This window comes from Rhizobium sp. 22-785-1, assembly GCF_053521965.1.
The window spans coordinates 1-55,406 of sequence record NZ_JBNWDI010000013.1; the positions used below are offsets into that span (position 1 = coordinate 1).

58 protein-coding genes and 2 tRNA genes (1 of these 60 running past the window's edge) are annotated in these 55,406 nt (G+C 57.4%); 45 read left to right on the top strand and 15 right to left on the bottom strand.

What is annotated here, in order from left to right:
• Window positions 1-494: 494 nt before the first annotated feature.
• The 8 genes from ACQZ5M_RS19990 (at window position 495) to ACQZ5M_RS20025 (ending at window position 5,605) form a co-directional block, all read left to right on the top strand.
• Window positions 495-1,964 (top strand): glycosyltransferase family 2 protein, encoded by a 1,470-nt coding sequence (locus ACQZ5M_RS19990; protein ID WP_449080666.1) that lies wholly within the window; start codon window positions 495-497, stop codon window positions 1,962-1,964.
• A gap of 37 nt (window positions 1,965-2,001) precedes the next feature.
• The gene (locus tag ACQZ5M_RS19995) at window positions 2,002-2,703 is read left to right on the top strand and encodes a hypothetical protein (protein ID WP_449080667.1); all 702 of its coding nucleotides are present in this window, start codon (window positions 2,002-2,004) and stop codon (window positions 2,701-2,703) included.
• 481 nt (window positions 2,704-3,184) lie between these two features.
• Window positions 3,185-3,583 carry a hypothetical protein gene (locus tag ACQZ5M_RS20000; protein ID WP_449080668.1) on the top strand — a complete coding sequence of 133 codons (399 nt, stop codon included), beginning with the start codon at window positions 3,185-3,187 and terminating at the stop codon, window positions 3,581-3,583.
• The gene (locus ACQZ5M_RS20005) at window positions 3,580-4,575 is read left to right on the top strand and encodes a dihydrodipicolinate synthase family protein (RefSeq protein WP_449080669.1); all 996 of its coding nucleotides are present in this window, start codon (window positions 3,580-3,582) and stop codon (window positions 4,573-4,575) included. Before ACQZ5M_RS20000 ends, ACQZ5M_RS20005 begins: the two co-directional genes overlap by 4 nt.
• Before the next feature lie 7 nt (window positions 4,576-4,582).
• On the top strand, window positions 4,583-4,771 hold the full coding sequence (locus ACQZ5M_RS20010; protein WP_449080671.1) for a hypothetical protein: 189 nt from the start codon (window positions 4,583-4,585) through the stop codon (window positions 4,769-4,771).
• A 50-nt stretch (window positions 4,772-4,821) separates the two neighbouring features.
• The gene (locus ACQZ5M_RS20015) at window positions 4,822-5,088 is read left to right on the top strand and encodes a hypothetical protein (RefSeq protein ID WP_449080672.1); all 267 of its coding nucleotides are present in this window, start codon (window positions 4,822-4,824) and stop codon (window positions 5,086-5,088) included.
• Complete coding sequence (locus ACQZ5M_RS20020) at window positions 5,085-5,240, top strand: hypothetical protein (RefSeq protein WP_296077442.1); 156 nt, start codon at window positions 5,085-5,087, stop codon at window positions 5,238-5,240. The genes ACQZ5M_RS20015 and ACQZ5M_RS20020 overlap by 4 nt, the downstream gene beginning before the upstream one ends.
• Before the next feature lie 5 nt (window positions 5,241-5,245).
• Window positions 5,246-5,605: a hypothetical protein gene (locus ACQZ5M_RS20025; RefSeq protein WP_296077444.1), complete on the top strand. Its 360-nt coding sequence runs from the start codon at window positions 5,246-5,248 to the stop codon at window positions 5,603-5,605.
• A gap of 125 nt (window positions 5,606-5,730) precedes the next feature.
• On the opposite strand, the gene ACQZ5M_RS20030 is transcribed toward ACQZ5M_RS20025, so the two are convergent.
• Window positions 5,731-5,807: transfer RNA gene (locus ACQZ5M_RS20030), tRNA-Pro, on the bottom strand.
• Between the two features lie 240 nt (window positions 5,808-6,047).
• On the opposite strand from ACQZ5M_RS20030, the gene ACQZ5M_RS20035 reads away from it, so the two are divergent.
• The 3 genes from ACQZ5M_RS20035 (at window position 6,048) to ACQZ5M_RS20045 (ending at window position 10,618) form a co-directional block, all read left to right on the top strand.
• A complete protein-coding gene (locus tag ACQZ5M_RS20035; RefSeq protein ID WP_296037152.1) occupies window positions 6,048-6,452 on the top strand; it encodes a hypothetical protein in 405 nt (134 codons plus the stop codon).
• A gap of 386 nt (window positions 6,453-6,838) precedes the next feature.
• Window positions 6,839-8,545, top strand: a complete 1,707-nt coding sequence (mqo, locus tag ACQZ5M_RS20040) for a malate dehydrogenase (quinone) (RefSeq protein WP_449080673.1) — start codon at window positions 6,839-6,841, stop codon at window positions 8,543-8,545.
• Window positions 8,546-8,806: 261 nt separating this feature from the next.
• Complete coding sequence (locus ACQZ5M_RS20045; protein WP_449080674.1) at window positions 8,807-10,618, top strand: DUF6538 domain-containing protein; 1,812 nt, start codon at window positions 8,807-8,809, stop codon at window positions 10,616-10,618.
• Here ACQZ5M_RS20045 and ACQZ5M_RS20050 read toward each other — a convergent pair.
• Window positions 10,602-11,456, bottom strand: coding sequence for a hypothetical protein (locus tag ACQZ5M_RS20050; protein ID WP_449080675.1), 855 nt, complete (start codon window positions 11,454-11,456; stop codon window positions 10,602-10,604). The genes ACQZ5M_RS20045 and ACQZ5M_RS20050 overlap by 17 nt on opposite strands.
• A gap of 236 nt (window positions 11,457-11,692) precedes the next feature.
• Here ACQZ5M_RS20050 and ACQZ5M_RS20055 point away from each other — a divergent pair, with 236 nt between their 5' ends.
• The 19 genes from ACQZ5M_RS20055 (at window position 11,693) to ACQZ5M_RS20145 (ending at window position 25,400) form a co-directional block, all read left to right on the top strand.
• Window positions 11,693-12,853: a phage portal protein gene (locus tag ACQZ5M_RS20055; protein WP_443265178.1), complete on the top strand. Its 1,161-nt coding sequence runs from the start codon at window positions 11,693-11,695 to the stop codon at window positions 12,851-12,853.
• Window positions 12,853-13,191 carry a gene transfer agent family protein gene (locus ACQZ5M_RS20060; protein WP_443265177.1) on the top strand — a complete coding sequence of 113 codons (339 nt, stop codon included), beginning with the start codon at window positions 12,853-12,855 and terminating at the stop codon, window positions 13,189-13,191. Before ACQZ5M_RS20055 ends, ACQZ5M_RS20060 begins: the two co-directional genes overlap by 1 nt.
• A complete protein-coding gene (locus tag ACQZ5M_RS20065) occupies window positions 13,188-14,732 on the top strand; it encodes a phage major capsid protein (RefSeq protein WP_449080676.1) in 1,545 nt (514 codons plus the stop codon). The genes ACQZ5M_RS20060 and ACQZ5M_RS20065 overlap by 4 nt, the downstream gene beginning before the upstream one ends.
• A 3-nt stretch (window positions 14,733-14,735) precedes the next feature.
• Window positions 14,736-15,371, top strand: coding sequence for a hypothetical protein (locus ACQZ5M_RS20070; protein ID WP_449080677.1), 636 nt, complete (start codon window positions 14,736-14,738; stop codon window positions 15,369-15,371).
• Window positions 15,368-15,721, top strand: coding sequence for an HNH endonuclease (locus ACQZ5M_RS20075; protein ID WP_449080678.1), 354 nt, complete (start codon window positions 15,368-15,370; stop codon window positions 15,719-15,721). Before ACQZ5M_RS20070 ends, ACQZ5M_RS20075 begins: the two co-directional genes overlap by 4 nt.
• Window positions 15,718-16,422: a hypothetical protein gene (locus ACQZ5M_RS20080; protein ID WP_449080679.1), complete on the top strand. Its 705-nt coding sequence runs from the start codon at window positions 15,718-15,720 to the stop codon at window positions 16,420-16,422. The genes ACQZ5M_RS20075 and ACQZ5M_RS20080 overlap by 4 nt, the downstream gene beginning before the upstream one ends.
• The gene (locus ACQZ5M_RS20085; RefSeq protein WP_449080680.1) at window positions 16,419-16,721 is read left to right on the top strand and encodes a head-tail connector protein; all 303 of its coding nucleotides are present in this window, start codon (window positions 16,419-16,421) and stop codon (window positions 16,719-16,721) included. Before ACQZ5M_RS20080 ends, ACQZ5M_RS20085 begins: the two co-directional genes overlap by 4 nt.
• Window positions 16,711-17,139, top strand: a complete 429-nt coding sequence (locus ACQZ5M_RS20090; RefSeq protein ID WP_449080681.1) for an HK97-gp10 family putative phage morphogenesis protein — start codon at window positions 16,711-16,713, stop codon at window positions 17,137-17,139. The genes ACQZ5M_RS20085 and ACQZ5M_RS20090 overlap by 11 nt, the downstream gene beginning before the upstream one ends.
• On the top strand, window positions 17,132-17,548 hold the full coding sequence (locus ACQZ5M_RS20095) for a DUF3168 domain-containing protein (protein ID WP_449080682.1): 417 nt from the start codon (window positions 17,132-17,134) through the stop codon (window positions 17,546-17,548). The genes ACQZ5M_RS20090 and ACQZ5M_RS20095 overlap by 8 nt, the downstream gene beginning before the upstream one ends.
• On the top strand, window positions 17,548-17,865 hold the full coding sequence (locus ACQZ5M_RS20100; protein ID WP_449080683.1) for a phage head closure protein: 318 nt from the start codon (window positions 17,548-17,550) through the stop codon (window positions 17,863-17,865). The genes ACQZ5M_RS20095 and ACQZ5M_RS20100 overlap by 1 nt, the downstream gene beginning before the upstream one ends.
• The gene (locus ACQZ5M_RS20105; RefSeq protein ID WP_449080684.1) at window positions 17,862-18,251 is read left to right on the top strand and encodes a phage terminase small subunit P27 family; all 390 of its coding nucleotides are present in this window, start codon (window positions 17,862-17,864) and stop codon (window positions 18,249-18,251) included. Before ACQZ5M_RS20100 ends, ACQZ5M_RS20105 begins: the two co-directional genes overlap by 4 nt.
• Window positions 18,251-19,882 carry a terminase large subunit gene (locus ACQZ5M_RS20110; protein WP_449080685.1) on the top strand — a complete coding sequence of 544 codons (1,632 nt, stop codon included), beginning with the start codon at window positions 18,251-18,253 and terminating at the stop codon, window positions 19,880-19,882. Before ACQZ5M_RS20105 ends, ACQZ5M_RS20110 begins: the two co-directional genes overlap by 1 nt.
• A gap of 11 nt (window positions 19,883-19,893) precedes the next feature.
• Window positions 19,894-22,563, top strand: coding sequence for a hypothetical protein (locus ACQZ5M_RS20115; protein WP_449080686.1), 2,670 nt, complete (start codon window positions 19,894-19,896; stop codon window positions 22,561-22,563).
• The gene (locus tag ACQZ5M_RS20120) at window positions 22,563-22,916 is read left to right on the top strand and encodes a phage tail protein (protein ID WP_449080687.1); all 354 of its coding nucleotides are present in this window, start codon (window positions 22,563-22,565) and stop codon (window positions 22,914-22,916) included. The genes ACQZ5M_RS20115 and ACQZ5M_RS20120 overlap by 1 nt, the downstream gene beginning before the upstream one ends.
• Before the next feature lie 500 nt (window positions 22,917-23,416).
• Window positions 23,417-23,953, top strand: a complete 537-nt coding sequence (locus ACQZ5M_RS20125; protein ID WP_449080688.1) for a hypothetical protein — start codon at window positions 23,417-23,419, stop codon at window positions 23,951-23,953.
• A 331-nt stretch (window positions 23,954-24,284) separates the two neighbouring features.
• Entirely contained in the window at window positions 24,285-24,548 is a 264-nt protein-coding gene (locus tag ACQZ5M_RS20130; protein WP_449080689.1) for a hypothetical protein, read from the top strand.
• Between the two features lie 66 nt (window positions 24,549-24,614).
• The gene (locus ACQZ5M_RS20135; RefSeq protein WP_449080690.1) at window positions 24,615-24,812 is read left to right on the top strand and encodes a hypothetical protein; all 198 of its coding nucleotides are present in this window, start codon (window positions 24,615-24,617) and stop codon (window positions 24,810-24,812) included.
• Window positions 24,813-24,864: 52 nt separating this feature from the next.
• Window positions 24,865-25,071, top strand: coding sequence for a hypothetical protein (locus tag ACQZ5M_RS20140; RefSeq protein WP_449080691.1), 207 nt, complete (start codon window positions 24,865-24,867; stop codon window positions 25,069-25,071).
• Window positions 25,068-25,400: a DUF2293 domain-containing protein gene (locus ACQZ5M_RS20145; RefSeq protein WP_449080725.1), complete on the top strand. Its 333-nt coding sequence runs from the start codon at window positions 25,068-25,070 to the stop codon at window positions 25,398-25,400. Before ACQZ5M_RS20140 ends, ACQZ5M_RS20145 begins: the two co-directional genes overlap by 4 nt.
• Here the strand turns inward: ACQZ5M_RS20145 and ACQZ5M_RS20150 are convergent.
• On the bottom strand, window positions 25,397-26,179 hold the full coding sequence (locus tag ACQZ5M_RS20150) for a hypothetical protein (RefSeq protein ID WP_449080692.1): 783 nt from the start codon (window positions 26,177-26,179) through the stop codon (window positions 25,397-25,399). The genes ACQZ5M_RS20145 and ACQZ5M_RS20150 overlap by 4 nt on opposite strands.
• A 62-nt stretch (window positions 26,180-26,241) precedes the next feature.
• Here ACQZ5M_RS20150 and ACQZ5M_RS20155 point away from each other — a divergent pair, with 62 nt between their 5' ends.
• Window positions 26,242-26,454 (top strand): hypothetical protein, encoded by a 213-nt coding sequence (locus ACQZ5M_RS20155; RefSeq protein ID WP_449080693.1) that lies wholly within the window; start codon window positions 26,242-26,244, stop codon window positions 26,452-26,454.
• A 363-nt stretch (window positions 26,455-26,817) separates the two neighbouring features.
• Here ACQZ5M_RS20155 and ACQZ5M_RS20160 read toward each other — a convergent pair.
• Window positions 26,818-26,892, bottom strand: a tRNA-Gln gene (locus ACQZ5M_RS20160).
• Window positions 26,893-27,157: 265 nt separating this feature from the next.
• On the opposite strand from ACQZ5M_RS20160, the gene ACQZ5M_RS20165 reads away from it, so the two are divergent.
• On the top strand, window positions 27,158-28,066 hold the full coding sequence (locus ACQZ5M_RS20165) for an MBL fold metallo-hydrolase (protein WP_296103737.1): 909 nt from the start codon (window positions 27,158-27,160) through the stop codon (window positions 28,064-28,066).
• An 11-nt stretch (window positions 28,067-28,077) separates the two neighbouring features.
• Window positions 28,078-28,527 (top strand): thiol-disulfide oxidoreductase DCC family protein, encoded by a 450-nt coding sequence (locus ACQZ5M_RS20170; RefSeq protein ID WP_449080694.1) that lies wholly within the window; start codon window positions 28,078-28,080, stop codon window positions 28,525-28,527.
• 3 nt (window positions 28,528-28,530) lie between these two features.
• Here ACQZ5M_RS20170 and ACQZ5M_RS20175 read toward each other — a convergent pair whose 3' ends face one another.
• On the bottom strand, window positions 28,531-29,451 hold the full coding sequence (locus ACQZ5M_RS20175) for a DUF1499 domain-containing protein (protein WP_449080695.1): 921 nt from the start codon (window positions 29,449-29,451) through the stop codon (window positions 28,531-28,533).
• Between the two features lie 272 nt (window positions 29,452-29,723).
• Between ACQZ5M_RS20175 and ACQZ5M_RS20180 the strand changes: the two genes are divergently transcribed.
• A complete protein-coding gene (locus ACQZ5M_RS20180) occupies window positions 29,724-29,993 on the top strand; it encodes a hypothetical protein (protein ID WP_449080696.1) in 270 nt (89 codons plus the stop codon).
• Window positions 29,994-29,995: 2 nt separating this feature from the next.
• Here the strand turns inward: ACQZ5M_RS20180 and ppdK are convergent, their stop codons facing one another.
• The 4 genes from ppdK to ACQZ5M_RS20200 all read right to left on the bottom strand — a co-directional run bounded on the left by ppdK (window position 29,996) and on the right by ACQZ5M_RS20200 (window position 37,744).
• Complete coding sequence (ppdK, locus tag ACQZ5M_RS20185) at window positions 29,996-32,701, bottom strand: pyruvate, phosphate dikinase (RefSeq protein WP_449080697.1); 2,706 nt, start codon at window positions 32,699-32,701, stop codon at window positions 29,996-29,998.
• A 172-nt stretch (window positions 32,702-32,873) separates the two neighbouring features.
• Complete coding sequence (gene smc / locus ACQZ5M_RS20190; protein WP_449080698.1) at window positions 32,874-36,338, bottom strand: chromosome segregation protein SMC; 3,465 nt, start codon at window positions 36,336-36,338, stop codon at window positions 32,874-32,876.
• An 84-nt stretch (window positions 36,339-36,422) separates the two neighbouring features.
• Window positions 36,423-37,097 carry a DsbA family protein gene (locus ACQZ5M_RS20195; protein ID WP_296021208.1) on the bottom strand — a complete coding sequence of 225 codons (675 nt, stop codon included), beginning with the start codon at window positions 37,095-37,097 and terminating at the stop codon, window positions 36,423-36,425.
• A 137-nt stretch (window positions 37,098-37,234) separates the two neighbouring features.
• Entirely contained in the window at window positions 37,235-37,744 is a 510-nt protein-coding gene (locus tag ACQZ5M_RS20200; protein ID WP_296021210.1) for a DUF721 domain-containing protein, read from the bottom strand.
• Window positions 37,745-37,854: 110 nt separating this feature from the next.
• On the opposite strand from ACQZ5M_RS20200, the gene mutY reads away from it, so the two are divergent.
• Together mutY and ACQZ5M_RS20210 are read left to right on the top strand one after the other, a co-directional pair.
• A complete protein-coding gene (gene mutY, locus ACQZ5M_RS20205; protein ID WP_449080699.1) occupies window positions 37,855-38,961 on the top strand; it encodes an A/G-specific adenine glycosylase in 1,107 nt (368 codons plus the stop codon).
• Between the two features lie 17 nt (window positions 38,962-38,978).
• On the top strand, window positions 38,979-39,590 hold the full coding sequence (locus tag ACQZ5M_RS20210) for an HAD family hydrolase (RefSeq protein WP_449080700.1): 612 nt from the start codon (window positions 38,979-38,981) through the stop codon (window positions 39,588-39,590).
• Window positions 39,591-39,975: 385 nt separating this feature from the next.
• On the opposite strand, the gene ACQZ5M_RS20215 is transcribed toward ACQZ5M_RS20210, so the two are convergent.
• Window positions 39,976-41,121 carry a site-specific DNA-methyltransferase gene (locus ACQZ5M_RS20215; protein WP_296021217.1) on the bottom strand — a complete coding sequence of 382 codons (1,146 nt, stop codon included), beginning with the start codon at window positions 41,119-41,121 and terminating at the stop codon, window positions 39,976-39,978.
• Window positions 41,122-41,318: 197 nt separating this feature from the next.
• Here ACQZ5M_RS20215 and ACQZ5M_RS20220 point away from each other — a divergent pair, with 197 nt between their 5' ends.
• Window positions 41,319-42,401, top strand: coding sequence for a hypothetical protein (locus ACQZ5M_RS20220; protein WP_449080701.1), 1,083 nt, complete (start codon window positions 41,319-41,321; stop codon window positions 42,399-42,401).
• A gap of 21 nt (window positions 42,402-42,422) precedes the next feature.
• Here the strand turns inward: ACQZ5M_RS20220 and ACQZ5M_RS20225 are convergent, their stop codons facing one another.
• Window positions 42,423-43,103, bottom strand: coding sequence for a GntR family transcriptional regulator (locus ACQZ5M_RS20225; protein ID WP_296036222.1), 681 nt, complete (start codon window positions 43,101-43,103; stop codon window positions 42,423-42,425).
• Between the two features lie 146 nt (window positions 43,104-43,249).
• On the opposite strand from ACQZ5M_RS20225, the gene ACQZ5M_RS20230 reads away from it, so the two are divergent.
• Complete coding sequence (locus ACQZ5M_RS20230) at window positions 43,250-43,933, top strand: HAD-IA family hydrolase (protein ID WP_449080702.1); 684 nt, start codon at window positions 43,250-43,252, stop codon at window positions 43,931-43,933.
• Between the two features lie 68 nt (window positions 43,934-44,001).
• Here the strand turns inward: ACQZ5M_RS20230 and ACQZ5M_RS20235 are convergent, their stop codons facing one another.
• Complete coding sequence (locus ACQZ5M_RS20235) at window positions 44,002-44,583, bottom strand: PilZ domain-containing protein (protein ID WP_296036219.1); 582 nt, start codon at window positions 44,581-44,583, stop codon at window positions 44,002-44,004.
• Between the two features lie 208 nt (window positions 44,584-44,791).
• On the opposite strand from ACQZ5M_RS20235, the gene thrC reads away from it, so the two are divergent.
• The 4 genes from thrC to ACQZ5M_RS20255 are packed head-to-tail and all read left to right on the top strand — an operon-like array spanning window position 44,792 to window position 51,057.
• Complete coding sequence (gene thrC / locus ACQZ5M_RS20240) at window positions 44,792-46,189, top strand: threonine synthase (protein WP_449080703.1); 1,398 nt, start codon at window positions 44,792-44,794, stop codon at window positions 46,187-46,189.
• A 21-nt stretch (window positions 46,190-46,210) separates the two neighbouring features.
• The gene (locus ACQZ5M_RS20245; protein ID WP_296021229.1) at window positions 46,211-47,509 is read left to right on the top strand and encodes a M16 family metallopeptidase; all 1,299 of its coding nucleotides are present in this window, start codon (window positions 46,211-46,213) and stop codon (window positions 47,507-47,509) included.
• Window positions 47,510-47,548: 39 nt separating this feature from the next.
• Window positions 47,549-48,139, top strand: coding sequence for a GNAT family N-acetyltransferase (locus ACQZ5M_RS20250; RefSeq protein WP_449080704.1), 591 nt, complete (start codon window positions 47,549-47,551; stop codon window positions 48,137-48,139).
• A gap of 5 nt (window positions 48,140-48,144) precedes the next feature.
• Window positions 48,145-51,057 (top strand): EAL domain-containing protein, encoded by a 2,913-nt coding sequence (locus ACQZ5M_RS20255; protein ID WP_449080705.1) that lies wholly within the window; start codon window positions 48,145-48,147, stop codon window positions 51,055-51,057.
• Here ACQZ5M_RS20255 and ACQZ5M_RS20260 read toward each other — a convergent pair.
• From ACQZ5M_RS20260 to ACQZ5M_RS20270, 3 genes are all read right to left on the bottom strand, one after another.
• A complete protein-coding gene (locus ACQZ5M_RS20260) occupies window positions 51,022-52,188 on the bottom strand; it encodes a zinc-binding metallopeptidase family protein (protein WP_449080706.1) in 1,167 nt (388 codons plus the stop codon). The genes ACQZ5M_RS20255 and ACQZ5M_RS20260 overlap by 36 nt on opposite strands.
• 147 nt (window positions 52,189-52,335) lie before the next feature.
• On the bottom strand, window positions 52,336-52,527 hold the full coding sequence (locus ACQZ5M_RS20265; protein WP_296021234.1) for a CsbD family protein: 192 nt from the start codon (window positions 52,525-52,527) through the stop codon (window positions 52,336-52,338).
• Between the two features lie 104 nt (window positions 52,528-52,631).
• Window positions 52,632-53,237: a YqgE/AlgH family protein gene (locus tag ACQZ5M_RS20270; RefSeq protein ID WP_296074546.1), complete on the bottom strand. Its 606-nt coding sequence runs from the start codon at window positions 53,235-53,237 to the stop codon at window positions 52,632-52,634.
• 153 nt (window positions 53,238-53,390) lie between these two features.
• On the opposite strand from ACQZ5M_RS20270, the gene ACQZ5M_RS20275 reads away from it, so the two are divergent.
• The 3 genes from ACQZ5M_RS20275 to ACQZ5M_RS20285 all read left to right on the top strand — a co-directional run.
• Entirely contained in the window at window positions 53,391-54,236 is an 846-nt protein-coding gene (locus tag ACQZ5M_RS20275) for a protein-disulfide reductase DsbD domain-containing protein (protein ID WP_296103707.1), read from the top strand.
• 84 nt (window positions 54,237-54,320) lie between these two features.
• Complete coding sequence (locus ACQZ5M_RS20280) at window positions 54,321-54,806, top strand: peroxiredoxin (protein WP_296036205.1); 486 nt, start codon at window positions 54,321-54,323, stop codon at window positions 54,804-54,806.
• Window positions 54,807-55,084: 278 nt separating this feature from the next.
• On the top strand, window positions 55,085-55,406 hold the start of the coding sequence (locus tag ACQZ5M_RS20285; protein ID WP_449080707.1) for a metal ABC transporter ATP-binding protein. 422 nt of this gene lie beyond the right edge of the window; 322 of the gene's 744 nt are visible here — the first part of the coding sequence; it begins with the start codon at window positions 55,085-55,087; its stop codon lies off the right edge, out of view.

Here is a 55,406-nt window from a genome sequence, read left to right on the forward strand (position 1 = left end):
CTTGTCTCCCATTCCCCGTCGCACACGCAGATCAACAAACAGCATCATCCTAAAACAGAAAAACCCGCCGAAAAATCGACGGGTTTGTCAGCGGTCTGAAGGCGCCGGACTGTCCCGGCGCCTTTTTTCGATTTCTCACTCGTCTGCGTCCTCGAAACGCATTGATATGTCTTAGATGCGTTTCGTTGGCTTTTAGATTTTGCTTCCAGCGTCGAACAGGACGGGCGCGCGTCTATGTTCTGAATGTCTTAAAAGACAAACATCCACAGTAGAACGACGACGAAGAACGGGACGCCAAGCGCCCATAAGAGTAGTCCTCTCAGCATTTTAATCTCTCCTTATATACCGAGATGAACTTCTTTCAGACGCAGAAGGTTCCTTGCGCAGCGAATTACCGAGCCATCACAGCATCGGAAATGCCGATCACAAGGTTCGTAAAAGCTTTGCCCGCTAACGTGGGGAGGAATAGAAATTCATCCGAAAGCTCGCCATTCATGCAATCTTCCGCAGCATTGATTTTCATGACCGGGCGTAATTGCGCGCTCTATGCGCCGCGTGCGATCGAGAGTGTCGCGAAGCAGACATTGAAGGACGTGCATATCCTCTTCATCGACGATGCCTCGGATGACAATACCGGCGAGGCGGCCAGGGCATCTCTGGAGAGCCATTTTGCTGATCGGCACACCTTTGTCGTCAATGAAACGCGCTTTGGAAAGGCACGAAATGCTGCGGAGCATCTGCGCCCGCTCGTTGGTAATGCGACCTTCGTCGGTGTGGTGGATGCGGACGATCAACTGATAGAGCCGCGCGTTCTGGAAGGCATGAAGGCACTGTATGACGCCGGCAAGGACGTCGTCTGGACGAATTTCGCTCTGGATGATGGCCGTGTCGGCGGCAATGGTCCGCTGGACCCAAACCGCCCCCCGCGCTTACAGGGCTGGAAGACAAGTCACTTTTTCAGCTTCCGCGCCGAGCTCCTCGGCAATGTGCCGGATGACTACTTCAGGGATAGCGAGGGGGAATGGCTGCAGGCAGCCTGCGATATCGCGATTGCTCTGCCGATTCTCGACCAGACCCGCAGGTATCAGTTCCTCGCCTCGAATGCCTATCTCTACACGGCGACAAATCCGCTGTCGCACCACAATCTCGATCCGAACTCGCAGGGTCTGAATTCGACGATACAGCAAAAATCAGCGCATGCGGTGTTCAACAAGACACCGCTTCCGCTGACGCGTCCCGCGCCGGAGACTGAGTCGCCCAGAACGCCTTCCACCGTCGCCAAGCCGAAATCCCTGCACAACAAAAGTGAGCCAGCTTCCATGACTGCGAAATCCTCTCCTCAGACATGGAGCGATATAACGGGTAATCTCGTCGTGGCTGAAATGCCTGCGATCATCAATGCGATGGCCTATTGCGGGCCTCTGCGGTTGACGCCGGAACAGGTCTGGTCGCTTCGTGGCATTCTGTCGACACGCACCGACAATGCCGACATCCTCCACGTCGGCAGCACCCGTTCGGCTCTCACGCTGGCCTGCTTCGTCCGCGACACGGGGCGTCAGCTGACGTGCCTTTGCTCGTCTGAGGAAGAGGCTCAAGAACTCGACCTGCGCCTCAAGCTTTGCGGCTTCGGTGGCTATGTTTCGATTGCCGTTTCTCAGCCGCAGGCCGTCGAGTTCGGCGACAGGAAGGGCATGTTCCCGGACGCTCGCGTTCTCGAAGCAGAGCCGAAATTCGATATGGTCGTGGTGGACTTCTCCAAGTCTGTTCCGTCCGAAAGCGCCGCGGTATCGCTTGCCGCACTTGCTCCCTATCTTTCGCCGCGCGGCTTTGCTTTCTGCCTCATGGCGGGAGACGCGGCTGCCGAGGCGGCTATAGCAGCGCAGTGGAAAGCTGTCGGCAGCGGACTGAGCTTCTGCGTGAACGCCATTGGCGGCTCCGGCCTGCTTGTCGTTGCCGGTCAGTAAACGAACGCCGGACACTCTTTTTGATTGAGAGATTATTGTGACCAAGAACCTTGCCGGAGCGCTGCGCTTCGATAGTCAGAACGACGTTGACGAAGACTTGGATCTGTCTGCGCAGGAGAGTTTGCTCAATGGCGTTCTGCGCGAGCACTACAATCCCGACGCCCAGATGTCCCCCGTCCAGATCGAGGCTGTTTCTGCTGCGATCCGATCCCGTGGGCCCAATTGCAACATGCTGGTCTTCGGCCTTGGTAATGACAGTCCCTTATGGGCCAATCTGAACCATGACGGCTACACGCTTTTTCTCGAAAATATTCCCGACTGGATCGACAAGGTCAGAAGCAAGCATCCTGATCTGAACATCGACCACATGGATTATCCCACGACCGTAGACGCTTCCCTGAGGGACCCGGCTCTCACCGTGCGTCAAGCCGTTGTGCCGGACAATATCAAGTCTCGCCGTTGGGATGTTATCCTTGTGGACGCGCCCATGGGATGGCGACCGGACAATCCAGGCAGAGCACTGCCAATCATCTGGACTGCACTTGTTGCTCACGACGACACGCATGTTTTTGTCGACGACTACGAGCGCGCCCTCGAGAAGCGCTATGCGGATTTCCTTTTTGCCGAAAGAGCGAAAAACAGAAGCGTGGTCCTTCCTCGGCCCGCAACCGCACGATTGAATGCAAGCGAGATGCTTTGGCTCTTCGGCATTTCACAGAGCCTCAGCGACAAGCGCTGAAACGAAGATCAGCCGTCCCATGTCTCGAAGCTTGCCGTGCGTCAGACCAAAAGAAGCCTGAGATGGCAGCGCGCATCAAGTGCGTTCGATGGAAATCTGGAACAGGATTGAAATTCGCTCAGGTGAACTCTCGTCACCTGTATCGCAGGGATAAGCTGCTGCCTATGCATTTGGGCAGGAACACGGCTTTAACGCCTAAACTGCCGGGGAAATTCGCAAAGCCCGAAGACGGATCATCGAGACAGCCATAGCGCGGCCGGTTTTTGCGAAACTTATGGTCCGGTTTTTATGCATTTTCGCTGATCTACAATCGCGGCAGCCCCTTGCTGGTGCGGCGATATTTGAGGCTACGATCAAAAACGACCACGCTGCGTGGGAGCTGCCGCCCTTATCTTTTCCTTATTGGCTAATGCCCAATTCGCAATCGAAATCCTACATCGATCAGCCCTAAATCAAGGTCTGTTCAACAGTAGTGAATTTCATGGCACACGGCGAACTCTCACTGTTCGATCTGAATGATCGCATTCTTCTCGGCGGAAAAGTTCGGGAGGAGCATGTCTGGTCTTATGTCAAACTGAGCGAAAGTCCCCTCTCAAACCGGCATCACCCATCCAGCAAGCGCTTCAGCGCCCTACTGGAAGCCGGCGCAATCTTTGAGGCCCTCCTTCTTCTGGCGCAGGACCTGACCCCGCCCGCAGAGCTTTGCTCGTTTCAACGGGTCTGCGATGGCTGGGTTTGCGCCGCGGCGGCAAGGCCGCTGTCGAAGCCGGTCAAGGCACTGCATCAGACGCTAGAGGGGGCAATCTTTCTCACCCTGTTGAAGCTATCCAGCGCGACCACCCGCCCCCGCATTCCTTCCAAACAAGGCGCAATATCGTGAGCACACCACTTCTGAACGGCGTCATTACGCCTCTCGTCACTCCATTTCGGGCAGGCGAAATCGATTATCTCGCCTTCGACCACCTCGTCAAATGGCAGGTGGAACAAGGCATAGCGGGCCTTCTTCTGCATAGCCTGACAGGCGAAGGTCCGACGCTATCGGCTAGCGAACGGCGCGCTCTGATAAGCCGCGCAGTGCGTCTCAATAGAGGCCGCGCGGTCATCATCGTGCAGACCGGCACCTATTCGACGGAAACGACAATACGCCAGACCGAAAAAGCGCATGAGTTGGGTGCAGATTTCGCACTCGTGGTACAGCCCTATTACAACCGGCCAACGCAGAAAGGCATCATTCACCACTTCGAGCAGATCGCCCGCGCGACCCGTATCCCAATCATTCTTGACAACGACCCGCAGCATGCAGGCGTTGCGCTGAAGGATGAGACGATCGAAACGCTCCTGCAGATCCCGAACATCGTCGGCATTCTGGAGGATACGTCGGATGCGCGCACGGCGCAGTCTCCGTACCAAGCCATATTTGGACGGCCCCTCCATATGACCGGAGGAGAAACGAGTTCCCCCCTCACGCACCAACAGCGCGCCTGCTGCATTTCGCCAATGGCGAATGTGATACCCGATCTGACCGCGCGTATGCATCAGTTGCGTCAGGAAGGCGACGCCACTGGTTTCGGCGCCCAGATGAAACGGATCATCGAACTCGCCAATGCTTTGCAAAATGGTGGCGATGTAGCCTCGCTGAAATATGCCGTTTCCTGTCTTCGCGGGATCGATAACGCGGTGCGGTTGCCATTGACGCGGGTCAATCCCGAGGCTGCCAGATCGATCGAACGCGCGCTGCGCGGTCTTCGCGTCCTGCGGCGTCGGCGCTATGCCAGCTCACTGGTTCAGGAAGCGCGCGTTGCAAGAGCCGGCTTGCAGCCTGCCATCTCGGCCGAAGCCCTGATCTCGAAATTACACTCATCGATCCTGTGAGGACAACATGACCCTACCGCTTGGAATGTATTACCGGCTTCGCGAAGAACGGCAGAAGAAGGAAAGCGAAGCTTCGCAAAAACACAGTCGCCCTCGCGCAAGACGCGCATCCGAAGGCACGATGTTTCTTCGGCTCATCGCCGTGACAGGAGGACTGCTGCTTGCGGTCTCGCTCATCATGCAATCGGTTCAATGACCACCCCAAACAGCAAGCCCACCTGGAGCATCAGAAAGAAGATGTCGCAAATGCTGCGCAACGCAACACTCGTGCAGAGAGCTCGACCCTTGCCGTGTCGTTTCCTTGTCGGCCAAAGTCGCAACGGTCGCTGGATCGTCGCTGACCGTATGGGCCTTATCGGCGGTCTCTTTACCAATCGCGAAGCCGCCTTGCACTTCGTTAAAGTCGAAAGCGCCGACGTTGTGCCAATCGAAAGCTCCGTCGCGGAGGTGTCGCGACTGGAACTGGCCGACGTCTTCTCCCCTGCCAAAGCACTGAGAGGAACACGTCCGTGATCATGATTTCCGGCGGGAAGATACAGCCCGATCACAAGAGCATTCTCGCATTGACCCTCAACGCCTTACCGGAAATCTTCGCGATGGCGGTGATCGCTTCGCTCGCCATCGGCCTCGTCGTAGCGCCGACGATTTATCTAGCGATGCGGTAATCCCCATGAAACAAGACTTGATTGGTTATTGCCTTGAGAGCGGTTTTGTGGACTGGACGCTGCTGACAAGCTGCAGCGCGTACCGCAAGATGCTCTCCGAAAACTTCTGCCGCGCTGAAGAGCGTCAAGAACGTGCTCACCGCCTGACAGCTATCCACGATTTCGAAAGCCTCTACTGGGATGCGATCGATATGGCCCGAAGCATGGGCTCCGACGGACACTTCCTCAAAGAACCTCATATCGGCGTCCTGCCATCATCGGGCCAACAGAGATACTATCTCATCTGGTCGGATGACGATCACGGCAGCATCTTCGTCATTTCACCGGTGGAGATGCAATGGCTAGGCAAGCCGCAAAAGCGCTAGGCCCCAGACGACTGGATGTTGACGTGCAACGACGATAAATGCGTCCAAGACACGATAAGTTTTAGAGGCATTCTGATAAGAGTCTGCGTTGATTTGGGGAGTGTTCAGATCGGACACTGTCAAGCTGGTCGGAGTGAGAGGATTCGAACCTCCGACCCCGTCGTCCCGAACGACGTGCGCTACCAGACTGCGCTACACTCCGTGACCAGCGGCGTTTCTATAGACCAGCATCCAGTTCTCGACAAGCGGCGGTTACGAATTTTTTGTGACAGGACGAGTTGCATCGTAACGAGGATATACGCGCGCTGAAATCGTTACAAAAAAGCAATTGTGGCAGGAAATTTTAAACAAAGCCTCAGTTGCCGCTGCCCCTTCTGGCGAAATCTGTTACGGGAACGCATTCCCGGCTATGACGCCGGCCCGGCAAAAAAGGACGTTTATCATGCGTTTTCGCATCGCACTGCTCGCGGGTATCTCCCTTACCCTGTCTGCTTGCACCACCACACCTTCAATCGCCACGAAGAGCCCGGTCGAAACCCGTTGGGCCGGTCAGTCTGCTGGCATTTTCTTCGCCAAGTTCGGTCCGCCTTTGAGCGACGTCAGCAACGGCAGCACCACTACCTATACATGGCGTGGCGGCTACAAAAAGGCAAAGATTCCTGCGAAGTATGACGAGAAAGACGGCAAGCGTGGCCGTCAGATTTCTCCGGCCCGCAGTGCTTCCCTGTCCTGCACCGTTCAGTTGACCGTCGATTCGGCTTACAAGATCAGCTCGATCCGCACCGTTTCCGATCGTCCTGGCGTGAATGGCCCGAGCTACTGCGCTGAGTTCCTTGCTGGCGAATAAGGTCTGCAACTCGCAGTCTTACTACAAGGCCTGTCCGATCTATCGGGCAGGCTTTTTTACGGTGTTGTCATGGCATAAGCATCTTTTCTGAACACCGCATGTCAGCCATGCAAAAACACATTCCTTGATCTAAAACGTTTGAATTTTGACATAGCTGAGACACGGATTCACGCCAGAAATTGATTTGCGCGTTAATTATCACTTTGAATACACTTATAGAATTTTTCGATGCCGCGGGCGGTGCGTCACTTCCAACGCTGCTTTGAAATTACGCCGAATTGCGCGTTCCCGCATGAAACGAGGTTGGCGCGTGTGTTGTCGCCCGTTTCCCGATGATCTATTGCGGCGCACAAAATCTGATAATTCTCAAAAAATCGGTTAGCGACATGATCAAAAACAATAAGGGCAACACCCTGCCAAGCGACATTTCTCAAGGCACTCTCACCATGAACCGCCGTCAAGTCCTCGGCAGCGCCCTGGCTGGTCTTGCTGCTGCTGCTCTGCCTGGGGTTCCGGCGCTGGCTCAATCTGCCGACAAAAAAGTCGATGTGCTGCTGATCGGCGGCGGCATCATGAGTGCCACGCTCGGCATCTGGCTGCGCGAACTGGAGCCGAACTGGTCCATCCAGATGCTCGAGCGCCTGGACGCCGTTGCTCTGGAAAGTTCCAACGGCTGGAACAACGCCGGTACCGGCCACTCCGCTCTTGCCGAATTGAACTATACGCCCGAAACTGCCAATGGCGGCATCGACATTTCCAAGGCGGTCGAGATCAACGAATCCTTTCAGATTTCCCGTCAGTTCTGGGCATGGCAGGTGCGTAACGGCGTTTTGAAGAACCCGCGCTCCTTCATCAACCACACGCCGCATATGAGCTTCGTTTGGGGCGATGAGAACGTTGCCTATCTGGAGAAGCGCTACGAGGCACTGAAGGCAAGCCCGCTCTTTGCCGGCATGCAATATTCGACCGATCCAGAGCAGATCAAAAAGTGGGTGCCGTTGATGATGGAAGGGCGCGATCCTTCCCAAAAGATCGGGGCAACCTGGTCACCGCTCGGGACCGATATGGAGTTCGGCGAGATTACACGCCAGTTCGTGTCTCACCTGAAAAGCACGTCGAACTTCGATCTCCAGGTCTCAAGCGAAGTCGATGCGATCGAGCGCAATGCCGATGGATCCTGGCGCGTCAGCTACACCAATTCTACCAGCGGTTCCGAACACACGATCGATGCGAAGTTCGTCTTCATCGGTGCAGGTGGCGGCGCGCTTCACCTTCTGCAAATGTCTGGCATTCCGGAAGCGGAAGATTATGGCGGCTTCCCCGTGGGCGGCTCGTTCCTGGTGAACGAAAACCCGGATGTCAGCATGCTGCATCTGGCCAAGGCCTATGGCAAAGCGTCGGTCGGCTCTCCACCCATGTCCGTTCCGCATCTCGATACCCGGGTCATCGGCGGAAAACGCATCGTTCTCTTCGGACCGTTTGCAACCTTCTCCACCAAGTTCCTCAAGGAAGGCTCCTATTTCGACCTTCTGACCTCCACCACCATGAGCAACATCTGGCCGATGATGCAGGTCGGCGTCGAGGAATATCCTCTGGTCGAATATCTGGCAGGCCAGTTGATGCTATCCGACGAAGATCGCATCGCGGCCCTGCGCGAATACTTCCCCAAGGCCAAGGCGGATGAGTGGCGCCTGTGGCAGGCGGGCCAGCGTGTTCAGATCATCAAGCGCGATCCGGAAAAGGGCGGCGTTCTCAAGCTCGGCACAGAAGTGGTTGCCGCCAAGGATGGCAGCATTGCAGGCCTGCTCGGCGCTTCGCCTGGGGCCTCCACCGCCGCGCCGATCATGCTCGGCGTGCTGGAAAAAGTGTTCAAGGACAAGGTTGCCACGCCGGAATGGCAGGCGAAGCTGCGCGAGATCGTTCCAAGCTATGGCACCAAGCTCAATAGTGACCCGGAGAAAGTTCAGCAGGAGTGGGATTACACCGCCGAACACCTGCAACTGCCGACACCACCGCGCATCGATGTGAGCGCGCTGAGTTCATCTGCTCCGGCGGATGCGCAGATTAAGAAGACGCCGGACATGGCGCTTTAATCACAGCGAGCACATCACTTCTCGATGGCCGTGCATCTCCGGATGCGCGGCTTTTTCTTTGGAAGCCGAAAAACGCAAACGGTAATCGCCTGGCGCAGTACGGTTATTCGGATGGATAGTTATAAGATGGCTGGGGCGCCAGGAACAAAATCCAACTTTTAATAGCGCCTTGTTTTCATTCAACCTATTGCAATTAATGACCTTTTCCCGCTAGAACTGTTCCGGTAAGGTGTTCCGGTTTACTGTTCCGAAAGCGACAAAATGGCACGACGTTCCAACCTCATCCGACGTGAAGGCGGCACTTACTACGCCCGCATCTACTTCCCGGTAGACCTGAAGGAACACTTCGGCAGCGAAGACAAGAAGGTCTCACTCCGCACTAAGGATGAGACCGTCGCGAAGCAGCGGCTCTATCCGGAGCTTCAGAAATGGGAAAAGGTTTTTGAAGACATTCGGTCCCGTCGTGAGATAACCGCCGACGATAAGGCCGTGGCCGTCTGGCAGCACTACGAAAACACGCTCGAAGGCTACGATCGCAAGCAGCGCGCTATGCCGACCCCGGCACAGCAGGACGCCGAATTGCAGAACCTCTATCGTCGCATCGACATGGGTGAAATCAATTCCGCCAGTTTCGCCGGAATGGTCAACGCATACACCGATTATGAGCTTATGCTTCGCGCCCGCACCGACGACGCCAACCTTCGCACTCGCAAGCTTCAAGCGCTGAAGACCGCCCTGGCCTCGTCCGATATTCGGCTGATCGAACCAGCGGTCGCCGACTTCATCGCCCGTAACAAGCTCATCGTGGAAGTAGGATCAGACGAACACCGTGAACTCTGCTTTCTCATGGTCCGAGCAGAGATAGAGGGACTGAAGCGCACCCTTGAGCGCGATGCGGGCGACTTCACCGGCACCCCCGCCGATCCTATCGTGACACCCGCGAAGCGCCCTGCCCCTGTCATCGCAGCGCCCGGCGAAACGATCATGGAGCTATTTGAGAGTTACGCCAGCGAAAACCCCAAGAGCATCAAGACCGACACTCTCAATCAGGCGCGGCGTGATATCAGCACGTTCGTCCAGTATGTCGGCGTCACGTTCCCTGCCTCAAGCATCGATAAGAAGGCCGTCCGCGAGTGGAAGGCGCTTCTGGTAAAATACCCAGTGAAAGCGACCGAGACTACAGCCTTCAAGGGCATGGATATCGTTCAGACCATCAAGCACAATGAGACAGTCGGCAAACCGGTCTTGTCTCCCCGCACCGTCAACCGCTACCTTTCCGGCCTCGGCTCGTTCTGCAATTGGCTCGAAGCTCACGGTTACATCGACAGCAATCCGGTCGATGGCATGAGCTTGCCGAAGGACAAGCGAAAGAAGGTCTTTCCATTCACCTCTGAACAGATGACAGCGCTATTCCACTCGCCGCTGTTCGTAGGATGCCAGAGCGACGAAGCCCCTCGCTTTTGGAGCAAGCCCGGCAACGTCAAAATCCGCGACCATCGATATTGGGTTCCTCTTATCATGCTCTATTCCGGCGCGCGCCCGGCAGAAATTGCACAGCTTTTACTATCCGACGTGCGGCAGCAGGGCGAACATTGGATAATGGACATTACCGAGACAGAAGGCGACGACGAGGACATCGAAGACTTCAAGAGCGTGAAGACCGCAGGTTCTAAACGAATGATCCCGGTTCACCCGGAACTGGTCAAGCTCGGCTTCCTCGACCATCACGCGAGTATTCAGAAAGCAGGACACACCCGCCTTTTCCCGACAGCGGAACGGAATTCACGCGGACAGATGATCGCCGACTACAGCCGTGAGTTTGGCCGCTACCTCACCCGCATCGGCTTGAAGGCTGGAAAGGGCATATCACTTTATTCGTTCAGGCATGGTGCGTTCGACGCCCTTCGCAGGGCGGGCTATATGGACGACGAATTCAATTTCGTATTCGGCCACGTCAGCGGCAATTCAGTCACCCGTGGTTATGGCGTCCTTAAGCACGGCGTTCTCGAAAAGCGCGTGGAACTTGTAAATTCTATTAGCTACGAGGAGTTGAACCTCAGTCACCTTTATTAGCGAAAGTTAAATCTGAATTGTCTAACATCGCATTAAGTCGGCGCTCACGCGCAACCACATGGCTCTTCAAATGAACAAATTGAGAAGAATTATTTATGATCTTCCCGCACACATCAAGATATGATTTTATTTTGCTTCTCTTCCAAGAAACTCTACTGTGATATGGGAGCTTTTCGACAAGCTCTTCAGCACTGTAAATAAATGTGAAGGAATTCTCGAATATTTCTGGCTTCAGAACTTCTAAATTTGAACCTGTTGCATCGATAGAGGATTCAATCCAATCGCATTGTTCATAAATGTATTTCTCATCACTACCCCGCTCAATTCCCTCACGCAAAAACTTTCCCGTGAAGCTTCCTGACCGATAAAAGGATTCTTCTGCATACTCCCGCGTGTATTCAACAAATCTGCCCACCAAGATCGTAAACGATGTTAACGTTTCCTGCCTCTTTCGAGCGTGTGCTTCTTCAGCGAGAAATTGCGTCTGTGTGGAAATGTATTCCGCTTGTTTTCTAGCTTCTTCAGCCTGTTCGATCATGACCTTGCGATTCAGCTCAAACTCGTTCCTTGTGAGTGCTAACTCCTTGCGCTGTTCACGTAATTCATCTGATTGAATCCACACGGTCGCCACGAGCCAGAGAAACGCAATAGGCGCGAACACCCCAGCAAGGAAATCTCCCCACTCGTTAGCAGTGAGGCACTTGAATGTTCCGACGCAATTATTTTCGGGATTATGCGCGAAATAGCCAAGATAGATAGCTATGGCTAGCCAGAGAAAAGTAGCCACTCCGAACATCATGAGCTTTCGCCCGGCGCTTTTTGGTGTGTCATCTGTCATGGAATCGGCGCAGCCCTTCATTTGATAGGCGCACTCTGATTACTTTGCGACCAGACGCATATTAAGAAAATATCACTTATTCGCACTCATTATTCAAAATATTTGATTTAAGGGATTCACTTTCTGTTCTTGTTGTGAGACTCTGTCCTCAAGTTTATTGAGGACGGATTCGATTGCTGGAAAGTATAAAAAAGGTAGCGCTCAAGCCGATAAGCGGAATTATCGAGCAAAAGGCTATGTCCTTAGTTGATGAGCGCATCAACGAGATTTTCGGCGCAACTCCTACTTCATCCGGCGTTGTAGTTACTGGCAACTCCGCGATGCACGTTCCGGCAGTTCTTCAAGCTATCCGGTTGATCTCGGAAAATATCGGATCAGTGCCTTGCAAGCTCTATCGCGAAGCCGGTGACAGCAAGGAAGCGCCCAAGGATCATCCGGCGCACAAGATCGCCCACAGCCGGGCGAATGACTGGACCAGTGCCGGGCAGCTTCGCATTGACCTCACCGTAGACGCGCTTCGTCATGGCGCGGGCTATGCGCAGGTAGTTCGCGCGTCCGACGAGCGCCCTCTTGAGCTACACCGCCTCGACCCTTCAAAAGTGCAGCGCCGTTGTGAGGACGATGGCGAACCCTTTTATCTCGTGTCGCAGAATCGCGGACAGGTCCGCCTCTCTTATCGCGACGTTCTCTTTATCCCGGCCTTCGCTGGCCTCTCACCGGTCAAGCTTGGCCGCGAGGCCATCGGCATCGGCCTCACTCTGGAAAAGCACACGTCCAATCTTTTCAGCGACGGCGCACGCCCCAGCGGCATGTTTTGGACGGAGAACAGTGTTCCCGATAACAACGCTGGCACGAAGACTATCGCCAACATCTTGAATGACTACCGGGCGGCATTCAGCGGCGGCAAGAGCCAGCGCCCGCTCGTCGTCCCGGCTGGCTATCGCTTTCAGCAGATGGCCCTTGCCAGCACCGATGCGCAGTTTATCGAAAACCGTCTTGAGCAGATCAACGAAATTGCCCGCATCTTCGGCGTTCCGCCTCACATGCTCTATCAGCTTGAGCGCGCGACGTGGAGCAATGCCGAACAGATGGCCGCGAGCTTCCTTCAGCTTTGCCTTCGCCCGTGGCTCGACAAGTGGCAGGACGCTTATGCGACCGTTCTTCTCACGGACGAGGAACGCGACACCCTCTATTTCGAATTCGTAATTGACGATCTTCAGCGCGCCGACGCGGCGGGCCGGGCTGAAATCTTCGGCAAGCTTGTCGCCATGCGGGCCATGACGCCGAACGAAGTCCGCGCGGCCATGAATCTGCCCGCGCTGCCGGGCGGTGATGAACTCGCAAACCCCTACACCTCGACCGGCCCGGCAGAACGCCCGCAGCCAAAGGAAGCCTAATGCAGCACACCGCCTTTTTCGGTGACGGCGAAAAGACCTTCGCCCTCACGAACGAAATGATTCTTGAGCTTGAACGTAAGTCCGGCATCGGTATCGCCGCGCTCTATGCCCGGTTCATGCGGCAGGAATTCCGCTTCTCCGACATGCTCGAAATCGTGCGCACCGGTCTCATTGGTGGCGGCACTCCCCCGGAAGATGCGCAGACGCTTGTCGATACCTACGCCAAGCCGCGCCCTATTATGGAAGTGTTCCCCCTCGCGTTCGACATTCTGGACGCCCGCTGGAGCGGCAGCGAAGCAGCAGCCATTCACGATGCACTTGTGCAGGTGGCAGAATGACCGACACGGCGACCCTCGAAATTAAGGCCGACGTGTCGATTGACGACACCGGCACCGTGACCGGCATCGCGTGGCCGTTCGGCAAGCCCGACAGCTACGGCGACCTCATCGAACCGAACGCATTCAAGTTTGCCCCCGAAGTCCCGATGATCGTTGAACACGAACAGCGGCAGGTTGTCGGCATCTGGAACTCTCACACCGTCACCGACAAGGGCCTCGAAGTGAAGGGCCGTTTGTTTGTGGAAGGTATCGGTCCCGCCCGTGAAGCCCGCCGTCGCCTTGTCGCCGGTAGCATGTCTGGTCTGTCTATCGGCTATCAGCTTCACGAACACAAGGCCCGCCCGGAAGGTGGGCGTGTCCTGACCGATCTCACCATCACCGAAATCTCTCTTTGCCGTCGCCCGGTCCACCCGGACGCGCGCACCCTTGAAGTGAAATCCATTCTCGAAGGAAACAGCATGGAAAACGAAGAACTCGAAGTGAAGCTCGATCCGGTAGCATCCCCGGAAGAAGTGAAGGCCCTGAAGGCCCGTATCGACAAGCTCGAAGCGAAGGCAAACCGCCCGCTCGCAGCAAACAACAACCATCTGTTGGGCGACAATGACAACAGCGAGAAAAAGGCATTCGTCTCTTATCTTCGCCGTGGCATCGAACGTATTAGCCCGGATGAAGTGAAGGCGCTCACCGTCTCGACCGACGCAAACGGCGGATACCTGGCACCGGAAGAATTCGGCAGCGAGCTTATCAAGCTTTTGAACGAATACTCGCCGATCCGCAGCTATGCGCGCGTAGTCAATATCTCTGCACCGGAAATCAAGTATCCGCGCCGTGTCTCTGGGACGGCAGCAACGTGGGTTTCTGAAACGGAAGACCGCAGCGAAAGCGGCATGACTTTTGAACAGATCACGCTGACCCCGTTCGAGCTGGCGACCTTCACCGATGTTTCAAACCAGCTTCTCGAAGACAATGCATACGGCCTTGAGGGCGAACTTCTCTCCGACTACGCCGAAAGCTTCGGCAAGACCGAAGGTGTGGCATTCGTCAAGGGGACCGGCGTAGGTCAGCCGAAGGGCATCATGACTGCAACCGGCATCAAGGAAGTCAAGACCGGCGTCGCAGCCGCTTTCCCGTCCACGAACCCGGCAGACGTGATTATCGGCATGTATCATGCCATAGCCACGTCGCACGCCCAGAGCGGCGCATGGCTCATGAACCGCAATACCCTGTCTGTCATCCGGCAGTGGAAGGACGGCACGGGCCGTTACCTCGTGCTTGATCCGATCACCGCAGGCGGTGTCATGACCCTGCTTGGCCGTCCGATTGTCGAAATGCCCGACATGGACGACATCGGCGCTGGCAAGTTCCCTATCCTGTTCGGCGACCTGTCCGGCTATCGCATTATCGACCGCGTTGGCCTGTCCACGCTCCGCGACCCCTACAGCCTTGCAGGCAAGGGGCAGGTTCGTTTCCACGCACGTAAGCGTGTTGGTGCTGACCTGACGCATCCCGACCGCTTTGTGAAGCTCAAGGTCTCGGCATAATCCATGACCTACAAGCGGCCCGCCTATGAAGAAGTAAGGATTGCGCATGGTGGTAGCACCGTGACGCTTCGCCCTACCTTGCGGGCCGCTGTTACCCTTGAAGCTCGCTATGGCTTCCCGATCATGTTCCGGGCGCTCGAAGAAGGCAGCTTTACCGTCATATCCGAAATCATCCTTGCGGCCTCGTCCTCCGCATCGGATGCAGCGGCTTTCTTGGCTGGCATACCCGGAAAGCCGCTTTCCTCATTCATTTCGGCCATGCGTATGCCGCTCGCGGAACTCGTTTCCATGCTCATGCCCGCGCCCGCCGCAAGGGTTGATAAGAGCGCCCTCGCACCCCCTTCCGGCAAGTCGATTGCTTGGTCCGAATTCTATGCACACCAGTTTGAACAGGCGACTGGCTGGCTTGGCTGGACGCCCGAACAAGCATGGAATGCTACGCCGACCGAAATTGACCGCGCCTATTCCGCCCATATCGCCAAGCTGAAGGCCATCCATAGCAGCGGCGAAGAAGACAAGCCGACTGACAGGGCACCCGACCCAAAACAGGCTGCGCACAATGTCGCCGCTGGCCTCGACCCCGAATTCGACCGAGCAGGGCTTCGCGCCCTCAAGGCGAAGATTGCGGGCGGCGCATGAGCAAACCCGCCCGCATCTGTTCTTGTGGTCGCATCGTGCCGCATGGCGATCTTTGCGATTGCCAGCGCGCACTAACTCGCGAGCGCAATGCGCGCCATGATGCACGCCGCCCTGCCGCAGCCAAGCGCGGCTATAACCATGAATGGCGCAAGGCACGCACCGAATATCTCGCCATGCACCCGCATTGCCGTGAATGCAGCAAGCAGAGCATCACCCGCCTTGCGACCGTCGTGGATCACATCATTCCGCACCGTGGCGATAAGCGCTTGTTTTGGCACCGCGCCAACTGGCAGCCGCTTTGCACGCCTTGCCACAACTCAATCAAGCAGCGGCAGGAGCGCGCGCTATGACGCCCGCAACCGTCCTTGAGCATGAGGGCATCGAACAATCCATTACCGAGTGGGCGCTAGACTACGGCATCACGCCCGGCATCATCATCGCTCGCCTTGAGCGCGGCCAGTCTGTCGCCGACGCTATCACTACTCCGATGAAGACCGGCTTTCGCGGGCAGAAACTCGCAAGTCCCGACATGGAAGCTTTCATTCGGAGTATGCCGCGCCGTAAGCTGCGTAAGCTGCGTAAGCTGCGTAAGCTCTCACTCGCGAAGCCTAATAGCAAGCGCTTGCGAGCGAACCGGACTTACACGCATGACGGCAAAACGATGACTATCCCCGAATGGGCAGATCATACTGGCTTGCGGGTTGCCACCATTCGCCTTCGACTCCGCGCCGGGTGGTCGCTCGATCGAGCATTCGGGCCGAAGCGGGTTCGCGTAAAGGCACCGAGAATTACGACGCCGAAGCCTTCGGTAACAGGCATGAACCGCAGCGAGCTTGAGGCAGCAGCGGCACGAATTGGTATCAGGCCCGGAACCGTATGGAGCCGACTAGATCGCGGTTGGACCCTTGAGCGCGCACTCTCAACGCCGTGCGGGCCGAACAACGGCAAGGGACCGGGGGTGTCTTCCGACTTCGCGCCTTCGAAGGGGACCGGCGCGGGGAGCACCGCGCAAGAGACACCGAATATAACTTTTTCAGGAATTGACGCATGACGGCTGTTAGCCTCGACCTCGCCAAGGCACACATGAAGGTGGACGGAACCGCCGAAGATGAGCTTATTTTCCTTTATCTGGACGCCGCAGAAACGTGGGCCGGAAATTACATCGGCCATCCTATTGCCGATCTTGCCCCCGTTCCGGCAGACGTAAAACTCGCCATTCTGAAGCTTGTGGCCTTCTATTTCGAGGTGCGCAGCCTCGCGACCTACGGCATTTCCGTCGATATGGCACCGCAGGGCGTAACCTCTATCCTCAATAGCTATCGTGAAAAGTGGTTCGGCGATGGCGAATAAGAGCAACAACGGCCTCGCCGACACCCTCGCAGCCTTCGACCGGATCGCCCGCGCGCCGCGTGAGGCCGTGCTTCCGGCTTTGAAGAGGTCCGGCGAAGAGCTTGCGCGCCATCAAAAGGCGCTAGCGGAAACGTCACGCGACACGGGCGCGCTCATCGACAGTATCGCTGTGACCATGCCCGGCCATAGCACGCCAGCTTACAGCCAGCCGGGCGGCAGTCGCGTTGCAGGTGAAACGGAAGTCATCGTGACCGCTGGAAACAGTGACGTGCGCTACGCGCACCTTGTCGAATACGGCACGTTCGACGCCGAAGCGCAGCCCTTTTTTTGGCCCGCCCTCCGTCTTCTCCGCAAGCGCCTGCAAAACCGCATCAATCGTGCCGCAAAGAAGGCCGTGAAAGACGCATGGAATGATTGAACCGACCCTCGCCTTACAGACCGCTATCCGCGCCCGCCTCATTGGCAAGCAGGACGTGACAGACCTCGTTCCGGCAGACCATATCCGTGCAGGCAGCACCCGGCCCGACCAGACGCCTTGTATCATCATGAGCGATGGCAACACCGCTTTGCACGGCCACGACTACAGCAGCCAGCGCACGGCGTGGGTATATCTCGACCTTCATATCTGGACGCTCGACGCCGGGCAGGACGCGGCAAAGCAGATTGCGGGCGTTGTGAGCGCAGCCCTCGACAAGCGGAACCTGCCTATCGAAGGCGGCTATTGTGATCACTTCAAGGTCACGGCTTCCCGGTTTCCGCGCGATCCTAAGTCTGAATATGGTCACGGCGTTCTTTCCATCGAAGCCCTCATTCGGTGGATTGTCTAATGCTCAATATCGGGAACCTTGATCGCCGCATCACAATCGAACGCGAGACGGAAACCGTTATGCCGTCCGGCAGCGTCATGAAGGCGTGGACGCCGGTTGCTACCGTATGGGCCGAACTTATCCAGCAGACGGCGAGCGAGTTTTTCACCGGCTTCGGCGAGGCAGAGACCGGGACCGTGATTTTCCGTGTCCGTTATCGCCCTGGCATCACGTCCGCCGACCGCGTGACCTATGACGGCACCGCCTACGGCATCAAGGAAATCAAGGAACTTGGCAGGCGCGATGCACTTGAACTTCGCGGCGAGGCCATGAAATGACCCACCTTCGCGGCGTGAAGCCTGCCCTCGCACCTGATCGCGCACCGCTCACGAAGGCACCGACCGCGCCTAAGTGGATGACGGATGACGCGCGGGCGGAGTGGAAGCGGATCATGCCGCGCTTGATCGAAGATCGTATTATCACCCGCGCGGACCTCACCGGCATCGAAAACTATTGTGTCGCCGTGGGCCGTGTTCGCGAGATTGAGGCTATGTTCCGCACGTCCGGCACCTTGGACAAGACCTTGTTCGGGATGCAGAACCGGGCGATGCAGACGGCCCGGCAGCTTGCGGCAGAATATGGATTGTCGCCGACCAGCCGCGCCCGTGTCGGCAGCGCCGCGACCGACGATGAGGACGCCGATAACCCTCTCATGGTGCAGTAATGAACAGCACCTATCCGGCATGGGTATTCGACAGCAGCCCGATTGATGATCCTTTCGGCCACGGGGAACGTGCAGTCCGGTTTCTGCGCATGTTGAGGCACCCGGCCAGCAAGGCACCGAAGAACGCTTTCCAGCTTACGGCATGGCAGGAGAGGATTGTCCGGCGTATCTATGGGCCGCGCAATCCTGACGGCACCATGATCGTGAAGACCGTCTTGCTCTTCCTTCCGCGCGGCAACCGTAAGACCAGCCTCGCCGCTGCCCTTGCACTTTTGCACACCATCGGCCCGGAAGCGGAACCCGGTGGACAGGCAATTTTCGCGGCCAAGGACAGCGATCAGGCGAAAATCGGGTTTGATGAGGCAGTCGGCATCATCCGCGAGGACAAGCGTCTTCGAGCCGCGACGAAAATTTATGGTTCGAAGACCGGCAAGCGGTTGATCGATTGCGCACCGAAGCAGGCCCGGCTTGAAGTCATGTCGTCGGACGGCGGCAAGGCGCACGGCCTTTCGCCAACCTTCATCCTCGCCGACGAGTTGCACGTATGGAAGGGCCGCGAGCTTTGGGAAGCACTGAAGTCGTCCCGCGTGAAGAAGCGACCCCTGACGATCATCTGCACGACGGCGGGCGCTGGACAGGAAAACTTGCTCTATGATGAGTATTTGAACGCCTGCAAGGTCGCCAGCGGTGAGAAGGCAAACCCGTCCTATCTGCCTATCCTGTTCATGGCAGAACCCGGCGACAATTGGGAAGACCCGGCGACGTGGCACAAGGCGAACCCCGGCCTCGCCGATGGCTTCATTTCGATTGATGAGCTTCGCGACCTTGTCGCAGACGCCCGCGACCGCCCGCAGGAGCGCTATGCGTTTCTTCAATACAACCTCAATATCTGGCAGGCTGCTTCACGCGAACCGCTCTTCAGCATGGCCGCATATGATGCCGGGCGCGATCCGAATTTTGACCTCGCCGACCTTGAGTCACTTCCCGCCTATCTCGGCGTAGATATGAGTGTGAACGGCGACCTGACCGCAGTCGTCGGCGCGTGGCGTCATAACGATGGCCGCGTCTTCACTCACCCGTGGTTCTTTGTGCCCGGCGACGAGTTGCGAGAACGCGGCATCCGCGACGGCGTGCCTTATGAGCGGTGGCGCGATGACAAGTTCATCATCGCGGTTGATGGGCCGGTTATCCAGCCCGAAGCCGTCGAAGCACATATTCGCGAGCTTTGCGCCCGGTTCGACGTGAGGGAAATTGCCTTCGATCCGCACCTTGCCCGCATGACGATGCAGCGCCTTCATGATGACGGGTTGCCCGCAATCGAGATGCGGCAGGGACCGCTGACGATGGGACCGGCCATCGGCCACCTTGAGCGCACCGTGAACGGCTTCAGCATCCGTCACAACGGGCATCCTATCCTTCGCCATCATTTCGATAGCGTTGTTGCCAGCCGCAACGACACCGGCCTCGTGCGGATGCACAAGGGCAAGAAGACCGACCGCATAGACGGCGCGGTTGCCGCTGCAATGGCCGTTGCCCGTGCCGTTGCGAACGACAACGCCCCCACCCTTCACGAACTTGACCCTGAAGAATACGCCGCCCGCATGGATGCCATGTGGGAAGAAGCAGCATAGGAACAGCAAAAATGGATGACACTCAGCGCCTTGTCGTGAGCCTCGAAGCCCGCATGACGAAGTATGAGCGGGATATGGCACGCGCCCGCAACGCGACGAACGACAACTTTAAGAAGATGGAAGGCCGCGCCCAGCAGTCGGCGAAGAACATGGAACGCACGATGGGCCGGGCTTCGGCGTCCATCGGCGAGAAGCTCGAAGGAATGTTCGCGCCGCTGATGAAGGGCGGCGCGGTTGTTGCTGGCGTCGGTGGCGCGGCGCTTGCCCTCAAGGAAATCGCCGACAGCATCGCCGAAGTGGATCGCGAGGCCCGCAAGGCAGGCGTATCTTCAAAGGTATGGCAACAGTGGTCCTATGTTGCGACCGGCACCGGCATGAGCATCGACGGAGTGACGGACGCCCTCAAGGAATTGAACATTCGCGGTGAGCAGTTTTCCCGCACCGGCAAGGGTAGTGCCGAAGCAGCTTTTAAGAACCTTGGCTATTCGGTCGCGGACGTGACGCGGCTCTTGAAGGAGCCTTCCCGCTTTATGGACGATATCATCGGGCGGCTTCAGAAGCTGCAGCAGTCCGGGCAGACGCTTGACCTCGACGAGGTATTTGGTGGAACCGGCGCAGAGGAGATGGCGAAGGTTCTCGGCATGTCCGTCGCCGAAATCCAGAAGATGCGCAGCGAGGCCGCGACCTTTACCGACGAGCAGATTGAGTCCGCGAAGAAGATCGACCGCGAGTTTTCGACCATGTGGCGCAACTTCACGGTTTACGCAAAGCAGGCCGCAGTCGAGGGCGTCAACGTCGCTTCGAAGATCATTGGTGTGATCAACGATCCGGGTGGCCTGATTTCCGCAGCCCGTGCGGAAGGCGACCGCAAGATCGCTGCAAACAATACCCCGGAAAAGCGGCTTGAACGGCTCAACGAACAGCGCGCCCGCATTCTCCGGCAGATCGCCGACACTGAAGCAAACCCGTTCAACGTAGTGAAAGAGGCAGAGCTTCGGCAGCTTCGCGCGTCCCTGTCCGCTATCGATGATCAGATTCACGAAGTCACGGGCGGCAGCGAGGAATTCAAGCAGGCGCTCAAGGCTCTTTCTGTAGCAAGCAATAGCTTGTCCAGCTCGTTCAATGGGAATGTGACAGCGACCGCGAACTTCAAGGCCGCACTTATCGAACTCAAGAAGCTTGTGCCGGACCTGAAGGCCGAACTCGAAAGCCTTGCCACGACGGACGGCATCGATGCGGCTTATAACAAGGCTGTTCAAAATGCCCGCACGATGGGCGAAGTGATGAACGCCACGGACCTCGCGAACCGTGCCAAGAGCATCGCCCGCTTCGGCAGGCACGACAATATTCTCGACCTCATCGCCAGCGTGGAAAGTGGCGGGGATTATAACGCCACCCTCGATAACGGTCGTTGGACGGGCGGCGCTCAGAACCTCACCGGCATGACGCTCAATCAGGTCCGCGACTTGCAGCGCCAGATGCTTGCCAATCCGGCAAACCGCGCCCTCTATGGCGACGGTAAAGGCTCGTCCGCGCTTGGCCGCTACCAGATCACGGGCGCGACCCTCGAAGGTCTTATGAAGGAACTTGGCCTGTCCGGTGATCGCTTTTTCGATCAGGACACCCAGGACGAACTTGCGCGCGCGCTTCTTCGCCGTCGTGGCAGCGATCCGTCAGCGCTCCGGCAGGAATGGACCGGATTGAAGCGTGTCGATGACGGCACCATTCGCAACGCCTACAATGGCACGCCGACCGCAGCCCAGCCCCTTGCCCCGACCGATAGCGAGAAGGCAAAGACGGACCTCATCAAGCAGCAGGACGCGGCCCGCAAGAGCCTGAACCAGTCGGTGCAGGAAGGTCTTGACCTCGCACGGTTCGAACAGTCGATTTCCGGCATGTTGGCAGCGCAGCAGCGTGTCGAGCTTGCGGTCTATCAGGCTCAGCAGGAAGCGAAGCGGGCGGGCATCACTCTGGACGCGCAGGAACTTGCCGCGATTCGCGAGAAGATCACGCTCACCCAGCAGCTTGACGGCACCAACAAGCAGGTTGCCGCATCGGCAGACGGCCTGAAGAACGCACAGCAGTATTTCGCCGAAAGCTTCACGTCGTCACTATCCGGTTTGCTCACTGGCACGCAGACCTTGAACGGCGCGCTTCAGAACCTCGTAAACAGCCTTATCGATGCGACGTTGCAAGCCGCCCTTCTCGGCAAGGGACCGCTTGCCGGTTTGTTTGGTGGCGCTGGCACGGGCTTGCTAGGTTCGATCTTTGGTTTCGCGGACGGTGGCTATACCGGCAACGGCGGAAAGTATGAACCCGCAGGCGTAGTCCATAAGGGCGAATACGTCTTGTCGAAGAAGGCGACCAGCCGCATCGGCGTCGGCAATCTTGAAGCGATGCACCGCGGCGCGCTTGGCGGCTTTGCGGACGGTGGTTTTGTGGGAAGCGCGCCCGCTATCCGCAAGCCTGACCTGAATACTGGAAGTAAGAGCGCGCTTACTTCGCCCGTCAACATCAATACGAACGTCACCGTGAATGCCAGCGGCGGGACGCCGGAGCAGAACGCCGACCTCGCCGGGAAGGTTGGCAAGCAGATCGAACAGCAGTTGAAGGGGCTCATCGCCGATCAGATCAGGGTTCAGACGCGGCCCGGTAACTTTCTAAACCAGAGGAGCCGCTGATGCCTATTCCGACCTTCGAGCCGCCCGTCGGTCCCTCGCCGGGAACGGCACACAAGCCGACCGTCAGCCTTTGGGAAGCCGACTTCGGCGACGGGTATAGCCAGGCCACGCCGAAGGGTATCAACCACATCAAGCGCAATGTCTCGCTTGCTTGGAACGTTCTGACGCTGGAACAGATGCAGGATATCACCGGCTTCTTCAATCGCATGGCCGGAAACCAGCCCTTCTATTTTCAGCCGTTCGGCGAGGCACACGCGCGCAAATGGACGTGTAAAGAATGGGACTACCGGACGGAAGGCGGCATCTGGACTGTGACGGCAAGCCTTGTAGAGAGTTTTACCAGCGCTGTTTGACTCGTAGCGCCTCGCTGGCGCGTTTTGCGCGCCCGCACGGCTCGTTTGCTCATCCCGCCCCGGAACTCCTCTCAGGGACTCACTATGCGGGAAACGCAGAAACTTTCCCGTCCGACCGGAGGTCTGTTCCGCGCCGGGAGCGAAGCGACTGGCCGGAACCATCTCGTATCGGTGGGAGGGAAGCTTCCAGACCGGACGTGTGTTTACTAGCCGGAACCATTATCTCGTAGCGTGACGAACTCCACCGTTCCACTAATCCTTATTATTAAAAGAGAATATAACTATTATATATTTACGAACGGGGAATTTCGTCACGCTTAAGGATAGGCACCCCGAACGCCTCTTAAGGTCACGCTCCCGGAAGGTAGAACGCCACTCGCGGTCACGCTTACCTAGAACGCTCGATCTGTCACCCTTAAAGATTTTCGCACTTTCGAAGCAGTTGCTCCGGCAACTCGCTATAAATCCCCTTGTGCGGCAAGTAACGGAGATACCACGGCATGAAAAGGATGAATTTAGAGGGCTGGACGCCTGAACAAAAGCTGGCCCGTAAGGCCGCGAAAGCCGATGCGCGCAAAAAGAAACAGCGGACCAAAGAGAAAGAAAAACGTGACATGGCGAAGAAGATGGCACTGCACTCGTCAACCTCTCCGGCGGTTCTCGAATTTATCGGTGAACTTCGCGGACTCAAGTTCCGGGATATGATCGAACCGATTGCCTTTTGGGAGCGCGAGAACAAACAGCGCCTTCCCTTGGATAGTTGTATCCTTCCCGATCCGGGCGAGTCTCGTCTTGAGCGCGCAGCACGCAAAGAGCATCATCGGCAGCTATGCTTAGCGACGTTTTATTCGTTCGATTACTACGCTCGGCAGAAGGCCGCAGCACGGAAGAAGGTTTTCGATGAAAAACAAGCAGCGGAGGCGGATAGCCTCGGCATCACGGTCTTTGAACTTCAAAAGCGTAGGAAAATCACTGCATCGGTGACGGCTAAAAAGGCCCGTGAAACGCGGCGTCTTGCCGAAAAGATAGCGGCCTAAGAAAATTCGGCCTTTCGACGCATTCGCGAGGCCATCTTGCTATAACTGAATAGTCACCGGGAACTCTCGCCCGTTGGTTTGGAGAAACGAGAACGTCGAACGCAACGACCCCCGTTCGTTGCGTTCGGCCTACAGGGTGCTTGCTGACACTTCGCCCTGTCATGGAATACACCCCACGGTTAAAGCATGGCGTGGGGTGTATTTCGTGCGTAAAAGTAAGTAAGCACTTACTGAATAAAAATTAAATTCAAATACTTAAACCAATTTTATCTTGCCAAATCACGTAACGTGAATCATGTGTGTTGCCGTCAGCAAGCAACAGGAGATTTCCATGCAGGACCTTTACATCAATTCAGAACTATACGACCTCGCCGTGTCCGATCTTGAGACTATCGCCCGGACGTTCGATCCGGCAGCGCCCGACGATTTGCGCACCCGCATAATTGAAGTTCTCGGCGATCTCGGCATGTGGCCGGACTCCTTAGCGCCGGTTAGCTATGAGCCGCGTCCTCAGCAGACGCCAGTGGATTGGCTTGCGCTTGGTAGATTGGCGGTAAATCGCTTCCCAAAGGTGAATGTCGTTCCCGCCAGTTAGACAACTGGCGGATAACACACGGAAAAATTCCTAAAACCAGAGCCTATACGAGAAAGAAGCCACCTAATGCCTATCCCGAACAACACGCCCGCCATCTTTGACAAAATCCTCGCCGACTACCGGCACGGCACCATTGACGCCGATGTAACTCGCGCTCGTATCGCCGATGCGATCAAGGGAAAGCCCGAGTTGCAGGCTTTCAAGGATAAGCACCTCGCATGGACTGACCACGACGATGCCGTTGAGTGGCTTGATATGAACTAGCCTTTATCGACCCGCCGTGGTTGGCGGGCCTTTTTTTTGTTTAGGAGCGACCATGTCGAGCACCTACGAAGAGCTTTCAGCTGAAGAAGCTGACAATCTTATGAGAGGTAAAATCGGATCGCTCGTATGCGAGACGCTTAATGAAGCCCGGCGCATGACACGGGAGGAATTTAACGACCGCGACATATTCGAGTGGTCGCATTACGTTTCCGGTTTGATTGCGGTCGTTATTGAAAACAGGCGCCGATGCAGTCGATGAAGAGCCGCACGGCGCGACGGCGCGAACGCCAGCGGCGTAAACACAAACAGTGGTTCCACCTGTATGAAGTTGAGTATTTCATTCGGGATGAGTATCCGCGGTGCCCGGAATTTGCCGTTGTGCGGTTTGCTAATCAAGTTTGCACAGAGCCGAAGAACTGGCGTGGCGTCTCCATTGCGGTCGCGGTCGACCACGTCATGCAAAACATGCTTAGGCACGAACTAACCGATTACGATCAACTGCTTTTGGTAGGTGTGAAGCGGAAAGAAGCACGGCGACGTGTCCAGCGACGAGTTGACGCCATGATCGCTAGTTGGAAGCATGCCTAATTTGATGGGAACTTTGAGCGGCCAATCGAAATACGAAAAACGGACATAGGATCGTCGGATGCATTCTCCTTTCGCCATTTGTTCGCAAGCCGTCGATTATGCTCACTGCCAGATATGATGTCGATAGCTAGGCTGGCTTCCGCCGATCCAGTCCACGGCACAACGATCGATATAGTTTGCTCGTTGGTCAGAAGGTCGAGATAATCGAGATCAGGCGGCATTGGCCGCTGATCTACTTTCACGCTTAAAATCAAGCGCCCAGCATAGATACGGAGAAAGCGCACCTTGTCGTAACGCTCCGGTATTGGGCTTATTATCGGTATGTTCCGATGATCGAACTCGTGGACGAACGCGCTGACCTTCCGGTGTTCGATCGGGTTAAGCAGATCGCGCTTGATCGGGCCTTCATGCGGGCCAAGATTAACGTTCGCAAACATTGCATGGGTGCTGTGATGAGCACGCCAAGCCACGGACAGCGCGAACAGCCGGACAATCTCAGAAGCCGCGTCGATGTAGTGTCGGAGGCCGAACTCACCGTCTGAATGAAATCGACCTTCCTTCCTCAGAATTTTCTCTACCACGTGCTGATCAAGAAGACCAAACGACCCATCGCACTCAGCGCAAAGAATGTTCTCGTCATAGACCCCTATCCGGGACTTCTTTGGGTGAACCTCTGGCGAGGAAGAAAGAATACGCGCGTCATTGAAGGTGAAAAATGCGGCGGGGAGAATGTGGGCTTTGATCAGCGGTCTATTTTCATCACAAAACTTACAGCGCATTGACTCTCGACCTAAGCCAGAACAAAAAGGGAACGCAGTTCTCGTTTTTAGGAGACTATATCATGCTTGTCCAAGCTCGTCAGAATGAAGTGAATTCGAACTTAGATGAACGCGCCCGCGTCGTTCTCGATGCTTGCGCAGGCGATGCGCTTGCTGCGTTGCGGACGGTGATTGCCGACGCTGATTTCCTATGCGACCAGCTTGATACGGCTTCCAAGCTTATCAGCCCCGGCCTCGTGCGTGGATGGAAGCCAAGATTCCAACGCGAGGATTGAGCGGTGAAGCACCGGCGCGGCATCGATCTCGGCGCACCGTTCGAGCCTTCGAACTTCCGATTCTATGAAGGTGATAACTACGAGACGATCAAGAGCCTTCGCGAATGGGAAGTGCTTGGAGCGCAATGCGGGAAATGTGGGCGCGTCTCATGGCTCGACAAGCGTGCGGTCGAACTGGAATGGGGGGATCAATATCTCAAGAACATGCCCCGCAAGCTTAAATGTGCTTGTGGCAACAGGGCGGGAAACCAAGTGCTGATAGGTAGCCTACCCAGATGATCCGGTTTTATGCACCGGAAAAGTGTTCCGGTTTCGAAATTTCTAATGTTTCCAAGTCATTGAAATATAACATTAAATAGGTCATGGCTGGGGCGCCAGGATTCGAACCTGGGAATGCCGGTACCAAAAACCGGTGCCTTACCGCTTGGCGACGCCCCAACGAAGCAGATGGGCGAAACGCCACTGCCTGAACGGCGCCTGATTAGCAAAGCATAGAGGCAGCGGCAATCATTAAGTTTCGAGCGGACCAGATTTCTTGTGGGTGCAGCGACTTCTTCGTGTTAGTTCCGAAGACCAAAGCATGGCATGCGAAACGCCCTTCGCGGCTTTGCGTCAGCACCTGCTGAAAACAGCAGCTTGAAGCGCAGCACGTAACTGACAGAGTTTGTGAAGCGCCTCATGGATTGTGAAGAGCTTTTGCATCATGGCAGACCCGGCTTTCGATCTCGAGTTTCAACCCGCCTACGGCACTGCGGTGAGCGTTGCGGACAACGTCCAGCGCCTTACGGTCAACAACCCATCGGCTTTCACCTTTCACGGCACCAATAGCTACATCGTCGGTAATCGCTCGGTGGCGGTGATCGATCCGGGTCCCGAAGATGAGGATCATTTTCGGGCGCTGATGCGTGCGCTGGATGGTCGCGAGGTGACGCATATCTTTGTAAGCCATACGCACCGGGACCATTCGCCGCTGGCTAATCGGCTTAAGGAAGCCACGGGCGCGATCACGGTCGCGGAAGGGCCGCATCGCGCAGCGCGTCCACTGCATATGGGAGAGCGCAATCCTTTCGCCGAGAGCGCCGATAGCGATTTTATGCCCGATCTGGTGCTTGGCGACAATGAGACCGTCACAGGGGAAGGTTGGTCCTTGACCGCGCTGCATACGCCCGGGCACACGGCAAACCATTCGGCCTTCGCGCTGGATCGTGACGGCATCGTCTTTTCCGCAGACCACGTCATGGCCTGGGCGACCACCATCGTGGCGCCCCCGGACGGTGCAATGAGCGACTATATGGCCTCGCTCGATAAACTGCTCGAGCGCAAGGACCGTGTGTTTTTGCCCGGCCACGGCGGACCGGTGAATGATCCGACAGCTTTCATGCGCGGGCTTCGAACCCATCGGCGCATGCGGGAAAAGGCCGTGTTGGCGAGAATAAAGGCTGGCGACCGGACGATCTTGGAGATGGTCAAAGTCATTTACCGCAGCACCGATCCGCGCCTGCATGGCGCGGCCGCCCTGTCCGTCCTCGCCCATATCGAGGATCTCATCGCAAAAGGCCTGGTTCAGACGGATGGTCCGCCTTCGCTTACCGGAATTTATCTGCCAAGATAGGAATGTCACGTATGACCAGTGCCTATAGCTATCGCGACGATCCTTCCGTGCCGAATTTTCCCGATGACAAGCCGTTGATCATATTCGACGGTGAGTGCGGATTCTGTTCGCGTGACGTCGATCTTGTTCTCCGATATGACAAAGATCGCCTTTTCCGTTTTACACCGGCTCAATCTGAGCTCGGCACCGCCCTTATGCGTCACTACGGCTTCGAAACGAAGGATTACGAGACCAGCCTGCTCATCGACAGAGGCATTGCCTATTCCTATTCGGACAGCGTTCTGAAGGTGTTCGAGTTGCTCGGCGGCTTGATTGGGTTGGCGGCCACATTGCGGTTCCTGCCACGCTTCATCCGCGATGGCATCTACCGCGTGGTTGCGCGAAACCGAATGAAAATTGCCGGACGACGACAGACCTGCCGGATGCCCACCTCGCAAGAGCGGGAGCTTTTCCTGTCATAGGTCTCAGTTGTCGTTGAGTCCCTGCATTTGCGCATCGAGAGCATCAAGATAACTGTCGGCGATCTTCTTCGCCATGCCGAGATCATGCGGGCCAAAGCGTGAAGCAACCCGCACGTCCACCAGTGTCGTTTCGGTATCTTCACGCAGACGGATCAACACATCGAAGCGTGCTCCAAGAATAAGCGTGCGCGTATCGCCCTGCATCAACACCGTCCCGCTGCCGTTAAAAAATGTGGGCGCTGGCGCTTCCGCCGGACGCGCCAGCGGCACAGGTATGACAGATGGTAGATCTTCCACCGGCGTATCGGCCGCGCCCTCCTGAACGTCCTGTTTCGGTGCGCCGGGCTGCGCATCCGGAAGCGCGCCAATCAAGCCATCGGTATGCAGGATACGGATATGCTGCGCTTTGGCGACCTTTCTGGCGGCCGCATAGACGCGGTCGATCGCGCCCTCGTAGCGGTGGCCGAGAAAGCCGGGATAGGCTTCCAACTGCGCGCTCCGTTCCACTGTCGATACCGCCGCCGGCCGCGGCAGCCATTGCTGGTTGGCGGTAGGAACGGAAAGCCAACTTGGAATATCGGTCGTATCCGTCGTCACGTCATAAATTTTCGGGTTCTGCCAATAGAGAAACGCAGCGTAACCCACGACCGCAAGCGGAACGGCAGAAAGCAGTAGCGCATACAGGCACCACAGGCCACCCTTGGCGCCAACCGACCAGAGCCGCTGGAGACCGATGAGTGCGAGCACGAGCGCAATCGCGGCAATCCCTGCCGAAATCAGAGTGAGCGCCACGAAATCCGGTGTGGTCAACGGCCCGAAACGGTGTAATGGCGCGGCAATAAAGAAGAGAAGCAGCGCGGCAAAGCCGAGATAGCGGGAAAGGTACGCCGCATGAGAAACGGGCCTAACGAAACGCACTGTCATAAAGCAGCACCCGTGAACACATGCATTGCCAGAGAGAAAGCGCTTCAGGCGGGTATGACCGTCTGAATCACTGATACGGGGTCTTCATAAAGTGTTTTCGAAAGAATTGGAACGCTGCACCGATTTTGCATTCCACCCTACCGCAACCTTTCCAGAGAGCGGGTCTTTTACACATCACCAATTGGGCGTATCAGGATAACATAAGATGTCTCGCCGGTATTGTTTTGCGTCAATGAATGCAATGGCGCCTGAAGCTCCAAAGGGGTATGACCATGCGTGTTTCGATCGTTCTCGGTTCCCTCGCCGCCTTGCTGGCGCTTAGTGCCTGTCAAACGCTGACACCGGAAGAGCGCCGGGCGCGCGATGAGGCCACATGCCGCGGTTACGGCTTCCGTCCGAATACCGATCAGACGGCACGCTGCCTTCTCGATCTCGATCTTGACCGTCGGGCTGACAACAGGGCTTGGCAGGCGCAAGTCAACCGCGACATGTTCTGGTCACCCGTTGTTGTCGAGCGGCGCGTCATCGTCGAAAACCGCTAACCTTACAGCGAGGCGATCTTCCTAGCAGGTGCGGCTTGCCGCTGTTGCGCCTGCGACAGTGTCGCCTGAGCGGCGGCCAGGCGTGCAATAGGCACGCGGAATGGCGAGCAGGATACGTAATCCAGCCCCACATTTTCGCAGAAATCGATAGAGGTCGGGTCGCCGCCATGCTCCCCGCAAATGCCAAGCTTGAGCTCAGAGCGTGTCTGCCTGCCTCGCTCCGCAGCAATGCGGATCAGCTCCCCTACCCCGTCGAAATCCAGCGATACGAAGGGGTCTCGCTCAATGATGCCTTTGCGCTGATAGGTGTTGATGAAGCGGGCAGCATCGTCGCGCGAGATGCCGAAGGTCGTCTGCGTCAGGTCGTTCGTGCCGAAGGAGAAGAATTCGGCAGCCTCTGCGATGACATGGGCGCGAAGTGCTGCACGGGGAAGTTCGATCATCGTTCCCGTCAGATATTCCAGGGCCATGCCGCTTTCTGTTGCGACTTCAGCGGCCACGCGGTCAATGACGCCGCGAACATAATCCAGTTCCGAGCGAAGACCGACGAGCGGCACCATGATCTCGGGAACGATGGGCGCACCCGTTCGCCGCGCCGCTTCCACCGCAGCCTCGAATATGGCGCGGGCCTGCATCTCGGCGATTTCGGGATAGGAGATTGCCAAACGGCAGCCGCGATGGCCGAGCATGGGGTTGAATTCGTGCAGCGCATCCAGTCTCTGGCGAAATAACGTCTGCGGCATGCCCATGGCTGCCGCCACTTCGACGATCTCGCCATCGGTCTTTGGAAGAAATTCGTGCAGCGGCGGATCGAGCAGACGTATCGTCACCGGCATGCCATGCATGATGGAGAAGAGTTCGGTGAAATCCTCCCGCTGCATGGGCAGCAACTGGTCAAGCGCTGCGCGCCTGCCCGCCTCGTCCTCGGCAAGGATCATTTCGCGCATGACGTGAATACGCTCGCCTTCGAAGAACATATGTTCTGTACGGCAAAGGCCGATCCCCTCGGCACCGAAGGCGCGGGCAGCACGCGCATCGGCCGGCGTATCGGCATTGGTGCGCACCGTCATGCGACGCGCGCCATCGGCCCATTCCATCAGCTTGCCAAAATCGCCGGAAAGCTCCGGCTGCGTCATAGGCACCTCGCCTCTCAACACCCGGCCCGACGATCCGTCAATGGTGATGACATCGCCCTTGCGCAGCATGCAGCCGATACCGACCAGCACGCCATTGCGCAAATCCACACGCATCGAGCCTGCGCCCGTCACGCAGGGTATACCCATTCCACGTGCCACCACAGCCGCATGGCTCGTCATGCCGCCGCGCGTAGTCAGTATGCCCTCGGCCGCGTGCATGCCGTGAATGTCTTCCGGGCTGGTTTCCATCCGCACCAGAATGACGCGTCGCCCCTCAGCCTTGGCTGCGACAGCTTCTTCAGCGTTGAAGACGATCTCGCCGGAGGCAGCCCCTGGCGAGGCGGGAAGGCCAGAACCGATAATGGGTTTTTCAATGGAGGAATCGATCGTGGGGTGCAGTAATTGATCGAGGGACGACGGCTCTATCCGGCACACCGCTTCATCGGCCGTGATCAGGCCCTCCTCGACCATGTCGACTGCAATCTTCATCGCCGCGCGCGTGGTGCGCTTGCCGCAACGAGTCTGGAGCATCCAGAGCTGTCCGCGCTCGATAGTGAACTCCATGTCCTGCATGTCGCGGTAGTGGGTTTCCAGACGCCCGCAAATCCCGATAAACTCCTGGAAGGCTTCGGGCATCAGCTTTTCCATCGACGGCTTTTCGGAGCCGGATGCTATGCGTGCCGATTCGGTGATGGATTGCGGCGTGCGGATGCCCGCCACCACGTCCTCACCTTGAGCATTGACGAGAAACTCACCATAGAGCTCCTTTTCACCGGTCGATGGATTACGCGTAAAGGCAACGCCGGTGGCCGAAGTCGAGCCGAGATTGCCGAAGACCATGGCCTGCACGTTAACCGCAGTCCCCCAATCACCGGGAATGCTATGAAGATGGCGGTAGGTGACAGCGCGGGTATTCATCCAGCTTGCGAAGACAGCGCCGATGGCGCCCCAGAGCTGAACTTCGGTATCTTGCGGAAACGGCTCGTCGAGCTCGTCTTCGAGCAGTTGCTTATAGCGCGACACCACATGCTGCCACTCGTCGGCTGAGAGCTCCGTATCATATTCATAGCCAAGGCGACCTTTTTCGTCCTCGAGTATTTCCTCGAAGACTTCATGATCGAGACCCATGACGACGTCTGCATACATCTGGATGAAACGTCGGTAGCTATCCCAGGCGAAGCGTGCATCGCCCGAATCTTTACACAGAGCCTGAACGGTCTCGTCATTGAGGCCGAGGTTGAGCACAGTGTCCATCATGCCAGGCATAGACGCACGAGCGCCAGAGCGGATGGAGAGCAAGAGGGGGCGTGGACCTGCGCCGAACTTGCGGCCCGTCATCGCTTCCATGCCGGCGAGGCCACTCAAGACCTGCAACTTCAAATCACTGGGTAGCTGGCGTCCGCCCTGATGGTAGCGCCCACAGGCTTCGCTGATTATGGTAAAGCCGGGCGGAACAGGCAGGCCGAGGCTCGCCATTTCGGCAAGGTGCGCGCCCTTGCCTCCCAATATGGCCACATCGCCAGCACGGCCTTCGGCAGCACCATTGCCAAAGGTGTAAACCCACTTCTTCATTATACGCTCTCCACCCAGAAGCGTTCTTGTTTTTCAACCCATTATAGCATTGTCACACTGTTGGGAACGCCAGAGAGCACAAGATGACAGTGCAGTGCAGCATAATTGCGGCGTTCAATGGTCGATATCCGGCGACGGAGGGATAAAATCTCTGGTAGCGGGAGCCAGGGCTTCAGACCGCTTCCGCCAGCCTCTCCGCCATCTGCAGATCGACCGACACGAGTTGCGACACGCCCTGCTCCGCCATGGTGACGCCGAAGAGGCGATCCATGCGGGCCATGGTGATGGGGTTGTGGGTGATGATGACGAAACGGGTTTCTGTGGATGCCGCCATTTCATCCATCAGGTTACAGTAACGCTCCACATTGTGGTCATCGAGCGGTGCATCCACCTCGTCCAGCACGCAGATGGGTGCGGGGTTTGTGAGGAAGACAGCGAAGATCAGGGCCATGGCGGTCAGCGCCTGCTCGCCGCCGGACAGTAGCGTCATCGTCTGCGGCTTCTTGCCCGGTGGACGCGCCAGGATTTCAAGACCGGCTTCCAGCGGGTCGTCGGACTCGATCAGTTGCAGTTCCGCCGTGCCGCCGCCGAAAAGATGGGTGAAGAGCCGCTGGAACTGGGTATTGACCACATCGAATGCGGCGACCAGACGCTCACGACCTTCGCGGTTGAGACTTTGAATACCTGCGCGCAGCTTTCTGACCGCGTCGATTATGTCGTCCCGCTCCTTGATGAGAGCGGCGAGCTTTGCCGACAGTTCCGCCTGCTCCTCATCGGCGCGCAGATTGACGGCGCCGAGACGCTCACGCTCGATCTTCAGCCGGTCGAGATCGCGCTCCACATCGCGAACTTCGGGCAACGGCGCCCCTTGAGCCAATCCAGTGAGACGCAGCGCCATTTGCGGCTCCACATTCAAAGTCTCGCGAATGCGGCTCTCGCTCTCCTGACGCTTCTCACGGGCAGAGACGAGCCGCTCCTCGGCGCGGCCGCGCTTTTCACGCGCTTCCGCCAGTTCGGAGAGTGCGGTTGCCGCCGCACGGTCGGCGTCGCGCTGGAGATTTTCCGCTTCGGCCAGGCGGTCCGCGGCGGCGCGGCGCGCCTCTTCCATCTTCTGGAGTTCAGTCAAGAGGTTACGACGCTTCTCGTCAAACTCTTCAGGTGCAATATCGAGCTCCACGAGTTCGTCGCGCGCTTCCTCCTCGCGCTCCCTGAGTGTGGCAATGTGGTCTGCGGCGCTTGCGGCACGGGCAGCCCAGGTCGCGCGTTCCTGAGCGATGGCAGTGACACGGCGCTGACGGGTTTCCGCCTCCCGGTTCAATCCCTCATGGCGCGCACGTGCTTCCGCCAGAAGGCTGCGATCGGTGGCAACCTCCAGCTGGCTATCTCGCAGCCGCTGATCGATATCCGGAAGATCGGCGCTGTTCTCAAGTTCTATTCGTGCATTTTCCTCCTGAACGGCGATCTCCTCGATCTGACCGCCGATCTGGTTCAACGCCTCGGAAACGACATCGCGACGGCGTAGAAGGTCGCCGGACGCACGCTCTGCCATGGAGAGCGCATCACGTGCCTCGGTCAATTGTCTGGCGGCAAGGCGGCTGCGCTCACGCGCTTCGGTCAGGCCAGTTTCCGCCATGCGGATCGCATCCGTCGAAACAGACAGCCGTTCCTCCGCCTCTTCCAGTGCAAAACGGGCTTCATCGATTTCGTTTTCGATTTCCGCGAGACGATTTTTCTGTGCCAGCCTGAGAGCTGCACTTCCCGGCGCATCGGCGCTCGCCACATGCCCATCCCACCGGAAGAGAGCACCCTCTTTCGTCACCAGACGCTGACCGGCCTTAAGCTGCGGCATCAACTCCTGCCCCTCCTTCACACTCGCCACAATGCCGATCTGGCGTAGGCTGCGCATCAGTGCGTGAGGTCCTGACACGTGGGAAAGGAGTGACAGGACGCCTTGGGGCAGGACTGGATCATTCGCACCGTCACCGTTCGCCGTCCAGTAAGCGGGTGCTGCCGGATCGAGCGGGCTTTCAAGCTCGTCGCCAAGGGCAGCGCCAAGAGCCGCCTCGAAGCCACGATCGACCTTCAGTTCTTCCGCCACAGGAGTATAAGAGCCGGAGGCGGCACCGGCTGCCAACATTTTAGAGATGGTGCGGGCTTCGGTTTCCAGCGCATTGAGGCGATTGCGGGCACTATCCACCGGCCCGCGCGCAAAGGATTCGGCAGAGCGCGCTTCAGCAACCGCAGTTTCCGCCTGTACAACGGAGCTCAGCGCATCTTCTGCCACCATTTCCGCTGCCTCGACGCTCTCACGCCTTTCGGCGGGATCAGGCAATTGCGACAACTTGTCATCGATCGTGTCGATCTCGGAGGCTGCCTCTGAAGACTGTCGTTCCAGACGCATTTTGCGGTCGGCAAGATCGCGAATGGAGCGCTCAAGCTGGGCGCGAGAGGCGGCGGTATCGGCTCGCTCTGCGGTCAATGCCGCAAAGACCCGTTCACTTTCTGAAAGCTTGGCAGCGGCCTCCTCGAAAGCCTCGCGTGTTTCTTCGGCGTAGCGCCCAGAATCGGCAAGAATGTCGAGAAGCTCTGCTTCCTCCGTATCGAGGCGGGCGAGAATGTCGGCATTGTCCGAAACAAGCCGCTCTTCGCGCTGAATATCCTCGCCAAGCTGCGACAGGCGGCGTGCCAGTTCATCGCGGCGGCGAAGCAAGCGGTTTGCTTCATCGTCCAGCTGCGTGCGGGCGATTTGCAGTCTCTGCAGCGCGGCGGCAACCTTCGCCTCGTTCTCTCGCAGTTCGGGCAGCTTGAAGCTGGCCACGCCCTGCTCTTTTGCGGCTTCCATTTGCCGCTGCGCCTTTTCAGCCACCAGATTGGTGGCAAGGTTCAGGGCGGTGTCCGCTTCGCGCTCGGCCTCAGCGGCATCCACCCAGCGGATGTGCAGCAGTGTGGCTTCACGCGCACGGATATCGGCAGATAGCATCTTGAAGCGGTTGGCCTGGCGGGCCTGGCGTTTCAGGCTTTCGATCTGACTTTCCAGCTGTGCGGTCACATCCTCCAACCGCTCCAGATTGGTTTCGGCAGCGCGCAGACGCAACTCCGCCTCGTGGCGACGCGAATGCAGGCCGGAAATACCTGCCGCCTCCTCCAGCAACTGACGGCGTGCCTGCGGCTTGGCGTTGATCAACTCGCCGATTCGGCCTTGCCCCACCATGGAGGGCGACCGCGCCCCGGTAGAGGCGTCGGCAAAGAGAAGCTGAACATCCTTGGCACGGGCTTCCTTACCATTGATGCGATAGACAGACCCGTTCTCGCGCTCGATACGGCGCGTGACCTGGATCTCGTCGGCATCGTTGAAGGCGGCAGGAGCCGTACGGTCGGAATTGTCGAGATAAAGACCGACTTCTGCGGTATTGCGAGCAGGACGGTTGCCTGATCCGGAAAAGATCACGTCATCCATGCCGGAGGCGCGCATGTTCTTGTAGGAGTTTTCGCCCATCACCCAGCGAAGCGCTTCGACAAGATTGGACTTGCCGCAGCCATTCGGACCGACAACACCCGTCAGGCCAGGCTCGATGATGAATTCAGAGGGCTCGACAAAGGACTTGAAACCCAGGAGGCGCAGCTTGTTGAACTTCATGCCGCGGCCTCGCCCCATCGCGCCCGAGACACGAAAACGGGCGCACGGACATATCCGGCGCCCGTCAAAATGCGGTAGCGTCGATTACAGAAGGCTGTCGATAAGGGCCGACATGGATTCAACCGACATGTCTCCAGAATACTTCTTGCCGTTGATGATGAAGGTCGGCGTGGAATTGACGCCGAATTCCGTTGCGCCGCGCTGCATCGTCGCGTTCACATCATTCAGAAGTTGCTGGTTCGTCAAGCAGGCCTCGAAGCTCTCCTGTGAAAAACCGGCCATTTTCGACATTTGCAACAGAGCTCCGCGCGCATCCTGGGCAGCGGCCCAATTCTGCTGCTGCTTGAACAGCATGGAGATGAAGGGGAAATACTGCTGTTCCGGCGCACAACGAGCCAGCATGAAGGCGGCGGCGGCGCGTGGATCGAAGGGGAATTCGCGAATGACGAAATAGACCTTGCCGGGATCGATGTACTTCTTCTTGATCTCTTCAAATGTCGTGTTGTGGAAGTGTGCGCAGTGCGGGCAGGTCATCGACATGTATTCGACGATCTTCACAGGAGCGTTCTTGTCCCCCAACGCACGATCCGGCAGGGCACCGGGCTTCAGGACCTCAGCCATGTCGACGTTACCGGAAGATTCCGGCAGATCCTGTGCAAAGGCATTGCCAGCAACAACCGGCAGTGCGGCTGCGACAGAGGCCATGGCGACAGTGCCGAGAAGACCGCGGCGGGTGAGGTTCAGTTCTGGGACATGCATGGAAGCACCTGTTTGTGAAAGACGCAAATGTCTATGATTGCGATATAGCCACACATCGTTTCCAACAAGCGGCGAGTGGTGTTGTTCTTGTCAAAGAATTGTGACCAGTCAAGGACTGTTCGACAACATAGCCTGCTTCAGAGTGTCCTGCCCTTCGGTCGCTTTTGCATGACCGCGGTGCCGAGGCGCTCCACCGCCTTGCGCAGCGCCTCGCTTTCTATGCCCTGCATCATGTCGTCCAGCTTCTTTGCTGCCTCACCCCGCAAAGGCTGCGGCTTGCGGCGGCGCGTCGATGCCGCCGAAACCGGCTTTTGCACGATCCGGATTTGACGTACGGCAGGAAAGCCGAAGAAACCGTTGATGCGGGCAATCAACTCGCCCTGCGCGTGGGTCAGGAAAAGAGCGCGCGCGCCTTCGCACGCAATGGTCAAAACGCCGGGCTGATAACCGCCGCGATCCGGCCCCTCGTCGCGGCGTGGCCAGGTGATCTTCTCAGGGCGGGTGCAATCGGCGAAATCAGTGCCGGCAATCTCATCCCATGAACCAAGCAGCGCGGTGCTTATTCCTGCACGCTTTGCTAGAACGGGATCGATGATACCATTTGCCACTTCGGCAATCTGAAGGACACCTTTACGGGGTGGTCGCATAGTCACAACTCTATACTCGTGGCTTGATCGGGCGAAGCGTATGGACCAAGTATAGGACGTTTCCGTCTCGATTGGAAACGCCCTCAGCCAAATCGGAACAGACTTTACATATGCTGCATAAAATCGAAGGGCCGGCTTATGCTCAGCTGCTGCTGGCATGGTATGACCGCCACCACCGCGACCTGCCGTGGAGAACCTCGCCGTCGATGGGGGCCAAGGGGTTGCGGGCCGATCCCTACCATGTGTGGCTTTCCGAAGTGATGTTGCAGCAGACGACCGTGCAAGCCGTGAAGCCTTACTTCACAAAGTTTCTTGCCGCATGGCCGACCGTTGACGATCTTGCAGCAGCGCCGACAGAGGACGTCATGGCCGCCTGGGCGGGGCTTGGCTACTATGCGCGTGCGCGAAACCTGAAGAAATGCGCCGAAGCGGTCGCCTTTCAGCATGGCGGCAGGTTTCCCGATACCGAGGACGGTTTGAAGGCTCTTCCTGGGATTGGCGATTATACCTCGGCGGCTGTGGCTGCCATTGCCTTTAACCGGAAGGCTGCGGTGATGGATGGCAATGTGGAGCGGGTGATCTCACGCCTGTTCCTGATCGATTCGCCGTTGCCCGCCTCAAAACCACTGATGAAAGCAAGAGTTGCAGAGATTACACCTGGCGACCGCCCCGGCGATTTTGCCCAGGCGATGATGGATCTCGGCGCCACTATCTGTACGCCGAAGCGCCCCGCCTGCGCGCTCTGTCCGTTTAATGGCCGATGTCTTGCCCTGGCGCAGGATGAGCCGGAGCGCTTTCCGGTCAAGGCCAAGAAGAAGGACAAACCCGTCCGCGTTGGAGCGGCCTTCGTTGCCGTCAATGACAGGGGTGAGCTCCTTCTGCGACGGCGCGTCGAAAGTGGTCTTCTCGGTGGCATGACGGAAGTGCCGACCACAGCCTGGACCGCCCGCCTGGATGGCGGCACCGATACGTCGCATGCGCCTTTTGACGCCGACTGGGAAGCGGCAGGCACGATCGTGCATGTCTTCACGCATTTCGAGCTCAGGCTGTCGATCTATCGGGTCAAAGTCGAAAGTGACCTTCGGCACGATGACGGATGGTGGGAGCCGGTCACAAATCTTGATGCCCAGGCACTGCCGACGGTGATGAAAAAGGCAATCTCACAGGCTATTCCATTGGCATTTGCGGCATCAAGCCGCAAATCTCGGGCGATTTGAAGCAACAGGACAATTTCATGAAAAAGATCAATCATATCGTTTTCGATATCGGCAAGGTTCTCATTCATTACGATCCGCACATTCCCTATAGCCGCCTGATCCCCGACGATGCGGAACGCGCCTGGTTCTTCGAAAACGTCTGCACCCATGACTGGAATATAGAACAGGACCGCGGTCGCACGTGGGAAGATGCCGAGGCGTTGCTATTGGACAGCCATCCCGATCGAGAAGAGCACATTCGCGCTTTTCGCAAGCACTGGCACGAGATGGTGTCCCACTCCTATGACGATTCCGTCGCCATTCTCAAAGGTCTGATCGACAGCGGCCATGACGTGACGATGCTGACGAATTTCGCGTCCGACACGTTTCGCGAAGCGCAGAAGATGTATCCATTCCTGACACTATCGCGCGGCGTGACCGTGTCAGGCGATGTCGGTTTGATCAAGCCGGATGTAGCAATCTACACTCTCCATGCGGAGACGTTCGGGCTCGATCCAGAAACCAGCATCTTTATCGACGATACGATTGCCAATGTGGAAGGCGCGAAGGAGGCCGGCTGGCAGGCCGTGCATTTTACGAGTGCTGAAAAGCTGAAGGCGGATCTTGCCGACTACGGTATCAAGGCTTGAGAATCCCTGGCGCAGGCGGGAATGGCGGTCCCCGTCCTGCGCCAGTCCAGCCGCAAGCGGCCAGATCGAAGAATCGTCAATGTGGGGGAGCATTCCGTTTTCTTGGCTTTCCACATCAGTCACCAGGGGCGCTTCTAAAAGCCCGCGGATGGATGCGGCGGCGGTTAGCTGTCGTTCCCTTGGCGTGACTGATTAAAGAGGCTTACTTGCTCGAAGCTGTCCATGCGATTGAAATATTTCATGAAAATTCGGTATTTCTAACATGATAAAACCAGGGCCCGGCGTCTGGTAAACGCCGAGCCCTGGTTGCTCTTCATCCGGGACTGAAGGTACTAAAACCGGATGAAGTATCTGGCTAAAGCAGCACGAGGCGGTGGATCGCAGACTACTCGGCTTTGGCCAATTCCATACGGATAACGCTTCTGAGATCATCGATGGGCTTGAGGACGTCGCCCTCGTGATAATGCCAGAAGGTCCAGCCGTTGCATGCATCAAGACCCTGAACCTTGGCGCCAAGACGATGGATCGAACCTGCATCGCCGCCAGACGAGACGGTACCGTCGGCACGAATGATTGCGGTGTAGCGACGTTTGGCATCCGTAAGCACCTGACCCGGGCGCACCAGACCGCTTTCAAGCAGAACGTTGAAGGCCACGCGTGGCTCTGCCTTCTTGCCGGTCATGACCGTCAGTTCAGCCTTGCCGAGCGGTTCGACCGCGGCAATGCGGGCAGAGGCTGCGTCGATGTAATCCTGCTCGCGCTCGATGCCGACGAAATGACGGCCAAGGCGTTTTGCCACCGCACCCGTGGTGCCGGAGCCGAAAAAAGGATCGAGCACGACGTCGCCAGGCTTGGTCGAGGCCATGATGACGCGGGCGAGTAGCGCTTCCGGCTTCTGAGTCGGATGGATCTTCTTGCCGTCATCGCCCTTCAGCCGCTCCGAGCCGCTGCAGATCGGGAACAGCCAATCGGAGCGCATCTGCACGTCGTCGTTGGACGCTTTCAGCGCTTCGTAATTGAAGGTGTAGCTTTTGGCTTTCGCATCGCGGCTGGCCCAGATCATCGTTTCATGGGCGTTCTGGAAACGGCGACCCTTGAAATTAGGCATGGGGTTGGTCTTGCGCCAGACGATGTCATTCAGGATCCAGAAGTTCATGTCCTGAAGGATGGAGCCGACACGGAAAATGTTGTGATAGGAACCAATGACCCAGATGGTGCCATTGGGCTTCAGCACGCGGCGGCAGGCCAGAAGCCAGGCGCGGGTGAAGGCATCATAGGCATCGAAAGAGGCGAACTGGTCCCACTCGTCATCAACCGCATCCACGAGCGACTGATCGGGGCGATGCAGCGCGCCGCCAAGCTGGAGGTTGTAGGGCGGATCGGCGAAAATCGCATCGACTGACTGGCTCGGCAGCGCTTCGAGCGCGGCGACGCAGTCACCCTTGATGATGCTGTCCTTCCAGGCATCGCTTTCGCCTGCAAGATCAAAACCGGCGCGCCGAAAATCGGCCAGTGGAAACACTGATGCCATGGGTACTCGCTCCATACGCTTACTCAACTGAACTGGCCTTATGGTTACCGAAGATGGTTATCAAAGGCTGAACAAACCCCTGAAAAATCCCAAAAAGATGGGAATGGAACCGGATATTATTTTTAACGTTTTGATTTAGGAATTTTCCACGCTGGCGGTATTATGGTGCCAGTGACGGGTGCAGGGGTAAGTTGAAAATGCGCATAGCCTTAATGATCGCCGCGACGCTCTATGCCAGCGCCGCCTTTTCCCAGCAGGCTGCGCCGCAGGCGCCGAAGCCGCAAGTGAATGTACGCACGAATGCCGTGATGTTCAGCGGCGGCCCGTCGCTTGGCGATAGCGACAAGGTTCGCTGGGATTTCTACAAGGCAGACAGCATGGGTGGCCGCAGCGACGAGAATGTCGGCGGTGCGTACGATGCGACCTTCGAGGAAAAGATTCCGCCCGGACGCTACGTTGCCGTTGCCTCTCTCGGCAGTATCAGTCGTGAAATCGCATTCGAAGTGAAGGACGGCGGCGTGACGGACCTTGCGGTCGATTTCGAGGCCGCGCAGCTGACGATCGTTCCTAAGCGCAGCCCGGAAAGCAAGGAGGCTGAGCCTCTTGCGCGCGTGACAGTCACGCAGGACGATTTCAACGATAGTGTCTACGGATCAAAGGAAATTTTCGTTCCCGCTGGCGAGTTGAAGCTTCAGGGCCGTATCGGTCCAGCTGAGGCAGAAGAAACGATTACCGTCAAAGCGGGCGATACGCTGACACACGACGTTATCATTCCAAGCGGCGTGGTCGTGGCCAATGCCGTCTACAAGGAAGGCGGCCGCAAGGTGGAGACGGACGGCATCCGCTTCGAGGCACTTGCCGAAACCGACACGCTGGACGGTACTCGTAAGACAATCACCGGAACTTATGGCCCTGGCAAGATCATGCAGATGCCGGCCGGAAACTTCATCATGAGGGCGCGCCTCGGCAAGGTCAGCGTTGAAAAGCCGTTCATTGTGACAGCCGGCCAGCGCACGGATCTTACTGTCGATCTCGATGCTGGCGTCCTTGCCGTTTCGGCCCCGAAAGCGGAGCGAATCGACATCGTCGAAACCACCAAGGACTTACAGGGGACGCAGAAGGAAATTTCCGGGCGCTACGGAACGACGCACCAGGAAACGCTTCACCCCGGGACATATTCGGTAAAAGTGACCTACGACAAGAAGACCAATCGCGAGCCGAAGGAAGTCAATGCTACGGTGACAGCGTCCGAACGCACCGAGATCAACGTGGCAGACTGACTCCCACTGCAAAGACGGTCACTATCCCACGATTGAAAAGGCATCGCGCGTCGAGCCGGTCGGCGTTCGAACTGCCGTGCGGCCGATCCATTGCACGTGACCATGCAATATCCGAATCGCTTCTTCACCACGTCCATCGCGAAGCGCATCGATTATGGCGCGGTGATCGGTGTCTGTGCGTCGCTCCCATCCAGCTCGCCAGGCGGAAAACAGGAAGCGGGCGCTTGCAGCATGAAGCCCGTCTATGGCTTCCATCAACCTTGGCATGTTGCACGGTGCGATAATGAGCCTGTGGAAGCGACGGTTCGCCGCTTCCCAATGGCGAACATCCTGCGCGTCGTCGCCTTCATGGGTCGCAGCCTCGGCTTCGGTAAGAATGGCATCCGTTAGGTTCGGTATGGCATTACGAAGTGCCAGAACCTCGAGTGCGGCGCGCATTTCCGCCACCTCGCGCACATCGGCCAGACCGAAATCAGCAACGCGAACGCCCCGGCGCGGAATGCTGACAGCAAGCCCCTGGGCCTCCAGACGGCGAAATGCCTCCCGCACCGGCACATGAGAGGCGCCAAATTCTTCAGCGATGTGGTCCTGCCTCAGCCTTTCGCCGGGCGCGAGCTCGCCGCGCACGATACGCTCGGCAAGCGTGCGGCTGATCTTGGCGGCAATCGTATCGTCTGGCTTGGGCTTTGGAATCTTGACCATGACCTGACATAGGGCGAGGTCACGGGATTGTCGAGCGACAGTGTAGCCGCAAAGCTCCATTGCATTCCAGCTGGTTGAGCTTCTACAGCACTTGGTCTAAAAGCCAGCCACCCCATCAATTCCTCTACCGACATCAAGGAGCGCATATGAGCGGCTTCGACCTTATCATTTTCGACTGCGACGGCGTTCTGGTCGATTCAGAGATCATCGCGGCACAAGTCGAATCCCGCCTGTTGACAGAGGCCGGCTATCCGATTTCTGTCGAGGAGATGGGCGAACGCTTTTCCGGCATGACATGGAAAAACATCCTGCTGGAGGTCGAGCGGGAGGCGAGCATTCCGCTCTCTGCCACGCTGCTTGATAAGTCGGAAAAGCTGTTGGATGCGCGCCTGGCACGCGACGTCAAAGTCATTGACGGCGTGAAATTTGCCCTGTCGCGCCTGACGACACAGCGCTGCATCTGCTCGAATTCTTCCAGCGCCCGGCTCGACATGATGCTGACGAAGGTCGGCTTGAAGCCCTATTTCGAGGGCCATGTCTATTCCGCCAAGGATCTTGGAGCGGATCGCGTCAAGCCGAAGCCCGACATTTTCCTCCACGGCGCCAAGCAGTTCGACGTCTCGCCTGACAAGGTCGTTGTGATCGAAGATTCGGTTCATGGCATCACCGGCGCGCGCGCGGCTGGCATGCGCGTCATCGGCTTCACCGGAGCATCGCACAGCTATCCGAGCCATGCGGACAAGCTGACCGACGCTGGTGCCGAGACAGTGATCTCCCGCATGCAGGATCTGCCCGCGACGATCGCCGCCCTTTCCGAATGGGCGATTTGAACCCATGAAAAAAGCCGGGCCGCTTGACGCGATCCGGCTTTCGAAAACGTCGACAAAGACCTCTGGTCTCAGCCCCTGCGACCGCTCTTCTTGCCGCCTGCCTTAGCGCCACCTGCATCGAAGGAGATGAAGACATTGGTCTGCTTGGACGCACCGCCCGGAGCATTCGGAATAGCAACATTCGGGTTGTTGAAGATGAACTGCGTGCCTGCGTCACCGGCAGGAACGTCTACGCCGAGGCTGGTGACCTGCGAGAAGATTTCACCGTCGCCATCTTTCACAGTGACGCGGATCGGCAGATTGACGCGGCCAGGCTTCGAAAGAGGCCCAGGAACAACACGTCCCTGTGCAAAGACGTTTACCGTCAAGGTCGATTCGTTCATGCTGCAAGAGCGAGTCGTATCGGATATGGATGCTTGGTAGACGAGCTTGCTCGGATCACCTTTTGCGCCGCCTGCATAGACCTGATGCACTGCGTTGCTGTCGAGCACGGTGATGGGCGGGCAAGTCGCCTGCACGACGGGCGCCACATTGGCCTGTTGTGCCGGAGGATTGACCGCCAGCGAGTCGGACGGATTGGAAGAATTGCAACCCGCAAGCACGGCAAGCAGCGATGCTGCGGCGGATAAACGCAAAATAGTCCCTGTCACTCTGTTCCACCCTCTAAAACAATTCCGCAACAGGCCGCAGATGCTGTTTATTGGCCTTTCTTGCCTGTCGGCGATGGTCTATAGCAGCGGCGCTGGGAAAAATCGATGGTTGCGTTGGGATTTGTGCCATTTTTGCGAAATGGGCGAGAAACCCCGCAGACACGGTTTGTCAGCCATGAACTGATGACGACGACGAAGGACGATTTCCGTGAAATATGTTTCGACCAGGGGCAGCGCCCCATCGCTTGGTTTTTCCGATGCGCTGCTTGCAGGCCTTGCGCGTGATGGCGGCCTTTATGTGCCGAGCGAATGGCCGAAGATGAAAAAGAAGGAAATTCGCGCCCTTCGCGGCAAGACTTATCAGGAAGTCGCCTTTGAGGTTCTCTACCGCTTCACCGGCGGGGAAATTCCTGAAAAGGATTTCCGTTCGATGATCGACGACGCCTACGCAACATTCCGTCATCCAGCTGTCACCCCTCTGGTCCAGACCGGACCGAACAGCTTCATTCTCGAGCTTTTCCATGGAACGACACTGGCGTTCAAGGACGTCGCCATGCAGCTTCTGGCTCGGCTGATGGACTACACCCTGGCCGAGCGCGGCCAGCGTGCAACGATCGTTGGCGCCACGTCCGGCGACACCGGCGGTGCCGCCATCGATGCGTTTGCCGGTCGCGATCGCACCGACATCTTCATCCTGTTCCCGCATGGCAAAGTTTCGCCTGTCCAGCAGCGTCAGATGACGAGTTCGACTGCTTCCAACGTGCATGCGCTTGCCATCAATGGTAATTTCGATGATTGCCAGAGCCTTGTCAAAGAGATGTTCAACGACGCGAAATTTCGCGATGGCGTGAAGCTTTCCGGCGTGAACTCCATCAACTGGGCGCGCATCATGGCGCAGGTGGTCTATTACTTCACCACCGCGATTTCGCTCGGAGCGCCCGATCGCAAGGTTTCCTTCACTGTGCCGACCGGCAACTTCGGCGATATATTTGCGGGTTATGTGGCCAAGCAGATGGGCCTGCCAATCGACAAGCTGGTGATCGCCACCAATGACAACGACATTCTGGCCCGCACCCTAAAGACCGGTCGTTACGAGATGCGCGGCGTTCACGCCACCACCTCGCCTTCGATGGATATCCAGATCTCCTCAAACTTCGAGCGCCTTTTGTTCGAAGCCTATGATCGCGACTCGGACGAGATCAAGCGCTCGATGGATGGCCTGAAGCAATCCGGCGCCTTCCAGATTTCCGAAGCGGCGATGAAGGTGATCAAGCGAGACTTCCGCGCGGGTCGCGCAACCGAAAAGCAGGTCGCGGCAACCATTCGCGACACACTAAGCGAGACCGGCTACCTGCTCGATCCCCATACCGCTACAGCGGTGTATGTTGCGAAAAAGCACGAAAAAACAAACAGTCCGATGGTGGTTCTTTCGACTGCGCATCCGGCGAAATTCCCTGATGCTGTAAAATCCGCTTGCGCAATCGATCCTGCCCTACCAGTATGGCTTGCTGATCTTATGAACCGGGAGGAGCGTTTCGACGTCCTGGAAGCAGAGCTTGAGGCGGTGGAGACCTTCATCGGCAAGCATGCTCGCGCCAAGGACTGACCGACGCGGAAAGACGTGGAAATGAATGTAAACGTAACCCGGCTTTCGTCCGGGTTGACAGTCGTGACCGAAAGAATGCCTCACCTCGAAAGCGTTGCTCTCGGTGTGTGGATAAAATCGGGTTCGCGCAACGAGACGGATGACGAGCACGGCATCGCTCATCTGCTTGAGCATATGGCATTTAAGGGCACGGCGCGCCGCACCGCCCGGCAGATCGCGGAAGAGATCGAGAATGTCGGCGGCGAAGTCAACGCTGCCACGTCCACCGAAACCACATCCTATTATGCCCGTGTGCTGAAGGATCACGTTCCCCTGGCAGTCGATATTCTGGCCGATATCCTGACCGAGTCCGCCTTCGACGAGGCGGAACTGGAGCGCGAAAAGAACGTCATCCTACAGGAAATCGGTGCTGCTACGGACACGCCCGACGACGTCGTTTTCGACAATTTTTCCGGTGTCGCCTATCGCGACCAAACGATCGGTCGTCCGATTCTCGGCACACCGGAAACGGTACAGTCTTTCACCACAGCCCAGATCCGCCATTATCTCGGTCGGAATTACACCACCGACCGGATCTTTGTTGTCGCGGCCGGTGCCGTCGATCATGAAACCTTTGTCAAACAAGTGGAGCAGCGTTTCTCCAGCCTCCCGCAGAAGCCTGAAACGACTCCGATCATCGAGAAAGCAATCTATACGGGCGGCGAAATTCGCGAGACGCGCGATTTGATGGATGCGCAGATCCTTCTCGGCTTCGAAGGCAAGGCTTATCACGCACGTGATTTCTATTGCTCGCAGATTCTCGCCAATATTCTCGGCGGCGGCATGTCGTCGCGGCTTTTCCAGGAAGTGCGTGAATATCGTGGCCTTTGCTATTCGGTCTACGCCTTCCATTGGGGCTTTTCAGACACCGGCATTTTCGGCATTCATGCCGCAACCGGCAGCAGCGATCTGGCGGAACTGGTTCCCGTTATCACCGAGGAACTGCGCAAGGCCTCTGACGTCATCCATCAGGAAGAAATCGACCGTGCTCGCGCGCAAATCCGCGCACAGTTGTTGATGGGGCAGGAAAGCCCGGCTGCACGTGCAGGTCAGATTGCGCGCCAGATGATGCTTTACGGTCGTCCTATTCCCAATGACGAGATGATGACGCGCCTTGGCGACATCACCCGTGAGCGGCTGACCGATCTTGCAGGGCGTCTGTTTTTCGATAAAGTCCCGACATTGTCAGCCATCGGTCCGCTGGAAAACCTGGCGCCGCTGTCCGACATCACGGCGGGCCTTTCAGTCGCGCCTTCGATGAAGATAACCGCAAACGGCTGACGGAACAGACTGCCCCGCAGCATGGTGTTGGACGACTAAATGCTGCGCTTTCTCTACCGCAATAGCGATACGCCGGAACTTCGCAGCGCAAACTACCTGCTGAGACTGCCGCGTTATTCCGATTTCAAGCAGTGGCACAAGCTACGCTCGGAAAGCCGCGGCTTTCTTCAGCCATGGGAGCCGACCTGGCGCAGCGACGAACTGACCGAAAGTTCGTTTCGCGTGCGCGTCACCCGCAACAACCAGGAATTCTCGTCCGGCACGGCCGTATCTCTGCTGCTCTTCTTATCGGACGATACGCTGATCGGAGGCATCACCATCGGCTACATCCGCAGGGGTGCGGCGCAAAGCTGTATGATCGGGTATTGGATGGGTGAGCCATATGCTCGAAATGGCCATATGTCTGCCGCATTAAAACTGGTAATACCCTACATCTTCAATGGACTTCAGTTGCACCGTATTGAGGCAGCCTGTATTCCAGACAACTTCAAAAGCATCCGGCTGCTCGAAAATGCCGGGTTTCAGCGGGAAGGCCTCTTGCGCGAATATCTGAAAATAAACGGCGAATGGCGGGACCATGCCATGTTTTCGCTGATTGCCGACAAACGCGTTTCCGGCGGGACTCAGTGAGAGTGATGACATATATGAGCCTCGTGTCGCGTATGTTGAAACGCATACCGGCGAAAGCATGTGCGACGGCGCTTCTGTTTTTCTGTGCGCTGCTGTCAAGCCAAGCGTCGGCTTTCGAGCCGGTGAAGATTTCTCGCGATGACACTGCGCTCGATTTGACGGCCACTACCGATATCTACGCCAATCAGGGCGAGGCGTTTCAGGTTTCGACGGCGCCTGGGCCGGACGGCATTCGTCGACGCATTGAAGTGCGGGCGAGCTCTCCCGCCCATCAGGGCGATTGGGCGGTGTTTGCGCTTGCCAACGTCTCGGAAGAACAGCTTGAGCGCGTCATCGTCGCGCCGCACTTTCGTCTCGTCAATTCCAAGCTCTTCTGGCCCGATCTCGGCTCGCAGCGCATCATCGCCATCACCCCGAGCGAAGGCTTCGCGCTGGATCGTCAACCAAGCCCCGATGCCGACGTCTTCCGCATCACGTTGAACCCGGGTGCCGTCATCACCTTCGTGGCCGAGCTTTCCACGCCGCAACTGCCGCAGCTCTATCTTTGGGAGCCGGAAGCCTACAAGGACACGATCAACGCCTTCACGCTCTATCGCGGTATCGTGCTTGGTATTGCCGGTCTGCTGGCTGTCCTCTTGACAATTCTTTTCGTGGTCAAAGGAACGTCCGTACTGCCCGCATCCGCAGCTCTCGCCTGGGCCGTGCTTGCCTATATCTGCGTCGATTTCGGCTTTCTGGAAAAACTGATTACCGTGACGTCGAGCGACGAGCGAATGTGGAGGGCGGGCGCCGAAGTGGCGCTCGCCTCCAGCTTCGTGGTCTTCCTGTTCACCTATCTCAATCTGAACAGATGGCACGCGCATCTGGGCTATGCCACATTCGCATGGATCATCGGTCTCGGCGCGCTTTTCGGCGTCGCGATTTACGATCCATCCATTGCATCCGGCATCGCGCGCGTTTCCTTTGCGCTGACGGCGTCCGTCGGCATCGTGCTGATCATTTATCTCGGCTTCAACCGCTACGACCGCGCCATTTTGCTGGTGCCATCCTGGGCGCTGATCCTGGTCTGGCTCTTCGGCGGGTGGCTGACAGTGACCGGGCAACTGGACAATGACATCGTGCAGCCAGCACTCGGCGGCGGCCTGGTCCTGATCGTGCTTTTGATCGGCTTTACCGTCATTCAGCACGCCTTTGCAGGAAGTGCCTATCAGCAGGGTTTGTTCTCCGATCTCGAGCGTCAATCCCTGGCATTGACCGGGAGTGGCGATACTGTCTGGGACTGGGATGTCACGCGCGACCGTATCGTTACGACGCCAGACGTCTCGATCAAGCTTGGCCTTCATCCGGGCACCATGCATGGCGCTGCGCGCAACTGGCTGCCGCGCCTCCACCCCGATGACCGCGACCGCTTCAAGGCAACGCTCGACGTGTTGCTCGACCATCGCAAGGGCCGACTGAACCACGAGTTTCGCATTCGCGCCGAGGATGGTCATTTCCATTGGCTGCAAATTCGAGCTCGGCCTGTGCTCGGCTCCAACGGTGAAATCATTCGATGTGTCGGCACCATTACCGACATTACCGAACCAAAGAATTCCGTCGAGCGACTGTTGCAGGACGCGCTGAACGACAACCTGACCGGCCTTCCAAACCGCCAGGTTTTCCTCGACCGCCTGCAATCGGTGCTAAACCTTGCGCCGGATGGCGATACGGTTCGCCCCACGGTCATGGCGATCGATATCGACCGCTACAAGCTCGTCAACGACACGCTTGGCATCGCTGCCGGCGACAATATTCTGATTGCCTTGACGCGCCGCCTACGCCGTCTCCTCAAACCGCAGGATACGCTGGCACGTCTGGGCGGAGACGAGTTCGGCCTGATCCTGGTGTCAGAGCGCGACCCGCAACGCGTGGCAGATTTTGCCGACGCGGTGAACAAGGCCATCATGGTACCCATCAATTTCGCCAACCGCGAAATCGTGCTGACCGCCTCCATCGGTCTGGTCTCCTGGATCGACCAGCAGGAAAATGCTCCGGGACTGTTGAGCGACGCTGAGCTTGCCATGTATCGCGCCAAGCGCGCGGGCGGCAACCGGGTCGAGCCTTTCCGTCCAGCCTTCAGAACGTCTGGAACCGATCGTCTGCAAATGGAAAGCGATCTGCGCCGCGCACTTGAGCGCAAGGAGCTTTCGCTCGCCTACCAGCCTATCGTCAAACTAGACAATGGCGATCTCGCGGGCTTCGAAGCCCTGATGCGCTGGGAGCATCCGAAGCGCGGAAACATTCCGCCGAGCGAGTTTATTCCGATTGCCGAAGCGTCGGGCCTTATCGAGCCGCTCGGCATGTTTGCGCTCGAGCGGGCAGCAAACGACCTGATGGACTGGCAGCACGCTATCGACAAGCTTCCAATTTTTATCTCGGTCAATATTTCAAGCTCGCAGCTGTTGAACAACGAACTTTACAACGACGTTCGCAGCATGCTTCAGCGAACACGCTGCAATCCCCAACAGTTGAAGTTGGAATTGACAGAATCCATCGTGATGGAAAATCCTGAACAGGCGCGTCTCGTGCTGGCCAAGCTCAAGGAAACCGGCTTAAGCCTTGCGCTCGACGATTTCGGCACTGGCTATTCTTCGCTTGCCTACCTGACACGTTTCCCCTTCGACACGATCAAGCTGGATAAGGCACTGATCGCCAATACGAGCGACAAGCGGAACGTCCTGCTCCGCTCGATCATCGCCATGGCGCGTGCGCTGGAAATGCAAGTGGTGGCAGAAGGTATCGAAACGCCGGAAGATGCGGCAGAGCTTGCCCGTATGAATTGTCATTACGGGCAAAGCTTCCTTTTCGGTACGCCGGACACGCCAGATGCGGCGCTTAGGCTACTACGCGAGCGCTTTCAGGTCTTCAAGCGCGCCTGATTGCTGTTCGGCCTGAGGCTGAGCCCCGCCTTGGTGCTGCGCTGCGCTATCGGGCGCATCCGAGTTGGCTGGAATTTTTTCATGCAAGAGATCATGAAGGAATTGCAGCTTCTCCACCACCGCGGGCGTTAGTACGAAGGGGTAGAGGTCGGCCTCTCCCATGCTGCGCTGCATGGAGTTCAGCGCTACGCTCAGCGGTACCCAAGCGTTGACCAACCGTTGTGCGCTTCTGGCACGGTAAGGGTCAAAGGCAACTTCGGTTGCCATTTCCTCATGACCTTCCGGCTCGATGGCGATGCCGAAGGCATGGGCGGTTTCGAGTGTGTCGACGATGTGGAGATAGTGTGCGAAGCACTCGGCGAAGTCTTCCCATGGATGTACTGATGCATAGGAGCTAATATAGGTTTCCTGCCATCCCGGCTGCGGTCCCTGCTCGTAATTGCGTTTCAGGGCCTCACCGTAATCCTCTCGCTCGTCGCCAAAGGCGGCGCGGAACGCGTCAAGCCTTCCAGCGTCACGCACCATCTTATTCCAGATGAAATGCCCGACCTCATGGCGGAAGTGGCCAAGCATGGTGCGATAAGGTTCGTTCATGTTGGCGCGAACCTGTTCACGCGTGACATCGTCGGCTTCAGCCGCACGGATCGCAATCAGCCCCTCGTCGTGACCTGTCATGGCCGGGATGACCGAACCGTCGGCAGCAATTTCATCCACCAGAAAGTCGAACACCAAGCCACCTTGCGGGTCGGAATCGCGGTTCGGATGAGGCAGTTTCAAGCGCAGCATGGAATAGAAGAGGTGACGCTGCGCCTGGCTAAGGCGCCGCCATTGCTCGATTCCTTCCTGGGTCGAGGCATCCGGCACCAGACGGTTATGGCTGCAAGCGGGGCAGAAGGGTGTTTCGCTATCGGCCGGGATAGCCCAGTTGCAGATGTCGTTGACTTCGTTTGCGCAGAAGCGAACCTGATGATCCGGCTTCGATACCAGCGTCCACAACGGGTCACCTGCTGGATCCAACGCCTCCATTGAAAGCGTCTGCGGTACGAAGGCGAGCCGATGGCCGCATCGAACACAGGACCGGTTATCAAAGTGGACGGGCTGCCCGCACGCAGCACACGAGAAAAGTTGCATCCCTATCTCCTGGGTATCACGACTGGTTGGGGAAATTGCTCGCACAAGCGAAAAAAACGCATGTGCCGAACTTCAACACATGCGCCCAGGGACCTGCGAAGGTCATCAAGGTTGCGACCGTCTTATCTCTAAGAGGTCGCAGTCGTCTTACATTCTGTCGACCGTGTCCTTGACGGCGTCCTTGGCCTTGCCGGCAGCGACCTGGACCTTGCCCTTGGTTTCCTGCGCAGCACCTTCGGCGCGCATGCTGTCGTTGCCGGTAGCGGAACCAACGCTCTGCTTTACCTTGCCAGCAACTTCGTTTGCCTTACCAGCGATCTTGTCGGACGTGCTACCCATGATCATTCTCCCTAGTTTCATGCCAGGCTCGGTGCTGGCTACCGGGGAGAAAACGTCACCACTATAATTTTGTTCCTGCTGATCTCAAGCTTTCAATCTCAAGGTCAAGCGTGCCCTGCTTCGGCTGAGAGCATGCGCGGATCGACCCCCATCAAAGCAAGGGCTCGCTCATATTTGTCGTCCAGAGAACGATCGAAGATCAGTTCTTCCGATGCCGGGCAATTCAGCCAGCCATTATTGGCGATCTCGTTTTCGAGCTGTCCCGGTGCCCAGCCAGCATAACCTAGCAGCATCGTGGCACGCTGCGGCATACGGCCGTTGGAAATTGCCCGCACGATATCGAGCGTCGCCGTCAACGAGATATCGTCGCTGACGGGAATGCTGGATTCACTTGAGTAATCATCCGAGTGCAGCACGAAGCCCCTGCCCGCTTCTACCGGTCCGCCAAACTGGATCGGAAAATCGCGGGTGCGATTGGGCAGCATGATCGCGTCGTTGCTATCCATGATCTTCAAATGCAGAAGTACATCGGTGAAGGTAATCTGTTGGCCTCGATTGATGATGAAACCCATGGCGCCGGCCTGAGAGTGCGCGCAGATATAGATGACTGAGCGCTCGAAGGCGCTGTTGTCCAGACCTGGCATGGCGATCAGAAACTGACCATCCAAAAAGCCTCGTTCCCTTTTGTCCATGAGGGTCGAAAAAGCCAAGAGCACCTCCCCTTTTCAGCGCCCCGTAGCGACGCCGGTTTGGTTTCACCATTTGGCAAGGATGCTGCATAGCGGCCCATCAATCAACCGAAAATGATAAGTGGGACAAAATCGTAACTGGTGACTTCTAGCCTGTTGCGCTAGACGAAGAGCATGACCCGTTCGATTTACCTCCCCTTTCGCACATTTCTGATCGCCCTCTTCACCCTCGTCGCGATGTTTGCCAGCGGGCAAATCGCCAGGGCCGATACGAGCGAATGGGCGACGAGCGAGGGCGGGCGCATGCGTATCGTCAGCCTGCCCGCAGACCCTAGCGGCAAGATCGAAGCGGTTCTTCAAATCGAACTGAAGCCCGGCTGGATCACCTATTGGCGCGAACCAGGAGAAGCGGGCATACCACCGCAACTCAAGCCAGATCCGACAAGCGGCGTGACGTTGGCCTCCATGGCATTCCCCGTGCCCAAGCTGATCAAGAACGACGATATAACCGATATCGGCTATGACCAGCCGGTGAACTTTCCCTTCACCCTTCATTCCAGTGCAGGGCACGACGCAGATGTGGTTAAGTTGACGGCCTTTATCGGCGTCTGCCTCAATATCTGTATTCCGTTTGAAGCGGGTTTCGAGATCGATAGAAGGGCACAGGCCACGCAAGAAGAGCTTGCCTTCATCGAGGCAAGCAAGGCAAGCCTTCCAGAGGCACCAACAGACGACTTCAAAGTTGTGAACTTTCACATCACTCCCGACAAGACACTGCTCGGCGTGGAGTTACACCTGCCTGAGGGTGCTCCGAAAGAGGCCGATATCTATGTCGCCGGCCCGTCCGGCTATGCCTATTTCGAGCCGCAGAATCTGGTGCGCGACAAGCGCAAGCTTTCCTTTTACATGAACATCAAGGGCCTACCGAAGAGCTATAATCCGAAAGGCCAGAGTTGGCAGATTCTGGTCAAATCCGGCTCCCGGGCCATGGAAGCGCCGCTAGATTTTCCAGCACAATAACGCCCGTCAGGGATCAAGAAACGACTTCACAGTTTTCTCGATGATGCTCTATAGTCGCGCCGTCATTGCCACAGGAGCGATATTATGACCATCAAGATCGGCGACAAGCTGCCCTCCGCAACCTTCAAGGAAAAAACAGCGGACGGCCCTGTCGAAACCACGACCGACGAGCTTTTCAGCGGCAAGAAGGTTGTCGTCTTCGCCGTTCCCGGAGCATTCACGCCAACTTGCTCGTTGAACCACTTGCCGGGTTATCTGGAAAACCGTGACGCCATCCTCGCGCGCGGTGTGGACGACATCGCCGTCGTCGCCGTCAATGACTGGCACGTCATGGGCGCTTGGGCGCAATCGAGCGGCGGCCAGGGCAAGATCCACTTCCTAGCGGACTGGGACGCATCCTTCACCAAGGCGCTCGGTCTCGATGCCGACCTTTCCGGCGGCGGTCTCGGCGTGCGCTCCAAGCGCTATTCCATGCTTGTCGATGACGGCGTGGTCAAGTCTTTGAACGTCGAAGACAATCCCGGCCAGGCAACGGTGTCTTCGGCTGCCACGATGATCGAACAGCTCTGATCTTCCAGTCTATACGTGAACTCTAATTGGCCCGGCATCGCGTCGGGCCTTTTCCATGTAAAGGGATATCATCAAGCCTAAAGAAGCGGCCGCTAGCCGCCTTTCTTCCGCCTCAATTGTTACACCATAACAGTAACGGTATAACATTTTTGTGAGCGCGCCATGCGTTTGTCGACCCTACCTCCCCTTCTACGCCAGTCTTCGGCTCAACGCCTTCTTCTGGCTCTCCTGCTTCTCTTGCCCCTCTGGGCTGCGATATATTGGGCAGTTGTGTTGCCATGACGAACGTCCCCATTCTTCAGGTCGAAAACCTCACTGTCGCTTATGAGCGGCACCCGGCGGTTCATCATGTTTCCGGTGCTTTTCATGCGGGAAGCCTGACGGCCATTGCCGGACCAAACGGCGCAGGCAAATCAACGTTGCTGAAATCCATTATCGGTGAGTTGCGGCCATCTGAAGGTCGGATCATCCACGCTTTGAATCGGACTGATTTTGGCTATCTACCGCAGGCTGCGGATATCAACCGGCGTTTTCCGATTTCGGTGCTAGATACGGTTCTGCTCGGTGCATGGAAATCAGCAGGCGCATTTGGGCGCATCA

Excerpts from the sequence above, each read along its gene's own strand:
- ACQZ5M_RS19990 (WP_449080666.1), top strand. The coding sequence starts at position 495 with ATGCAATCTTCCGCAGCATTGATTTTCATGACCGGGCGTAATTGCGCG.
- ACQZ5M_RS20000 (WP_449080668.1), top strand. The coding sequence starts at position 3,185 with ATGGCACACGGCGAACTCTCACTGTTCGATCTGAATGATCGCATTCTT.
- ACQZ5M_RS20010 (WP_449080671.1), top strand. The coding sequence starts at position 4,583 with ATGACCCTACCGCTTGGAATGTATTACCGGCTTCGCGAAGAACGGCAG.
- ACQZ5M_RS20015 (WP_449080672.1), top strand. The coding sequence starts at position 4,822 with ATGCTGCGCAACGCAACACTCGTGCAGAGAGCTCGACCCTTGCCGTGT.
- ACQZ5M_RS20025 (WP_296077444.1), top strand. The coding sequence starts at position 5,246 with ATGAAACAAGACTTGATTGGTTATTGCCTTGAGAGCGGTTTTGTGGAC.
- ACQZ5M_RS20035 (WP_296037152.1), top strand. The coding sequence starts at position 6,048 with ATGCGTTTTCGCATCGCACTGCTCGCGGGTATCTCCCTTACCCTGTCT.
- mqo (WP_449080673.1), top strand. The coding sequence starts at position 6,839 with ATGATCAAAAACAATAAGGGCAACACCCTGCCAAGCGACATTTCTCAA.
- ACQZ5M_RS20045 (WP_449080674.1), top strand. The coding sequence starts at position 8,807 with ATGGCACGACGTTCCAACCTCATCCGACGTGAAGGCGGCACTTACTAC.
- ACQZ5M_RS20050 (WP_449080675.1), bottom strand. The coding sequence starts at position 11,456 with ATGACAGATGACACACCAAAAAGCGCCGGGCGAAAGCTCATGATGTTC.
- ACQZ5M_RS20055 (WP_443265178.1), top strand. The coding sequence starts at position 11,693 with ATGTCCTTAGTTGATGAGCGCATCAACGAGATTTTCGGCGCAACTCCT.
- ACQZ5M_RS20060 (WP_443265177.1), top strand. The coding sequence starts at position 12,853 with ATGCAGCACACCGCCTTTTTCGGTGACGGCGAAAAGACCTTCGCCCTC.
- ACQZ5M_RS20065 (WP_449080676.1), top strand. The coding sequence starts at position 13,188 with ATGACCGACACGGCGACCCTCGAAATTAAGGCCGACGTGTCGATTGAC.
- ACQZ5M_RS20070 (WP_449080677.1), top strand. The coding sequence starts at position 14,736 with ATGACCTACAAGCGGCCCGCCTATGAAGAAGTAAGGATTGCGCATGGT.
- ACQZ5M_RS20075 (WP_449080678.1), top strand. The coding sequence starts at position 15,368 with ATGAGCAAACCCGCCCGCATCTGTTCTTGTGGTCGCATCGTGCCGCAT.
- ACQZ5M_RS20080 (WP_449080679.1), top strand. The coding sequence starts at position 15,718 with ATGACGCCCGCAACCGTCCTTGAGCATGAGGGCATCGAACAATCCATT.
- ACQZ5M_RS20085 (WP_449080680.1), top strand. The coding sequence starts at position 16,419 with ATGACGGCTGTTAGCCTCGACCTCGCCAAGGCACACATGAAGGTGGAC.
- ACQZ5M_RS20090 (WP_449080681.1), top strand. The coding sequence starts at position 16,711 with ATGGCGAATAAGAGCAACAACGGCCTCGCCGACACCCTCGCAGCCTTC.
- ACQZ5M_RS20095 (WP_449080682.1), top strand. The coding sequence starts at position 17,132 with ATGATTGAACCGACCCTCGCCTTACAGACCGCTATCCGCGCCCGCCTC.
- ACQZ5M_RS20100 (WP_449080683.1), top strand. The coding sequence starts at position 17,548 with ATGCTCAATATCGGGAACCTTGATCGCCGCATCACAATCGAACGCGAG.
- ACQZ5M_RS20105 (WP_449080684.1), top strand. The coding sequence starts at position 17,862 with ATGACCCACCTTCGCGGCGTGAAGCCTGCCCTCGCACCTGATCGCGCA.
- ACQZ5M_RS20110 (WP_449080685.1), top strand. The coding sequence starts at position 18,251 with ATGAACAGCACCTATCCGGCATGGGTATTCGACAGCAGCCCGATTGAT.
- ACQZ5M_RS20115 (WP_449080686.1), top strand. The coding sequence starts at position 19,894 with ATGGATGACACTCAGCGCCTTGTCGTGAGCCTCGAAGCCCGCATGACG.
- ACQZ5M_RS20120 (WP_449080687.1), top strand. The coding sequence starts at position 22,563 with ATGCCTATTCCGACCTTCGAGCCGCCCGTCGGTCCCTCGCCGGGAACG.
- ACQZ5M_RS20125 (WP_449080688.1), top strand. The coding sequence starts at position 23,417 with ATGAAAAGGATGAATTTAGAGGGCTGGACGCCTGAACAAAAGCTGGCC.
- ACQZ5M_RS20130 (WP_449080689.1), top strand. The coding sequence starts at position 24,285 with ATGCAGGACCTTTACATCAATTCAGAACTATACGACCTCGCCGTGTCC.
- ACQZ5M_RS20135 (WP_449080690.1), top strand. The coding sequence starts at position 24,615 with ATGCCTATCCCGAACAACACGCCCGCCATCTTTGACAAAATCCTCGCC.
- ACQZ5M_RS20140 (WP_449080691.1), top strand. The coding sequence starts at position 24,865 with ATGTCGAGCACCTACGAAGAGCTTTCAGCTGAAGAAGCTGACAATCTT.
- ACQZ5M_RS20145 (WP_449080725.1), top strand. The coding sequence starts at position 25,068 with ATGAAGAGCCGCACGGCGCGACGGCGCGAACGCCAGCGGCGTAAACAC.
- ACQZ5M_RS20150 (WP_449080692.1), bottom strand. The coding sequence starts at position 26,179 with ATGCGCTGTAAGTTTTGTGATGAAAATAGACCGCTGATCAAAGCCCAC.
- ACQZ5M_RS20155 (WP_449080693.1), top strand. The coding sequence starts at position 26,242 with ATGCTTGTCCAAGCTCGTCAGAATGAAGTGAATTCGAACTTAGATGAA.
- ACQZ5M_RS20165 (WP_296103737.1), top strand. The coding sequence starts at position 27,158 with ATGGCAGACCCGGCTTTCGATCTCGAGTTTCAACCCGCCTACGGCACT.
- ACQZ5M_RS20170 (WP_449080694.1), top strand. The coding sequence starts at position 28,078 with ATGACCAGTGCCTATAGCTATCGCGACGATCCTTCCGTGCCGAATTTT.
- ACQZ5M_RS20175 (WP_449080695.1), bottom strand. The coding sequence starts at position 29,451 with ATGACAGTGCGTTTCGTTAGGCCCGTTTCTCATGCGGCGTACCTTTCC.
- ACQZ5M_RS20180 (WP_449080696.1), top strand. The coding sequence starts at position 29,724 with ATGCGTGTTTCGATCGTTCTCGGTTCCCTCGCCGCCTTGCTGGCGCTT.
- ppdK (WP_449080697.1), bottom strand. The coding sequence starts at position 32,701 with ATGAAGAAGTGGGTTTACACCTTTGGCAATGGTGCTGCCGAAGGCCGT.
- smc (WP_449080698.1), bottom strand. The coding sequence starts at position 36,338 with ATGAAGTTCAACAAGCTGCGCCTCCTGGGTTTCAAGTCCTTTGTCGAG.
- ACQZ5M_RS20195 (WP_296021208.1), bottom strand. The coding sequence starts at position 37,097 with ATGCATGTCCCAGAACTGAACCTCACCCGCCGCGGTCTTCTCGGCACT.
- ACQZ5M_RS20200 (WP_296021210.1), bottom strand. The coding sequence starts at position 37,744 with ATGCGACCACCCCGTAAAGGTGTCCTTCAGATTGCCGAAGTGGCAAAT.
- mutY (WP_449080699.1), top strand. The coding sequence starts at position 37,855 with ATGCTGCATAAAATCGAAGGGCCGGCTTATGCTCAGCTGCTGCTGGCA.
- ACQZ5M_RS20210 (WP_449080700.1), top strand. The coding sequence starts at position 38,979 with ATGAAAAAGATCAATCATATCGTTTTCGATATCGGCAAGGTTCTCATT.
- ACQZ5M_RS20215 (WP_296021217.1), bottom strand. The coding sequence starts at position 41,121 with ATGGCATCAGTGTTTCCACTGGCCGATTTTCGGCGCGCCGGTTTTGAT.
- ACQZ5M_RS20220 (WP_449080701.1), top strand. The coding sequence starts at position 41,319 with ATGCGCATAGCCTTAATGATCGCCGCGACGCTCTATGCCAGCGCCGCC.
- ACQZ5M_RS20225 (WP_296036222.1), bottom strand. The coding sequence starts at position 43,103 with ATGGTCAAGATTCCAAAGCCCAAGCCAGACGATACGATTGCCGCCAAG.
- ACQZ5M_RS20230 (WP_449080702.1), top strand. The coding sequence starts at position 43,250 with ATGAGCGGCTTCGACCTTATCATTTTCGACTGCGACGGCGTTCTGGTC.
- ACQZ5M_RS20245 (WP_296021229.1), top strand. The coding sequence starts at position 46,211 with ATGAATGTAAACGTAACCCGGCTTTCGTCCGGGTTGACAGTCGTGACC.
- ACQZ5M_RS20250 (WP_449080704.1), top strand. The coding sequence starts at position 47,549 with ATGCTGCGCTTTCTCTACCGCAATAGCGATACGCCGGAACTTCGCAGC.
- ACQZ5M_RS20255 (WP_449080705.1), top strand. The coding sequence starts at position 48,145 with ATGACATATATGAGCCTCGTGTCGCGTATGTTGAAACGCATACCGGCG.
- ACQZ5M_RS20260 (WP_449080706.1), bottom strand. The coding sequence starts at position 52,188 with ATGCAACTTTTCTCGTGTGCTGCGTGCGGGCAGCCCGTCCACTTTGAT.
- ACQZ5M_RS20265 (WP_296021234.1), bottom strand. The coding sequence starts at position 52,527 with ATGGGTAGCACGTCCGACAAGATCGCTGGTAAGGCAAACGAAGTTGCT.
- ACQZ5M_RS20275 (WP_296103707.1), top strand. The coding sequence starts at position 53,391 with ATGACCCGTTCGATTTACCTCCCCTTTCGCACATTTCTGATCGCCCTC.
- ACQZ5M_RS20280 (WP_296036205.1), top strand. The coding sequence starts at position 54,321 with ATGACCATCAAGATCGGCGACAAGCTGCCCTCCGCAACCTTCAAGGAA.